54 protein-coding genes (1 of these 54 running past the window's edge) are annotated in these 57,671 nt (G+C 62.7%); 24 read left to right on the top strand and 30 right to left on the bottom strand.

What is annotated here, in order from left to right; genetic code table 11:
• Both EOB49_RS05675 and EOB49_RS05670 read left to right on the top strand, forming a co-directional pair.
• Positions 1-730, top strand: partial view of an SDR family NAD(P)-dependent oxidoreductase gene (locus EOB49_RS05675; protein WP_127380414.1) — the 3' portion only. The gene continues 98 nt to the left of window position 1, outside the view; 730 of the gene's 828 nt are visible here — the last part of the coding sequence; the start codon falls outside the window, past its left edge; it ends in the stop codon at positions 728-730.
• Between the two features lie 175 nt (positions 731-905).
• Positions 906-2,219 carry an O-antigen ligase gene (locus EOB49_RS05670; RefSeq protein ID WP_127380413.1) on the top strand — a complete coding sequence of 438 codons (1,314 nt, stop codon included), beginning with the start codon at positions 906-908 and terminating at the stop codon, positions 2,217-2,219.
• A 191-nt stretch (positions 2,220-2,410) separates the two neighbouring features.
• Here EOB49_RS05670 and EOB49_RS05665 read toward each other — a convergent pair whose 3' ends face one another.
• Together EOB49_RS05665 and EOB49_RS05660 are read right to left on the bottom strand one after the other, a co-directional pair.
• The gene (locus tag EOB49_RS05665) at positions 2,411-3,676 is read right to left on the bottom strand and encodes a polysaccharide biosynthesis/export family protein (protein ID WP_164761652.1); all 1,266 of its coding nucleotides are present in this window, start codon (positions 3,674-3,676) and stop codon (positions 2,411-2,413) included.
• Positions 3,677-3,776: 100 nt separating this feature from the next.
• On the bottom strand, positions 3,777-4,454 hold the full coding sequence (locus tag EOB49_RS05660) for a sugar transferase (RefSeq protein WP_023811581.1): 678 nt from the start codon (positions 4,452-4,454) through the stop codon (positions 3,777-3,779).
• Between the two features lie 601 nt (positions 4,455-5,055).
• On the opposite strand from EOB49_RS05660, the gene EOB49_RS05655 reads away from it, so the two are divergent.
• Complete coding sequence (locus tag EOB49_RS05655) at positions 5,056-5,331, top strand: hypothetical protein (RefSeq protein WP_023811582.1); 276 nt, start codon at positions 5,056-5,058, stop codon at positions 5,329-5,331.
• Positions 5,332-5,428: 97 nt separating this feature from the next.
• On the opposite strand, the gene EOB49_RS05650 is transcribed toward EOB49_RS05655, so the two are convergent.
• The 6 genes from EOB49_RS05650 to EOB49_RS05625 all read right to left on the bottom strand — a co-directional run bounded on the left by EOB49_RS05650 (position 5,429) and on the right by EOB49_RS05625 (position 11,335).
• Positions 5,429-7,273, bottom strand: coding sequence for an ABC transporter ATP-binding protein (locus EOB49_RS05650; protein WP_127380412.1), 1,845 nt, complete (start codon positions 7,271-7,273; stop codon positions 5,429-5,431).
• A gap of 8 nt (positions 7,274-7,281) precedes the next feature.
• Positions 7,282-8,268, bottom strand: coding sequence for a serine kinase (locus tag EOB49_RS05645; RefSeq protein WP_127321374.1), 987 nt, complete (start codon positions 8,266-8,268; stop codon positions 7,282-7,284).
• Positions 8,265-10,187, bottom strand: a complete 1,923-nt coding sequence (locus EOB49_RS05640) for a lasso peptide isopeptide bond-forming cyclase (protein WP_127380411.1) — start codon at positions 10,185-10,187, stop codon at positions 8,265-8,267. Before EOB49_RS05640 ends, EOB49_RS05645 begins: the two co-directional genes overlap by 4 nt.
• Positions 10,184-10,747 (bottom strand): lasso peptide biosynthesis B2 protein, encoded by a 564-nt coding sequence (locus tag EOB49_RS05635; RefSeq protein ID WP_127380410.1) that lies wholly within the window; start codon positions 10,745-10,747, stop codon positions 10,184-10,186. The genes EOB49_RS05640 and EOB49_RS05635 overlap by 4 nt, the downstream gene beginning before the upstream one ends.
• Positions 10,731-11,045, bottom strand: coding sequence for a PqqD family protein (locus tag EOB49_RS05630; RefSeq protein WP_127380409.1), 315 nt, complete (start codon positions 11,043-11,045; stop codon positions 10,731-10,733). The genes EOB49_RS05635 and EOB49_RS05630 overlap by 17 nt, the downstream gene beginning before the upstream one ends.
• A 137-nt stretch (positions 11,046-11,182) precedes the next feature.
• On the bottom strand, positions 11,183-11,335 hold the full coding sequence (locus tag EOB49_RS05625) for a lasso peptide (protein WP_013891488.1): 153 nt from the start codon (positions 11,333-11,335) through the stop codon (positions 11,183-11,185).
• 514 nt (positions 11,336-11,849) lie between these two features.
• Between EOB49_RS05625 and EOB49_RS05620 the strand changes: the two genes are divergently transcribed.
• From EOB49_RS05620 to EOB49_RS05585, 9 genes are all read left to right on the top strand, one after another.
• Positions 11,850-12,980 (top strand): nucleotidyltransferase family protein, encoded by a 1,131-nt coding sequence (locus EOB49_RS05620; RefSeq protein WP_127267622.1) that lies wholly within the window; start codon positions 11,850-11,852, stop codon positions 12,978-12,980.
• Between the two features lie 95 nt (positions 12,981-13,075).
• Positions 13,076-14,098: a glycosyltransferase gene (locus tag EOB49_RS05615; protein ID WP_127380408.1), complete on the top strand. Its 1,023-nt coding sequence runs from the start codon at positions 13,076-13,078 to the stop codon at positions 14,096-14,098.
• A gap of 290 nt (positions 14,099-14,388) precedes the next feature.
• Positions 14,389-14,784, top strand: a complete 396-nt coding sequence (locus tag EOB49_RS05610) for a hypothetical protein (RefSeq protein ID WP_127380407.1) — start codon at positions 14,389-14,391, stop codon at positions 14,782-14,784.
• A 149-nt stretch (positions 14,785-14,933) separates the two neighbouring features.
• The gene (locus tag EOB49_RS05605) at positions 14,934-15,791 is read left to right on the top strand and encodes a family 16 glycosylhydrolase (RefSeq protein ID WP_127380406.1); all 858 of its coding nucleotides are present in this window, start codon (positions 14,934-14,936) and stop codon (positions 15,789-15,791) included.
• Positions 15,792-15,858: 67 nt separating this feature from the next.
• On the top strand, positions 15,859-17,190 hold the full coding sequence (locus EOB49_RS05600; protein ID WP_127267657.1) for a UDP-glucose/GDP-mannose dehydrogenase family protein: 1,332 nt from the start codon (positions 15,859-15,861) through the stop codon (positions 17,188-17,190).
• Positions 17,191-17,282: 92 nt separating this feature from the next.
• Entirely contained in the window at positions 17,283-18,434 is a 1,152-nt protein-coding gene (locus tag EOB49_RS05595; protein WP_245472515.1) for a GMC family oxidoreductase, read from the top strand.
• Between the two features lie 5 nt (positions 18,435-18,439).
• Positions 18,440-18,715, top strand: coding sequence for a GMC oxidoreductase (locus tag EOB49_RS37380; protein ID WP_245472512.1), 276 nt, complete (start codon positions 18,440-18,442; stop codon positions 18,713-18,715).
• A gap of 13 nt (positions 18,716-18,728) precedes the next feature.
• Positions 18,729-19,178 carry a hypothetical protein gene (locus tag EOB49_RS05590; RefSeq protein WP_127267655.1) on the top strand — a complete coding sequence of 150 codons (450 nt, stop codon included), beginning with the start codon at positions 18,729-18,731 and terminating at the stop codon, positions 19,176-19,178.
• Between the two features lie 74 nt (positions 19,179-19,252).
• A complete protein-coding gene (locus EOB49_RS05585; RefSeq protein ID WP_127267654.1) occupies positions 19,253-20,332 on the top strand; it encodes a glycosyltransferase in 1,080 nt (359 codons plus the stop codon).
• Between the two features lie 18 nt (positions 20,333-20,350).
• Here EOB49_RS05585 and EOB49_RS05580 read toward each other — a convergent pair whose 3' ends face one another.
• Positions 20,351-21,373 carry a phosphoribosyltransferase family protein gene (locus EOB49_RS05580; protein ID WP_127267653.1) on the bottom strand — a complete coding sequence of 341 codons (1,023 nt, stop codon included), beginning with the start codon at positions 21,371-21,373 and terminating at the stop codon, positions 20,351-20,353.
• A 52-nt stretch (positions 21,374-21,425) separates the two neighbouring features.
• Entirely contained in the window at positions 21,426-22,922 is a 1,497-nt protein-coding gene (locus EOB49_RS05575) for a lipopolysaccharide biosynthesis protein (RefSeq protein WP_127380405.1), read from the bottom strand.
• Between the two features lie 185 nt (positions 22,923-23,107).
• On the opposite strand from EOB49_RS05575, the gene EOB49_RS05570 reads away from it, so the two are divergent.
• From EOB49_RS05570 to EOB49_RS05545, 6 genes are all read left to right on the top strand, one after another.
• Positions 23,108-24,280, top strand: a complete 1,173-nt coding sequence (locus EOB49_RS05570) for a glycosyltransferase (protein WP_127270877.1) — start codon at positions 23,108-23,110, stop codon at positions 24,278-24,280.
• 40 nt (positions 24,281-24,320) lie between these two features.
• A complete protein-coding gene (locus EOB49_RS05565) occupies positions 24,321-25,316 on the top strand; it encodes a glycosyltransferase family 2 protein (protein ID WP_127380404.1) in 996 nt (331 codons plus the stop codon).
• Positions 25,316-26,266, top strand: coding sequence for a glycosyltransferase family 2 protein (locus tag EOB49_RS05560; protein WP_127380403.1), 951 nt, complete (start codon positions 25,316-25,318; stop codon positions 26,264-26,266). Before EOB49_RS05565 ends, EOB49_RS05560 begins: the two co-directional genes overlap by 1 nt.
• Entirely contained in the window at positions 26,256-27,224 is a 969-nt protein-coding gene (locus EOB49_RS05555; protein WP_127380402.1) for a glycosyltransferase family 2 protein, read from the top strand. The genes EOB49_RS05560 and EOB49_RS05555 overlap by 11 nt, the downstream gene beginning before the upstream one ends.
• Before the next feature lie 74 nt (positions 27,225-27,298).
• Complete coding sequence (locus tag EOB49_RS05550; protein ID WP_127380401.1) at positions 27,299-28,195, top strand: UTP--glucose-1-phosphate uridylyltransferase; 897 nt, start codon at positions 27,299-27,301, stop codon at positions 28,193-28,195.
• 225 nt (positions 28,196-28,420) lie between these two features.
• The gene (locus EOB49_RS05545) at positions 28,421-30,808 is read left to right on the top strand and encodes a polysaccharide biosynthesis tyrosine autokinase (protein ID WP_127380400.1); all 2,388 of its coding nucleotides are present in this window, start codon (positions 28,421-28,423) and stop codon (positions 30,806-30,808) included.
• Between the two features lie 76 nt (positions 30,809-30,884).
• Here EOB49_RS05545 and EOB49_RS05540 read toward each other — a convergent pair whose 3' ends face one another.
• The 3 genes from EOB49_RS05540 to EOB49_RS05530 all read right to left on the bottom strand — a co-directional run bounded on the left by EOB49_RS05540 (position 30,885) and on the right by EOB49_RS05530 (position 34,991).
• Positions 30,885-31,643: a metallophosphoesterase family protein gene (locus EOB49_RS05540; RefSeq protein WP_127380399.1), complete on the bottom strand. Its 759-nt coding sequence runs from the start codon at positions 31,641-31,643 to the stop codon at positions 30,885-30,887.
• Between the two features lie 245 nt (positions 31,644-31,888).
• Positions 31,889-32,971, bottom strand: a complete 1,083-nt coding sequence (locus EOB49_RS05535) for an acyltransferase (RefSeq protein ID WP_127320668.1) — start codon at positions 32,969-32,971, stop codon at positions 31,889-31,891.
• Positions 32,972-33,083: 112 nt separating this feature from the next.
• Positions 33,084-34,991 carry a propionyl-CoA synthetase gene (locus EOB49_RS05530; protein ID WP_127380398.1) on the bottom strand — a complete coding sequence of 636 codons (1,908 nt, stop codon included), beginning with the start codon at positions 34,989-34,991 and terminating at the stop codon, positions 33,084-33,086.
• 143 nt (positions 34,992-35,134) lie between these two features.
• On the opposite strand from EOB49_RS05530, the gene EOB49_RS05525 reads away from it, so the two are divergent.
• From EOB49_RS05525 to EOB49_RS05510, 4 genes are all read left to right on the top strand, one after another.
• Positions 35,135-35,983 (top strand): DUF2259 domain-containing protein, encoded by an 849-nt coding sequence (locus EOB49_RS05525; protein ID WP_245472509.1) that lies wholly within the window; start codon positions 35,135-35,137, stop codon positions 35,981-35,983.
• A gap of 441 nt (positions 35,984-36,424) precedes the next feature.
• A complete protein-coding gene (locus tag EOB49_RS05520) occupies positions 36,425-36,712 on the top strand; it encodes a PqqD family protein (protein WP_164748961.1) in 288 nt (95 codons plus the stop codon).
• A complete protein-coding gene (locus EOB49_RS05515; RefSeq protein ID WP_127320670.1) occupies positions 36,712-37,146 on the top strand; it encodes a lasso peptide biosynthesis B2 protein in 435 nt (144 codons plus the stop codon). Before EOB49_RS05520 ends, EOB49_RS05515 begins: the two co-directional genes overlap by 1 nt.
• Positions 37,143-38,129 carry a serine kinase gene (locus EOB49_RS05510; RefSeq protein WP_127380397.1) on the top strand — a complete coding sequence of 329 codons (987 nt, stop codon included), beginning with the start codon at positions 37,143-37,145 and terminating at the stop codon, positions 38,127-38,129. The genes EOB49_RS05515 and EOB49_RS05510 overlap by 4 nt, the downstream gene beginning before the upstream one ends.
• A 217-nt stretch (positions 38,130-38,346) precedes the next feature.
• Here the strand turns inward: EOB49_RS05510 and EOB49_RS05505 are convergent, their stop codons facing one another.
• From EOB49_RS05505 to EOB49_RS05425, 17 genes are all read right to left on the bottom strand, one after another.
• On the bottom strand, positions 38,347-39,306 hold the full coding sequence (locus EOB49_RS05505; RefSeq protein ID WP_127380396.1) for a glycosyltransferase family 4 protein: 960 nt from the start codon (positions 39,304-39,306) through the stop codon (positions 38,347-38,349).
• Positions 39,303-40,160, bottom strand: coding sequence for a glycosyltransferase family 2 protein (locus EOB49_RS05500; protein ID WP_236383302.1), 858 nt, complete (start codon positions 40,158-40,160; stop codon positions 39,303-39,305). The genes EOB49_RS05505 and EOB49_RS05500 overlap by 4 nt, the downstream gene beginning before the upstream one ends.
• Before the next feature lie 124 nt (positions 40,161-40,284).
• A complete protein-coding gene (locus EOB49_RS05495) occupies positions 40,285-41,310 on the bottom strand; it encodes a nucleotidyltransferase family protein (RefSeq protein ID WP_127380395.1) in 1,026 nt (341 codons plus the stop codon).
• A 64-nt stretch (positions 41,311-41,374) separates the two neighbouring features.
• On the bottom strand, positions 41,375-42,361 hold the full coding sequence (gene dhaK / locus EOB49_RS05490; RefSeq protein WP_127380394.1) for a dihydroxyacetone kinase subunit DhaK: 987 nt from the start codon (positions 42,359-42,361) through the stop codon (positions 41,375-41,377).
• 93 nt (positions 42,362-42,454) lie between these two features.
• A complete protein-coding gene (locus EOB49_RS05485; protein WP_127380393.1) occupies positions 42,455-42,877 on the bottom strand; it encodes a hypothetical protein in 423 nt (140 codons plus the stop codon).
• Positions 42,878-42,886: 9 nt separating this feature from the next.
• Positions 42,887-44,473, bottom strand: a complete 1,587-nt coding sequence (ptsP, locus tag EOB49_RS05480; RefSeq protein WP_127380392.1) for a phosphoenolpyruvate--protein phosphotransferase — start codon at positions 44,471-44,473, stop codon at positions 42,887-42,889.
• Entirely contained in the window at positions 44,457-44,759 is a 303-nt protein-coding gene (locus tag EOB49_RS05475; protein ID WP_127380391.1) for an HPr family phosphocarrier protein, read from the bottom strand. The genes ptsP and EOB49_RS05475 overlap by 17 nt, the downstream gene beginning before the upstream one ends.
• Before the next feature lie 21 nt (positions 44,760-44,780).
• Positions 44,781-45,170: a dihydroxyacetone kinase phosphoryl donor subunit DhaM gene (dhaM, locus tag EOB49_RS05470; protein WP_127380390.1), complete on the bottom strand. Its 390-nt coding sequence runs from the start codon at positions 45,168-45,170 to the stop codon at positions 44,781-44,783.
• Positions 45,167-45,769 carry a dihydroxyacetone kinase subunit DhaL gene (gene dhaL / locus EOB49_RS05465; protein WP_127380443.1) on the bottom strand — a complete coding sequence of 201 codons (603 nt, stop codon included), beginning with the start codon at positions 45,767-45,769 and terminating at the stop codon, positions 45,167-45,169. The genes dhaM and dhaL overlap by 4 nt, the downstream gene beginning before the upstream one ends.
• 72 nt (positions 45,770-45,841) lie before the next feature.
• Positions 45,842-47,485, bottom strand: a complete 1,644-nt coding sequence (locus tag EOB49_RS05460) for a dihydroxyacetone kinase subunit DhaK (protein ID WP_127380389.1) — start codon at positions 47,483-47,485, stop codon at positions 45,842-45,844.
• Between the two features lie 55 nt (positions 47,486-47,540).
• Positions 47,541-48,554, bottom strand: a complete 1,014-nt coding sequence (locus EOB49_RS05455; RefSeq protein ID WP_127380388.1) for an ABC transporter ATP-binding protein — start codon at positions 48,552-48,554, stop codon at positions 47,541-47,543.
• Positions 48,547-49,659, bottom strand: coding sequence for an ABC transporter ATP-binding protein (locus EOB49_RS05450; RefSeq protein WP_127380387.1), 1,113 nt, complete (start codon positions 49,657-49,659; stop codon positions 48,547-48,549). The genes EOB49_RS05455 and EOB49_RS05450 overlap by 8 nt, the downstream gene beginning before the upstream one ends.
• A gap of 2 nt (positions 49,660-49,661) precedes the next feature.
• Positions 49,662-49,868, bottom strand: coding sequence for a hypothetical protein (locus EOB49_RS05445; protein WP_127320730.1), 207 nt, complete (start codon positions 49,866-49,868; stop codon positions 49,662-49,664).
• On the bottom strand, positions 49,865-50,815 hold the full coding sequence (locus EOB49_RS05440) for a carbohydrate ABC transporter permease (protein ID WP_013528079.1): 951 nt from the start codon (positions 50,813-50,815) through the stop codon (positions 49,865-49,867). The genes EOB49_RS05445 and EOB49_RS05440 overlap by 4 nt, the downstream gene beginning before the upstream one ends.
• Positions 50,812-51,759 carry a sugar ABC transporter permease gene (locus EOB49_RS05435; RefSeq protein WP_032901495.1) on the bottom strand — a complete coding sequence of 316 codons (948 nt, stop codon included), beginning with the start codon at positions 51,757-51,759 and terminating at the stop codon, positions 50,812-50,814. The genes EOB49_RS05440 and EOB49_RS05435 overlap by 4 nt, the downstream gene beginning before the upstream one ends.
• Before the next feature lie 221 nt (positions 51,760-51,980).
• A complete protein-coding gene (locus tag EOB49_RS05430; protein ID WP_127380386.1) occupies positions 51,981-53,312 on the bottom strand; it encodes an ABC transporter substrate-binding protein in 1,332 nt (443 codons plus the stop codon).
• A gap of 277 nt (positions 53,313-53,589) precedes the next feature.
• Positions 53,590-54,279, bottom strand: coding sequence for a PIG-L deacetylase family protein (locus tag EOB49_RS05425; RefSeq protein ID WP_127320728.1), 690 nt, complete (start codon positions 54,277-54,279; stop codon positions 53,590-53,592).
• Between the two features lie 28 nt (positions 54,280-54,307).
• Here EOB49_RS05425 and EOB49_RS05420 point away from each other — a divergent pair, with 28 nt between their 5' ends.
• Positions 54,308-55,198, top strand: a complete 891-nt coding sequence (locus EOB49_RS05420; RefSeq protein ID WP_127320727.1) for a DMT family transporter — start codon at positions 54,308-54,310, stop codon at positions 55,196-55,198.
• Between the two features lie 47 nt (positions 55,199-55,245).
• Positions 55,246-57,671 (top strand): ATP-dependent helicase HrpB (gene hrpB, locus EOB49_RS05415; RefSeq protein WP_127380385.1); only part of this gene is annotated, 2,426 nt, incomplete at its 3' end.

The following is a 57,671-nucleotide window of genomic DNA, read 5'->3' as shown; positions in this document are numbered from 1 at the left end:
CGCCGTCGGCTCCTACATCGCGCCGGCCGGCGCCGACAGGTCCGATGCCGCCTATTATCCCGGCGCGGACGAGATCGAGCGCGTGCGTGCGGCTCTTGCCGTCCACGGAACGAGGGTTCACGCCGCACACCTTGACGTTCGCGACAGCGACGTCGCCAATCGGTTCGCAACTGACGCCGAGGCGGCCATCGGCCCCGCCGATATCCTGGTCAATGCCGCTGGGACGACCGCGGAGCAGCCGGTCTGCGGCCATTCCGATGCGTTGTGGGAAAAGATTGTCGACACCAACCTGACCGGCGCCTTCCGCGTCACGCGTGCGGTACTGCCGGGCATGATCGAACGCGGCTGGGGCCGCATCGTCAACATCGGCTCAACCGCCGCCTCGGTCGGCTGGAAGGACAACCCAGCCTACTGCGCGTCCAAAGCGGGGCTTCTCGGCCTCACACGCTGCGTGGCGCTGGAGGGGGCAGCGCATGGCGTCACCTGCGTCATGATCAGCCCGACCTGGGTCGAGACCGAACTGATGCGCCGCAATGTGGCGCAGGTCGTCGAGCGCGAAGGCAAGGGGCGCACCGCTGAGGAAGCGATGGCCGAGATCGCCAGGGGCAACCCACAGCAGCGCATGCTGCAGCCGCAGGAGATTGCCGGTCTGGCGGTCTTCCTGTGCTCGGATCTTGCCAAGGGCATAACCATGGAGAACATCCAGATCACCGGCGGAGCGCTTTGGTAGCGGCTGATCTCTCCGCAGATGCCTCGCTGTAAGACAAGGTGACCGGATTTGCCATTGAGCGCCGGGCGCAATAGGTTATATTGCACTGCACAATGGAGACGCCGTTTATTGCACGCCCATATTTGCGAAGATTCCGGCCGGCTCATGGCTTGCCGGCCCTGGGCGGAACCCTGAGATGAAGATTCCAAAGTCCCTGCTTATCGATCCCGAGAAGAATTCGGTCTATGGCGCCTTTGCCGTAGCCGTTTCGATCTGGGCGTTTTCTTATTCGGTCATCTTCGGCCAAATCTTGATCCTGGCCTATTATGCGGTCTGGCTTCCGCTCATCCTGGTCGACTACCGGCGGTTTCTGCGGCATCTGTCCAGCGCCTGGCTGCCGCTGCTGTTTGCGGCCTATATCTGCTTCTCGGTTTTCTGGTCACAGGCTCCCGGCGTCACCGCAAGGACGTCGGTCCAGTATTTTTCCCATATTGCTTGCGCCTACGTAGCTGCGCGCATCGTCAGCGTGCGCACGCTGACCATAGGGGCGCTGATCGGAATATTCGTCGTCCTTCTCTATTCGCTGAAGGTCGGGAACTATTCCGAGGATGTCCTCGACGGCACCGTGAACTTCGTCGGCGCCTTCGCCTCCAAGAATCAGATCGGCTTTGTCGGCTCGCTCGGCATCTATTTCTGCGTTGTCTTCCTTGCCTTCTACAGGCGCGGCCGGCTCAGCTTCATCCTGGCGGTGCCCGTCGTGCTGCTGTCGGCCTATGTGCTGGTCGCTTCGCATTCCGCCACCTCGATGGCGTCGATACCCGCGGTGCTGGCGCTGGTGGCGCTTCTTGCGATGAGCAAACTTCTGTCACGCCGCTATCGCCGGGTCATCTTCCTGATCGGCGCCGGCCTGCTGGTCGTGACGGCCTTCGTCGCCTTGAATCTCGGGCTGATGGACTTCGTCCTCGGCCTCTTCGGCAAGGATTCGACGCTCACCGGGCGAACCTATCTGTGGGAGCAAGGCTGGAACACGGTCCAGAAATCGCCGATTCTCGGCGTCGGCTATGCCGCCTATTGGGTGCAGGGCTTCGCTGAAGCCGAGCGGCTGTGGAACGAATTCTACATCACCACCCGCACCGGCTTCCACTTCCACAACACCTATATCGAGGCCCTCGTCGAACTCGGCTTCGTCGGAGCGACGCTGGTGTCGCTGATCATGCTGCGCACGCTCTACGGCCACGTCTCGGCGGTTATCTTCAAGGCATGGCAGGCGGACTCGGTGATCCTTTTCGGCGTGATGGTGCTGCTGCTGATCCGCTCCTTCGTCGAGGTCGAGATACTCAACCCCTACATCATGGGTTCTTTCCTGATGTATTTCAGCTTCTTCAAGCTGGCGCGGCTGCCCGTTACCCGCAGGCGGCGGTCACCGGCTCTGGAGCCGGCTGACGCGGCCGGGGGCGAGACTGACTGGCCTCGGTATGCCGGCCATCCGGCGGGCGCCGGTCCCTCATAAACTATCATCTCGCGGGCTGAAGGGAGCGGCCTTCCTTTTTTGAGCAAGCATGTGCTCGGACGGGAAGCCTCGATCCCGAGACGGCTATTATGGTTTCCGCAGGGAGATGTTCAAACAACTGAGCCAGAGCCTCGTCCCGATTTGTCGGGTGAGGCTCTGGCTCGAAACACTGGATCGTGTTGGAAGTCGGTCTATTGGCTGGCCAGCGGCGCCAGCTTGATCTTGATCACATCGCCAGGCAGCACCGGGGTTTCTTCCTTGGCGGCTATTTCGGTGGTCTTGCCGTCGACATTGCGCACCAGTGAATAGAGCAGGGTCGGCTGCTGATCATTTGTCATAGCGGCCGCCATCGCGGGATCGCTGGCCTGGGCTATCAGGCCTTTCTGCATGTTCACCTTCAACGCGGCCTCGTTCAGGTCGGCCTCGGTCTGCTGCCGGTCAGTGGCGAGACTTGAACTCAAGGTGTTCTGGGCATCGATAGCATCCTGCTTCGCCTTGCTGATCGCCTGCTTGGCGGTGAGGATGGCGGTTTCGTAGTCCAGGATCTTGCCCTGCAGGTCGGCCACGGACTGGCGCGAATCCAGCAGTCGGGCATTGGCGATCAGGCCTTTTTGCGCCAGCGGACCGATGCTGGCGAGTTGCTGCTGCGCCAAGTCGACCTGCTGCTGCTGATTGACGATCTTCTTCTGCAGCGACTCGATTTCAGATTCCAAAACCCCCTTCAGGTCGTCGAGCGCCTCGAGTTTCAGCTTCAGCGCCTTTTGGTCGGCCGTCAGAATCGTCATCTCGTCCGCCACGATGGCCGGCAGTCTCGGATCGCCCTCGACCTCCTTCGGCACGTCGAAACTCGCTTTGCCGGCCATATCCGCATCGATGCGGGCGCGCCTGACGATCAGTCGAATGCGCTGGTCGTCGGAGATGTCGAACATGCCCTTGGCGGTGACCAGGTCCTTGCCGAGCTGGGGGCCGTAGTCGGCGTTGCGCCTGATGCCGCCGGCGACGCTGATTGCCTTCAACACCGTCAGGTCCGGGACATAAGGAAATTGGCCTGGGTTCTGGACTTCGCCCGAAATGTAGAATGGCCTGAACTGCGCCATTTCGACCGAGGCTTCCGGTCTGTCCGACAAAGCGAGCTTTTTCTGCAGAGCCTCGCCGATCGCTGCTGCGATTTCGGACGTGGTCTTGCCGGATGCCGGCAACTCGCCGGCGAACGGCACCGACAGCGTACCGGATGGACCGACCGTGTACTCGCCATTCACCGCCGACCAATCACGAAATGTGCCTTCGACTGTCTGCCATTCGGCGACGCGGATGGTGAGCTTGTCTTGCGAGCCGAGGCGATAGTCGCCGGCGGCGGCGATGTGCGGGACGACGAGCGCCATGGCAAGGCATGTGGCCAGCAAACGCGCCCGCCGCAGCCGGCCGGAATCCGGGCCGCTGCGAAAGGCTTCGAACAAATCTGTTTTCAACTCAACGTTCCGATCCGCTATAGCCCCATCGCCCGATGAGCTTGCGTCGAATGGCCGATGCCAATGTCTGGCATTGGCCACCGGCCGGTCAGTAAGAACCACGCGACATCCAGACGGCCGGGACGGTCTTGATGATGATGCGAACGTCCTCGAACAGCGACCAGTTCTCGACATAGTGGCGATCGAAGGCGACGCGGCTGTCATAGGACACATCGTTGCGGCCGCTGACTTGCCACAGGCCGGTCAGGCCCGGGCGGGATTTCAGGTAATAGACGGCGGACGTGCCATAGATCTCCAGCTCGTCGCGCACGACCGGACGAGGGCCGACAAGGCTCATGTCGCCCTGCAGGATGTTGATGATCTGCGGCAGCTCGTCGAGGCTGAGTTTCCTCAGCACAGCTCCGACACGGGTAACGCGCGGATCGTTCTTCAGCTTGCGGGTGGCGATCCATTCCGCGTTGGCGTCCGGGTTGGTGGCGAGATAGGTTGCCAATACCCTGTCGCCGTCCGGAACCATGGTGCGGAACTTCAGGCAAGGAAAAATCCGCCCGCCGCGTCCAATTCGCCTGTGACCGTAGAAAATCGAGCCGCCGTCGGAAAACTTGACCAGCAGCGCTATCATGACAAACAGCGGGCTGAGTGCGATCAGTCCAATCAGTGAACCGGCGATATCGAAGCTGCGTTTGAGCAAGCCGCCGATCGGTGGCGGAAAATCGATGTCAGCCTGCGAAAAGCTCGCCGTGGCCGACTTGGCAACGTCCCTCATGCCGTAAACTCCATGCGTTGAACGAATGGTTCAGCGCACGATACCAAAAAAATGTTGCAGCGCAACACACAATTTACCACCCCATTGAAATAGTCACGTCATGAATTGACTAAATAATAAGCTTGTCATGCACAAATTTCGGCGTATTTAGCACATTTGTGACAATAAATGGGCACGGCCGAAAAAATAGAGGCTTTTGTGGGGCGGTTTTTAGGCGGACCTACCTATTTGCCAAGGCAAGCTGAAAATTAGTGCTTTATCATGCCCTGATGCTTGGTGAAAACCGTATAAAATACTACTTAATATTGTCTATCTTACTGGAAAATGCCGAGGAGAGGAGATCGGCTTAGCTCCCGTTGCGTGCATTGCAGCATGGCAGAGTCGATCGCAAAAGCTCGATCAAAAATATCCGAAGTTGCCCTTGCCGCCTATTGCTCGCCTTAATAGAATTGCAAATTATACCTGTCACGGTGACGACAGGTGGAAAAGGCCGGAAGCAACCGGTCGAGAGTGGGCGACCTTAACAAGCCCACATGACAAGGGACGGCGCTCGGGTGGGGCAATCGTGATAATACCCGAGCCGGTTTATGGGCTGTTGGGTATGGCACTTCCAAAATTCATCCTCGGGATGATTTTCGCTCTGGCGATCGTCGTCGGCTGGTCCTGGCTGGGCGGAGCGTCGATAGGCACGATATTGGTGCGCGTCATCATCTGCGCCGTGATCATTCAGGCCGGCTATTTCGTGCTCATCTACACCATGATCGCCAGGAGCGCGCCGACGCCTGCCGACATAGCCCGTGACGCCGAGCGCAAACTGAACGCACCAGAGGTCGCCGAAAGCGAGAAGCTGGGCGGTGCCAGGCGCGGCCTGCATTGATGCAGATTGCTCAAACCTGCCCCCGGTTTGTAGGCATGCTTCGAAACAAGAGACTAGGCGCCGCGTGAATCCGTTTCGGCGCGACTTGGTCGCCGGCTCACGCGACATCGGCGGGTTCGCCCTCTGACTGTTCCCCCGACAGCATCCTCGACAACCGGCTGCCGGTTTTTTCCTTCAGCCGCTGATATTGGCCGACCTCGACGATATGGCCGTTTTCCATCGCCACCACCCAGTCGGCGAAGGCAATCATCGACGGCCGGTGCGCGATGGTCAGGATCGTCATCGTGCCGCGCAATCCGTCGATCGACCTGGCGATCAGCGACTGGTTCTGCCAGTCGAGCGCGCTGGTCGCCTCGTCCAGGATGAGCAGTGACGGCTTGCGCAGCAGCGCGCGCGCGAGCGCGATGCGCTGGCGTTCGCCGCCCGAGAGCCGCACGCCGCGATCGCCGACCACCGTCTCGAGCCTGAGGTCGAGCCGTTCGACAAACTCGCCGGCGTGCGCCTGATGCAGCGCGGCCCACAGGTCGCCATCGCTGGCCCGTGGCGCGGCAAGGCGCAGGTTCGCCGCGATCGTGTCGTGCAGGAGGAACACGTCCTGCGGCACATAGGCCACTTGGTCGCGCCAGCGACGGCGATTGCTGGCATCGATCTCGACGCCGTCGACAAGCATCATGCCGGTGGTGGGCTCCAGCAGGCCAAGCAGCATATCGGCGATCGTGCTCTTGCCCGATCCGGACGGGCCGATCAGGGCGGTGACCTTGCCGGCCGGCAGGCCGAAGGTGATGCCGCTCACCACCACCTTGTCGCCAGCATCTCCATAGGCGAAGGAGACACCGCGAATATTCAATCCCGTATTGAGGGAGAGTGTCCCGGCGTCGGCGAACTCGGTATGGCCTGGTTCGCGGTCGGCATCGAAACGTGCCTGCAGGCTGCGCATTGCCGTAAAGGCGGGCAGGTTGATCAGCACTTGCTGGGCTTGCGTCTGCATGTCCATGAAGCGCGGCGCGATGCGCATGAAGACCAGGAGCAGGACGACGATCTCGGCCAGCGACAGGTTGAAGCGAACCAAAGCCACATAGATGAACAGGCTCAGGCCCACCACGCTCGCCACTTGGAATACCGCGGTGCCGATGGTGCTGTTGCGCACATAGTCGATGTTGTCGGCCTTCATCTTCTCAAGCGTCGACCGCAGCTGCGCGAAATAGCTGTCCTCGACGTTCAGGCTCTTGGCCACCTTGATGCCGCCGAGAAATTCCGAGACCGTCCGGTACTGATCCTGTCGATTGGCGGTCAGCACACGGCCGAAGGCAGTGGCCCGTGTCCGGAAGGGCTGCAGCGCCACGAACATCAGCATGCCGATGACGACGGCAAACAGCGTCATGACCGGCGAGATGAACATGGAAACCAGGAGATAGCCAGCCAGAAGAACGGCGATCTGCACCAGCATCAGCAGTGAGAACGCCGCGCCCTGGACGCGGTCGATGTCGCCGGTCAGGGCATGATCGAGGTCGGAACTGCGCATGCGGGTAAAAACGCCCCAGCGCGCCTTGCCGATGCTTTCGAACAGGTTCATGCGAACGCGGTTGACGAAATCGAACAGCAATTTGGCCATGTAGACCGACTTGAAGCGATTGAACGCCGCCTGCGCTGCAACCAGCCCGACCAGCGCGCAAAGCACAGTCGTCAGCTGCAGCGTGCCGTTAGGCACCAGCCAGCGCACGAAATCATTGTTGGGCAGCCGAACAGCGAAATCCTGGTCGGCGCGTCCGACCAGATGCAGCAGCGGGATGAGCAGCAGGATGGAGATGCCCTCGGTCAGGCTGCCGAGGATGAGGAAGAAAAGCGCCGTCCATGTTCGCCGGCCGCCGATCCGGGCAATGGCCGCGCCGAATGCGGCAATTTCTCGAAACAGCGACAGGCGAAGGATTGGGGGCTTCGACATGGTTGCGCTCACGACCGCCGGTTGCCAGCCGACAGATCCTTTTCGATCAGCTCCACGGCTTCGCCGATCCTGTCCAGGCCCGTCGGGACTTCCAGCCGGTACACGCCGATATGGTTAGCAATCCATGAACATTGCTGAAGATGCGCCGCCGCGAAGTCGTCGGGGAGGGCCGCGCGGCCGAAGCGCGTCACATAGGAGAATTTGATGATGGCCGGCAGGGCGGCAATGGCGGGCAAGGGCGTGATGCCAGCCCTTTCGCCGCGCTCGAGGATATAGATCCTGGTCGCCGGCACCTTGTCGCCCGAAAAGTCACCGTTCAGGCGATGCTGCATCTTGTCGATCGCCGGATGCACTTGCGGCCGCACTTCCGCTTCCCCGAGCGAGATCGCCGCCGCGGCGTCGGCCGCCAGCTTGATCTGCGGAAAGCCCGGAACGGTCATTGGCTCACTCGGATTGGCGAGGTCCAGCGCCACCACGTCATCGGTAAGCAGTCGATGCCCGGCCCGGATCATCGCACTTGCGGTCGTCGACTTGCCGGCACCCTTGTCACCCATGAAGATGGCGCTCGTGCCGGCGGCGGCGATGGCGCTGGCATGCAGGACAAGCAGGCCGCGCCGGTGCAAGAGCAGCGCCATGACCGGGCCGAGCAGCGGAAACGCCAGCAGCGCGTCGTCGACGCCGGGCGCCGGTTCAATGTCGATACGGTTGGAATCGGTGATCAGGAACGCGCCCACGGCATGCCAGGCCAGATATTGCCGGTCCGCCTCGAAGCGAAAGTCGGTCGCGGCTTCGGGCGCCGGCTTTGGCAGGTCGATCGCGCCGACGGCGATCACGACATCCGCCGCCCCGGGCGGCGCCGGCTGCAGTTCGGGCAACATCACCTCCGACGCGATGGTCAGACCATAGGCGCGGTAGAAGCGGCGTTCTCGCATGGCCCGGCCATGCGGACGGGGATTATCACTGTATGCGGCCATCGGCTCGTTGCGCGGCATCACGTGGGGCTCCCGCCGTGCTGGAGTTGCCGCAGCCAGAGCGACAGCGAGGCCGAGCGCCAGACATACTGGACATCCAGGGGGGCTGCCTGATCGGGCTGGCGCAGCAGTCGCGCATAGGCAGCACTCACTTGCGGCAGATTGACATAAGGCGCGATGCGGCCTGCATCCGAGACCAGCAGCTGTTCCAGGAGGTCGCGATGATTGCGCAGCATGCCGTTGACGAGATTGGCGGTGAAGTCGATCTTGTCGCGTCGCCACTGCACCGCCTCCGGCAATACGCCTTGCATGGCGCGACGCAGCACATAGCGACCAAAGCCGTGGCTCAGCTTCTCCTCGCCCGGCAATGCCAGGCAGAACTCGACCAGCGGCTTGTCCCAGAATGGGTATCGCGGCTCGACGCCGAAATTGGCGGCGGCCTTGTCGAGAACCTTGAAAGCATGCGGGACATAGCCGTTCGACAGGATCCAGCGATGGCTCAAGGCGTCGCTGGCCTGAACGCCGGGCGGCATATAGCCGGCCCGGTGAAACCGGTCGACAAGCTCGGTGCGCTTGGCAAGGTCCGGATTGATCAGGTCGCGCCAGCTTCGTGCGCGCTGCACGTGCGCGGGCTTGCGGATCCTGTTCAGGGCACGGTTGGCCAGATGCCTCAGCTTGGCGATGCGCCAGGCCGGCCCGTAGAGGGTCAGGAACTGGAGATAAAGGCCAAGCGTGCTGTCGCCATAGGTATTGGAGGCGCTGCGGACCTCGCGCCACAGATCCATCCATCGGCCGCCATTCGCAAGCTCGTGCAGGTGACCATGGCCTTGGGAAACGACCTCGTCGCCGCCATGGCCGTCCAGCAGCACCTTGATGCCCTTGGCGCCGGCAGTCCGGTAGACACCGCGGGTGAGCGTCAGGCCCGGCGCCAGGAACGTTCCTTCCTGTTCCTCCAGCACGCGTTCGAATTCGGCGAATGGGGCATAGTTGCCGACCGGGATCAGTGTCGCGTCGACCCTCTGCTGGTCGAGAACGGCATCGATGAAGGGCCGCTCGTCCATCGGCGAGCCCTTCTCGAAAACCAGCGAGAAGGTCGGCAGCTTCGGCTTGCGCGCAGCGGCATTCTGCAGGCCGGCGACACAGGCGATAGATGAGGAATCGAGGCCGCCGCTCAGCATTGCGCCGACTGCCGAGGTCCCTCGCATGCGGTTGCGCACCGATTGCGAGAACAGATGGGCGAATTCCTCCGATGCATCCGACCGCAAGGGCCGCGCCGACGGCTCGATCTGCCAGTATCGACGCAACATCACCTGTTGCGCGGTGACGGTCAGGCTGTGGCGGGCCGGCAGGCTGAATATATCGCTGTAGGGGGTCGACTGCGGGTCGTCGGGAAGCCCGGCCAGGAAGCCGGAGATCTGGCGCTCGCTGACACGTGCGCGGATACCTTCGACGCCCAGGATCGGCCCGATCTCGGACGCGAAGGCAAAACGCCGGTCCGCCGCGTGGTAGTAGAACGGCTTGACGCCAAAATGATCGCGCGCGCAAAACAGCGATTGCCGCTCGTCATCCCAGATGGCGAACGCGAAATCGCCTTGGAGATGCTCCGGACAGGCTTCGCCCCAACGCAGATAGGCCCGCATCAGCACGATCGCGTCGGCCACCGACTGGTCGCGGATACCGAGCCTGGCCAGCAACTCGTCACGGTTGTCCAGCCGGCAATCGGCGGTTATGGCGAGCCGGCCGCCAGCCATCGTCAAAGGGCCTGGGCCGACCTCATCCGATGTGTTGAGCCAGGCGTGGCCAAGGGCGATGCTGGTGTCCAGCCACCAAGAACTGCCGTCAGGACCGCGATGGCGCATGCGCGCCAGCATTTGCTGAATGTCTGCCGCCGCGACCGCCGGTGCGTGTGCTCCGCGCAGCAGGATTCCGGCGACGCCGCTCATCGGCTGCCGTGGTCGACGAGATGGGCGAAGCCGTCGATCGATCCGCCAAGCACGATATGGTTGTCGCTGACCAGCCAGGCATGTGCTTTCAACTGCTCGCCCGTACCACGTTCGATGCCGATGCGTATCGTCGATTCATTGCCTTGGCGGGCGAGAATATACTGGCCGGAGAGCGCCTGGGTCAGGCACGTAGCGTAAGGGACGAAACGGGCCGCGGCGGCAACGCCCCAGGCGACACGCCGCAGTTCGCCCATTGAAGCGCACTGCCGCGCGTCTAGGCGCGTCACCAGGCTGCGTACACGATTGTAGGACAGCAGCGTCAGCCCCAGCCGAACTGTCGCCACCACCAGCAGGCAATGGCCAAGGAAGATCATTTCCGAGCCGCTCAGGGAGAAAATCCTGAACAGCCCGTGCCGGCTTCCGCCGCGCTTCGACTGCTTGAAGCCTGTTTCCCTCGCGGGTTCCTGCCGTAAGGCCGTGGCCCGCGAAACCAGGGCCCGCGGAACTATGGCCTGCGAAACCAGCGCCTTGTGCTGGGCCGGCTTAGACAAGTGCCTCATGATGCCGTCTCGCAAGCCCATTATCGGTCAGGCCCTTCAGCAATGCGTCGACATCGGCCTGGCAGCGCACCGGGTCGACATTATAGCGCGCAAGCACGGCGCTGCGGATGTCGCCGATCAACCGGGGCTCCTGGATCAAATCCCAGATGAAGGCGCCGACGCCATTCAGGCTGTAGTAGACATTGGATCTGAGATTGAGCAGCGCCAAGCCATCACCGAACTCGCAAGCCACGGCATCCTTGGTCGCACTCATGCTATCGTGGTCGGCCAGATCATGGTCGGATAGCTTCCCGTTCATCCCCGCACCTCACTGACAAAACGCTTCGACATCTCCGGTTGGCGCAGGAGAAGTCGGGAGGCTGGCCCCCCGACCCCTCTTACGTCTGCTTTTGAATCCAGAGTCCCAAAATGTCACTCTGGAAACGGCTATAAGTCTCAGGAGAACGTCAGGTCGCCGATCGGCGTGTGCGCGGGGAACGATGCGTCAATCGCCGTGTTGCCGCCGCCACCCTGGGTGATGGTCTCAATCGAACCATGAACCGTCAGGCTTGGTGTCTCGTATTCATGCTTTTCAACATTCTGTTCCATTTTACTCTCCGATTTAGGACTGGAAACGGCCTGTCGAGTGCCGTCAGCACTTTTATGCTGCAATGCAATAGCTGCACGGCAGCATTTATGAGTCAAGACTGTTTTACTTTCCGTTAATCAATTACGTTGCTGGCGTCAGGACATGAGCGGCCATGCCTAAAACTTGTCACTTTTTAGCCGATTCCTTGGGCATGATGGCGGCGCCTGTGCTGATTCTTTAAGCATATGATTTTGCTTGCATAAGTCGTTTGCTTTGTGCTTATTTTTAGGCTTCGCTAATGGAAAGAATTTTCTGTTTGGAAAATTCGGCCGGGGATCGGCTAAAAGACCTGGCAAGGATATTTCAGCCGCGGTTCTCACTTCTTTACGACGCGATCTCGATAGGCGCTTCGGTTGCAAAAATTCGCACTGCAAAAGGAAAGGCTTTACGGCATCGTGGTTTTTGGTGATGTTTGCTTCGCACATGCAGCATAAGTGTTCGCGCAAACCGCTTTCTTGGGAGATTGTGCGCTAAATGGCCTTGCCTGACGGCTCATACGAACGATTGCGCGCCGCCGGCTGTGCCGACGAGGTGGCCTACGTGCAGGCCTGCCTGCGATTGTATTTTGCCGGGCCGCACGCCGGCGCGGGCGACATTTCGATGCGTGATCTGGACGGTGCCAAAATTGCCGACATCGCCAGGCTGAACAAGGTCGCCACCTTTGTCCTCAAGGCCCTTTCGCGCGCACCCGCGCTTGAGAGGCCGCCTGAGCTTTTCCGATGGCTCGACACCTACCGCAGGAGGACGGTTTCGATGAACGCGTCCTGCATCATGGATTCCATGGCGGTCCATGATGTGCTGCGCGCCAGCGAGATCGATTTTGTTTTTCTGAAGGGTCCATTCCAGCAGCAGCTTCTCTACGACGACCACTTCATGAAGCCGTCCGGCGATGTCGACATCCTGGTTTCGCCGCTCGGATTTTTCAGGGCGCGTGATGCGCTTCGCCAGATCGGTTATGAGGTATCAGGCAAGTCGAACTCCGTCTGGTGGGTCCGCTTCCTCGGCGAACAGCACATGACCCGGGACGACGGGCCGAGGTCGTCCACGGTAGATCTCCATTACCGCCTCCAGCAGCCCGGCTCGCCAAGCCCGCGCGACGCGGACGGGTTTCTGCGGCGCAAGCGACAGGTCGAAATCGCCGGTGCGACGGTGCCGTTCACCTCGGTGGCCGATACTTTGCTTTTGTCCTGCATCAGCGTCGCCAAGGCACTTTTCAACCGGGAACCCTGCGCGGGCTACGTCTGTGATATCGGTGCCAGCGCCGCCCGCCTCGACGAGGGGGATCAGCAGCGTTTGCTCGATGCCGCAACCGTGCAAGGTTTGGACGACACGCTGCTGCTTGGCCTGCGCGCCGCCGATGTGCTACTCGGCGGCGCTGGCACGCTGCTGTCGCAGCGCGCGACCAGGATCCTGTCGCGCATCGGCAATGAGGATCTGCTCAGCATGGTCATCGCCCCATGGCTGCCGTCGCTGCGGTGGCCACAGCGGCGAACGGTGCTGTGGGAACTGTGCGGCCGCGCGCCGGTCCGCTATCTGGCCGAAGCCGGCTGGGCGGCGTCCGCCGATATCAGCCGCCGCATCTTCGAGCGGCCGGGGAGTCGCTGAATGAAGGCAAATTGGGTGCTGATGGCAATTCTGTAGGGAATCGAAGGAGTACGGGGCGAGGGCAAATCGATATTACCTGTACGAGAGGCAAATCCATGTCGATGACGAAATCCGAGGTCTGCGTGATCATCGCGGCAAAAAACGCGGCAGCGACAATCGCCGTCGCGATCGCATCCGCGTTGCGCGAACCGGAAGTGGCGGAGGTCGTCGTTGTCGATGATGCCTCTACCGACCGCACCGCCGATGTCGCACGATCCGCCGATGATGGCAGCGGGCGGCTCTCCGTGATGCGCCTCGATGTCAATCGCGGCCCTTCCTTTGCCCGCAACGCAGCGATCGCCGGCTCGAAATCGCCGTTCATCAGCATTCTTGATGCCGACGATTTCTTCCTCGAAGGCCGGTTTCGCAACCTGTTTGCCGGCGCCGATTGGGACTTCGCGGCCGACAACATCATGCTGATCAGGGATGATGCGACGGGCGACGCGACGAAAATCGTTGCGCCGCAATTTGCCGCCGATCCGGAATTCCTCGACTTCGAGCGCTTCGTCGAAGGCAACATCTCCAGGCGCCGCGTGCAGAGGGGCGAACTGGGCTTTTTGAAGCCGGTGATAAGCCGTGCCTTCCTCGACCGCCACGGGTTGAGCTACGACGAGAGCCTGCGGCTGGGCGAGGACTATGAACTCTACGCCCGCGCAGTCGCATGCGGGGCGCGGTTCAAGGTCATTCGCTCCTGCGGCTACGGCGCCGTCGTCCGTGCCGATTCTTTGAGCGGCCGCCACAAGACCCAGGACCTGAAGCGTTTGGCCGATGCGGACCTGGCGCTGCTGGCGATCGACAGTCTGCCGGAAGGCTCGAAGGCGGTGCTGCGGCGGCATGAACGGCACGTGCGCGACAAATATCGGCTGCGCAATTTCCTTGATGTCAAGGCCGAGCGGGGGCTGGCATCGGCCGCGGCTTACGCTTTCGCCAGCCTGTCCAACCTCGTCCCCATCGTCCAGGGCGTGGCTTCCGACAAGCTCGAGGCGCTGTTTCGTCGCGTCGGCCTTATGTCCAGCCAAAAGCCTGTGCCGCCGCGGCGCTTTCTGATGGCTGGAACCAGCATGGGCAAGGAACGCTGAGAGCGAGGCCCGAGGCCTGCGGTTTGTCCGCTCGCGACACGTCATCACGCAAACCATTTCGGCTGGATTTATGAGTTTACGAATTGGGTGGTTGCCTCGCGGCTCCGACGATGGCAGTCTATGTTGCGGTGCAGCATATTGGACGACCAGCCGAACTGGCCCCCGATCGGATTGGTCCGATGTCTCTCCTTCAGAGGAGCAGGACAATGCAAGGCGAGTTTTTGAGCCCCGGCTGCGGGGATCGGCCAGAAGCCCGGCCCACAAGCCGGCGATGACAGGAATCTGAGTTCATGGCCTCGATATTCGGTTTCAGATCAAGGGATCCGGCCCGCGACCGGCAGGCCGATGTTTCACGTCTTGATCGTCTGGCAAAGCTGTTCGAACAGATTGCGGCCGAGATCGAGGCCGAGAGAATCGGGCTTGAGAATCGCTACCGGACAACGTCGACCAACGCCGCCTTCCTGGTCGAAGCCATGGAAAACGGCTCAGCGTCCGACAAGCGGTCTTCGGAAGTCAGCGCACTGACACAGTCGATCCTGAATTGCGAACGCCGCATTGCAGCGCTGTCGCGCCAGGACGGCATGATGAAAGAGCTCCGTCATTCGCTGGATATGGTCTTCGACGAGGACGCCGATTCGGCCGCCTCGGCGGAATTCGCCTGGCCGGCAGGCGCCGGCAGAGGTTGAAACGTGAAGGTTCGGAACTGTTGCAACAGATTTGATGCAAGGCGGGAAGCAATCGAGAGGGTCACAGGGGAGGTCAAGGTTGGCCCGTTCAGGAGCGGTTCGAACGTCGACTTTGGGTTGGGGACACACAGCGCAAAGGTGAGTTTGATATGAATTCGAATCCGAAACCTACGACGGCAATTGACGCGCCGCCTCTCGCATATCGGACCGGACAGGCCGCCTGGCGGCGGCTGGGGTCGCTCGGTGCGTTGCTGCTGGCTGCTCTCGGCGGTTTCCTGGCAACCCCTTCCTACGCCCAGGACATTTCGACATCGCCGTCCTTCGTCGATGATTTCAAAAGCTTCGATCGTGCGCGCTGGTATGTTTCCGACGGCTGGAACAACGGCAGCCATCAGAATTGCACCTGGTCGAAAGGCATGGTCGAACTGTCGAATAATGTGCTGGCGCTCGGCTTCGAAAAGCAGACGCTGAAGGATCGCGACTACGTCTGCGGCGAGATCCAGACCAAGCAGCGATTCGGCTACGGCACCTATGAGGCACGGCTGAAGACCGATACCGGCTCCGGCCTAAACGCGGCGTTCTTCACCTATATCGGTCCCAGCGACAAGCAGCCCTGGGACGAGATCGACTTCGAGGTGCTGACCAAGGACACCTCCAAGGTGCAGGTCAATGCCTATATCGCGGGCAAGGGCAAGAACGAGAAGCTGGTCGACGTGCCTGGCGGCACGGAGAACGCCTTCAACGACTACGCCTTCGTCTGGCAGAAGGACAGCTTGCGATGGTACGTCAACGGCCAACTGGTGAACACGATTACCGACCCGGCGAAGCTGCCCAGCCATGCACAGAAGATATTCTTCAGCTTTTGGGGCAGCGATACGATGAAGGGTTGGATGGGAGCGTTCGCGGATCCGGGCCGCAAGCTTTCCCTGCAGATCGAGCGGGTTGCCTTCACGGCGCTCGGCGAACCCTGTCAATTTCCGGAATCGCTGGCATGCAGTGTAAAGTAGTTGGGAAAGTCGATTTGAACCGGCGGGACCGAAAACGGTCCGCTGCCTTGCATGGGAATAAAACCGAATGAATTTGACGGTGTTTGGAATTGGCTATGTCGGCCTCGTGCAGGCTGCGGTCCTTGCCGAAGTCGGGCACCAGGTGGTGTGCGTCGACATCGACGCCGCCAAGGTCGAGCGGCTCAACCAGGGCCTGGTTCCCATTTTCGAGCCCGGTTTGGAAAACCTCGTTAAGGAAAACCATGCTGCCGGCCGCATCAAGTTCACCACCGATGCCGCCGCCGCTGTCAGGCATGGCGAGATCCAAATGATCGCGGTCGGCACGCCGCCGGGCGAGGACGGCTCGGCCGATCTCAAATATGTGCTGGCCGTCGCAGAGACCATCGGCCGCGAAATGGACAAACCCAAGATCGTCGTCGGCAAGTCTACGGTGCCGGTCGGCACCTGCGAAAAGGTGAAGGCCAGGATTGCCGACACGTTGAAGAAAAGAGGCCGCGAGGACCTGGCTTTCGATGTCGCTTCGAATCCCGAGTTCCTCAAGGAGGGGTCCGCGGTCGCCGATTGCATGAAGCCGGACCGCATCATCGTCGGCACCGACAGCGAGGACACCGAGGCTGTGATGCGCGAACTCTACGCGCCGTTCAACCGCAACCACGAGAAGATGATCGTGATGGACGTGCGCAGCGCCGAATTCACCAAATATGCCGCCAACTGTATGCTGGCGACCAAGATCAGCTTCATGAACGAGATGGCCAATTTGGCCGAACAGCTCGGCGCCGACATCGAGGAGGTCCGCAAGGGCATCGGCAGCGATCCCCGCATCGGCTACCATTTCATCTATCCGGGTCTGGGTTATGGCGGTTCGTGCTTCCCCAAGGACGTGCGGGCGCTGATCAAGACCGCCGAAGGCGTCAAATTCGACGCCAAGCTGCTGCGCGCCGTCGAGGAGCGCAACAACGCACAGAAATCGGTTCTCTTCGACAAGGTGGACCGCTATTTCAAGGGCAACCTCAAAGGCAAGACCTTTGCGCTCTGGGGCTTGGCCTTCAAGCCCAACACCGACGACATGCGTGAGGCGCCGGCGCGCGTCCTGATGGAAGCGCTCTGGAAGGCCGGCGCCAATGTGCAGGCCTATGATCCCGAGGCGATGCAGGAATGCCAGGCCATCTACGGGCTGCGCGACGACCTGCTTCTGTGCGGCACCAAGGAGGCGGCGCTGCGCGGTGCCGATGCGCTGCTGATCGCCACGGAATGGAAGAGCTTTCGCGCGCCGTCCTTCGACGCGGTGAAGGATGCGCTGATTACGCCGGTCATCTTCGACGGCCGCAACCTCTATGACCCCAAGGTCATCGCGCGCCACGGCATCGAATATCACTCGATCGGCAGAATGGCGGCATGAGACCAGGCCCTGGCAGACGGATGCAAGACCGGTCCGCACATGGCCTGCGGGCGCTGGGACTGAGCGCGTATTTCTGTGTGGAGTTGTAGCCGATGGTGCTGGACGTAAAGCCGGAGCAAATCACCAAGGATCATTTCGATCTCGTAGCGATCGGTTCCGGCTTCGGTTCGGCCTTCTTCCTGCACGAGTTCGCCAAGCGCCGAAAGGCACGCATTCTGGTGCTGGAGTGGGGGCGCCACAACACCCATGAATGGCAGCTCGAGCAGAACGTCAACACCGACATCGAAGACGAAACGACCTATAAGACCAATTCCAACAAGCCGTGGAACTACACGATCGGACTGGGTGGCGGGACGAACTGCTGGTTCGCGCAGACGCCAAGATTTCATCCCAATGATTTCCGGCTGAAAAGCACCTACGGTATCGGCAATGACTGGCCGATCAGCTATGACGACGTCGAGCCGTTCTATTGCGACGCGGAAGACATCATGTCGATCTCCGGCGATCCCGACATGGCGGCGATGCTGCCCCGCTCGAAGCCGTTTCCGCAACCGCCGCATCGCATGTCGACACCGGACAGGATGATGAAGGCGGCGCAGCCCGGCCAGCACTTTGTCATGCCAACCGCGCGGGCGCGGCTGCCGACATCACAACGCACCTCGTGCTGTGCCAATCTGCGTTGCTGGCTGTGCCCGGTCGACGCCAAATTCACCGTCAACAACGGGTTGATGCACGTCTTCGAGCATCCCGACGTCTCGGTCTGCCTCGGTGCGGAAGTCCGCCGGCTCGATCACGTCGGCGGCGCTGTCCGTTCGGTCACGTTCCGCCATGACGGCAAGGAATACCAGGTCAGCGGCGATCTCTTCATTCTCGGCGCCAATGCCATCCAAAGCGCGGCGATCATGCTGCGATCCGGCCTGGGCGGCGAATTCGTCGGCAGCGGCCTGCATGAATCCTACGGCTGGAATTTCGAGGTCTATCTAGACGGCGTCGACAATTTCGACGGCAGCACCATCACCACCGGCCTGAATTTCGGCCTCTATGATGGTCCTCACCGATCGGAGCATGCGGCGGCACTGGTCTATTTCGAGAACCGCTGGCAGCACGGACTGCGTGCCGAAAAAGGGCGGCTACGCCAGGCGCTGCCGCTTGTCGTGGTCACCGAGGACTTGCTCGATCCCGAGAACTTGACGAGGATGAGAATGCCTTCGTCAGCTTCAAGGCGCCATCGGACTATGCGGTGAAGGGCATGGCGCGCGCTCTGGAGAAATTGCCTGGCCTTCTGGCGCCGCTGCCGATCGAAAAGCTCTTCGACCGCGGCATTCGGCCGAGCGAATCGCACGTCCAGGGCACGCTGAGGATGGGTACGGGCCCAGCCGATTCGGTCATCGACAGCGGCATGATCCACCACCAGCTCAGAAATCTGGTCGTCGTCGGCACAAGCACCTATCCGAGCTGCTCCTGCGCCAACCCGAGCCTGACCGCGGCAGCGCTGTCCTTGCGGGCGGCGAGCCGGATCGCGTGAAAGGAGGTATCGCATGATCGAGATTTCCAGACGCTCGGCCCTGGCCGTCATGGCTGGCGGAGTGGTTTCGACAGGGGTCGCCTACGCCGCCGTTTCCTCGTTCTCGGACGAGGATCTGGTGCGCGTCACGCTGGAAAAATACCTTGGCAAGTTGAACATCCGCATCGAGCATCTGCAGCAGTTCGTGCTGGCGTTCCGCAACAGGAATCCGTGGAACTTTCCAAGCGAAAAACTAAGCGACGCCGTCACGCTGGTGGAGGAACTCAAATTGGGCGCAGCACGCCGCCTGCTGCCCGAGCGAAAGCGGGAAGATCTAGTGCATTTCGACCGCTGGGTGGTCGCCGAATTCCATATGCTGACGGACTATGCCTGGCGCAGTTCGCCCAACGACCCGATCCGATTTACCGGCTGGCAATCCTGTACCAATCCCTTCGCCAATCTGGAGCCGCCGAAACTTGCCTGACGTCGAAAGCGAGGCGGCGGACTTTGCCTGTTGTCTCCGAGCAAGGAATACGAGATGCGACAAGGAGCCCGATCATGAAAGTTCTCTTTGCAGGCGGCAACGGCTACCCGCCCGAGTTCAGCGGCGGCGTTCAGTCGAGCACGCATCATCTGGCCGAACAGCTGATCGAGCACGGTCATGAAGCCGCTGTGCTCGCCGCCCTGTTCGGTGATGGTGTCTTCGGCTTCAAGGCGCGCGCCAAGATGAAGCTGCTGCGGCAGCCGGCGGTTGTCGACAGCTATCCCGGCTATCCGGTGGTGCGGGCCTGGTTTCCCTGGGAAGCAGCGGGCTATGCCGTCGACAGGCTGAAGCCCGATGTCGCCGTGGTCCAGTGTCACAAATCGGTTCCGATCGGCAAGGCGCTGCAGGCGGAGGGCGTGCCTCTGGTCGTCTATCTCCGCAATGTCGAGTTCCATGAACTGGGCGGCGATCTGCGCGAATTGCATTCCGCGCTTTACATCGCCAATTCTGACTTCACCGCACGTACTTACAGACAGGAGTTCGGCATCGAGGCGGTGGTGATCCCGCCAACCATCAACCCGGCGCACTACTCGACGCCGACGACGGGCCAGTTCGTCACGCTGATCAACCCTTATGAGGAAAAGGGGTTCGAGCTCGCGGTGCGGATTGCCGGCGCCTGCCGCGAAATTCCATTCCTGTTCGTCGAAAGCTGGAAGCTCGACGACGATCACCGGGCGCGGATCGAACAGACGATCGCTCCCTTGGGCAATGTCGTCCTGGAGAGCCGCACCAGCGACATGAAGACGGTCTACGGCCGCACGAAGATCCTGCTTGCTCCCAGCAAGTGGGAAGAGGCCTGGGGCCGCGTCGCGTCGGAGGCCCATTGCAGCGGAATCCCCGTTGTCGGCTCGCGGCGCGGCGGTCTGCCCGAAGCGATCGGCTCCGGTGGCGTGGTGCTGGATTATGATGCACCGCTGGCCGACTGGGTCGCGGCCGTCAGGCGGCTGTGGAACGACAATCAGGAATATGACCGGCTTTCCAGCCTCGCCCGCAGCTTCGCCGGGCGCCCGGAACTCGACCCCGATCGCCAGTTCATCACCTTCTTCTCGATACTGGACAGGGCCATGCAGCAGCGCGCGCGACAGGCGGCCTGACGGCGCCGCCTGAGCAGGTCAGGCCGGGCGCTTGACCCGGCTTTTCAGCGTCTCGTAGCCGCGGGCGCCAAGCAGCGCGCGGGCAATGGTCTTGGCGGCGCTTTTGCGGCCCTCTTGCGACTTGATCTGCCGCAGCCTTGCCGGCAGGTTCCTGGCCGCCTGACCAAGTGCCGGCAGCGACAGCGTGTTGGGAAAGCTGACCATATGCGTTTCGACGCACAGCACCGGCTTGCCTGACAGTTCGGTGATCCTCAGCGCCTGTTCGTGCTCGCTCTCGATGAACAGGATGGCATCGGACTTGCGGTAGAAATCGGCCTTGAAACTGCCATGCGCGCCGAGCCGTTGCCGTTCCGCCTTGCTCGGCAGGTCGAGCATGATCAACTGGTCGTATTTGATCTCATGCTTGGCGAGCCATGCCTCGGTGAGCGCGCGGTATTTCTCCAGCCGGCTCGTGACCAGCCAGCCGATCCTGTGGGTCGCGACATGGAGCGGCCGCGCTTCGCTGAGGAATTTTTCATAGGCCGGGCCGTCGTCGTTTTCCGCCTCTGTCGGATCGAGGCACAGCACGCCGTCAATGTCGACGCAGCATTGCGCCAGGAATTTGTGATGCATGAAGTTCCACTGGAACATGCGCGGATGCGGCACGACTTCGAAGACGAGGTCGGTTTCCTGGTGCTGGGGCTCAAGGCCGAACACGGCGGCAAAGGTGAACTCCGCCTTGATGCCCGCAGCCTGGATGCGGGCGCGTGCGTCACGCATGGCGTTGCCGCCGGCGACGCTGTCGTCGATCACCAGCACCTTGCGCATCTCGGAAACCTTGCGGTCGAGAGCAGCACGGCGCTTGGTGACGCCAGACGTATAGATACGCCCTTCCAGGAAGCTGTCGAGATCGGTCATCGGGATGTTCGCGGCAAGGCTGACCAGCGTCGCTGCCAAAACGCCGCTTCTCGGCACACCGACCACCAGGTCGATGTCGCGCGGCAGCCGGTGCAGGCCCCTGACAATGGCGTCGTTCATATCGGAGATCGATCGGTAGTGCATGGTTCAGACCTGGTCCTGGAGGAGATGTCCGTAGCAGTCGAAGACGCCCAAATTATTGCGCTTCACGCGCCGCCGCCGCAGGCAGCCTTGCCGGCAGCATCTTGAGGGCCTCGCGCAAGGCTTCGCGGCCGGAGGCGAATGCCAGTGCGATGACGATGGTGATGAGGTAGGCGAGCACGGCGCCGCTGGCCAGGGCGACGACATGCTGCTGCGGCAGCGCTGGCTTGATGAACCAGATGCCGGCCAGTGCCAGATGGGCGCCAAGCACGAACGGCGTTGCCGCGCGAAGTACATGGTGCGCCTGAAGCGGCCCGCTCTTGCCGACATAGAGCCACAGGAACGGCGTCCGCAGATATTCGCTGATCGCATAGGCGATCGCCACGCCCAGCGCGCCATAGGGCAGGCCGAGCATGAAGGCCAGCACCGACGTCACGGCCGTTATGACGCCCCAGCGCATGAAATCGCCGGAGCGGCCCTGGCTGACGAAAAGCCACCCCGCCGGATTGTTGAGCGGCTGCAGCAGCCCGGCAAAGCCGAGCGCCAGGAAAATCGAGGCACTTGCGCGCCATTGCTCGCCGAGCACGAAGGGGATCAGCACATCCGACATCGCGGTGGCGAAGGCGACGCCGGGAAGCGCCACCAGCAGGATCAGCGGCATGACGCGCAGGTAGGCGCTGCGGTAGCGATCCGGCTCATCCTTCAGCCTCGAAAGCGCCGGAACCATCACCTTCGACAGCGGGTTGGTGATCTGGCTCAGCGGAAACAGAAGCAGCTTGTAGGCGCGGTCATAGAGGCCGAGTTGCGCCTCGCCCCAATATTTGCCGATCAGCACATTGTCGAGGTTGCGGGCAAAGAAATTGGCGAAGTTGAAGCCGGTGATGCCGGCGCCGAAATTGATCAGCTCGCCGATGCCGGCGACCTTGCGCGGCAGGCCCGGACGCCAGCGCGAGCTCGCCCAATAGCAGAGCGTCGGCAAAACGGCACCGGTCAGCGTGCCGGCAAACAGGGCCCAATAGGAGCGATCGATAAAGGTCCAGGCGATCGACACCGCAAGCCCGGCAATGGCGCTGGCGACGTCGATGACGGCCAGCCGGCCGAACTGCATGCGGCGTGTCAAGAGCGCCAGATGCTGGGCGCCCAGCCCATAGGCCATGATCTGCAGCCCGAACGCAGCCACCAGGCCCGTCACGCGCGGCTCGCCGTAGAAGGCGGCAACCAGCGGCGCCGCACCCGCAAGCACGCAAGCCAGGATCGCGCTGACCGCGACATTGATCCAGAAGAGGTAGTTCACCTCCTCATGCCGGATGCCCGATTTCTGGATCGTCGCCTGGGTCAGGCCGAAATCCTGGAACAGGGCGATAAAGGCAAGCACCGGCGCGCACATCGCCACGACGCCGAAATCCTGTGGCGACAACAACCGCGACAAGACGATAACGGACAGGATCTGTGTCGCGACCCGCACCGACTGCGCCATGGCCGTGACAACCGCGCCGCGCCCAACCGATTTGCGCAAGGAGCCTTCTGGCGGATCGAATGCATTGGCTTCCAAATTCAGGATTCCTGATTTTTTACGTTGATTTCCGAGCCCGAAAATCCACGACCGCCGCCGACCACAAACTACGGCAATAATTTTGCAGTGCAACAGAAAACGTGGACCGCCGCACCAAAAATGTTGCGATGCAGCAAGACCTGTACTAGCATTCCCTCGGGTGGGCCAACAGCGGTCGAGTTTTTATGCTGCATGTCTTGTACCTTGTGCACGACGTTTCCGACCCGGCGGTGCGCCGGCGGATCACGATGCTCAGGGCAGGTGGGGCCCAGGTCACTTTGGCCGGCTTCCGTCGCACCGCGAATCCGATTGCGGATATCGAGGGACTGCGGCCGATCGACCTCGGCGCGACGCGTGACGGGCGATTCGGCCAACGCCTCGCGGCCGTCGCCAAAGCAGCCGTTTCGATAGGCTCGAAGCTTGGCGGTATGCCAAAACCGGATCTCATCATCGCGCGCAACCTGGAAATGCTGGCGCTTGCCCGCCGCGCCAGGTCAGCCTTCGGTGCATCGGTTCCGATCGTATACGAGTGCCTCGACATTCATCGGCTTGTGCTGCGCAACGATGTCCTGGGCAAGGCGCTGCGCGCCACCGAGCGCTTTCTGGCCAGGGATGTGAAGCTGCTGGTGACCAGTTCTCCTGCCTTTATCGCCAATTATTTCAAGCCGTTCGGCCAGGTTGCGGCACCCATCGAGCTGGTCGAAAACAAATATTTCGAGGCCGCGACGATCTTGCCCGGCGCTCCGGAGACTGAAGAGAGCCCGGTCGGTCCGCCATGGCGGATCGGCTGGTTCGGTGCGCTGCGCTGCCGACGCTCACTCGAGCTGCTGGCCGATTTCTCCCGCCGCATGGAGGGCCGCTTCGAGATCGTGCTGCGCGGACGTCCGGCTTTGTCGGAATTCCCTGACTTTCACGGCTTTGTCGAAGCCGAGCCGTGGCTGTCGTTTCTCGGGCCCTACCGCAATCCGGAAGACATGGCGGCGATCTACAACGATGTCCATTTTTCGTGGGCGATCGATTTCTTCGAGGCGGGGCAGAACTCCGAATGGCTTCTGCCCAACCGGCTCTATGAAGGCTGCCGTTTCGGAGCGGTGCCGATCTCGATGGGCAACACCGAGACCGGGCGGTTCCTCAAACAGCAGGATATCGGCGTGCTGTTGCCGCAGGCGTCGCCCGAAGCGCTCGAAGCCGTGCTCGGCAAGATGGAAGAGCATCGCTTCGCCAGGCTGAAGGAGCGCGTTCTGGCCCGCAATCCGAGGACCTGGAGCTACGATCGCAGCGATTGCCGGGCGCTTGTCGAGCGGCTGCGCAGCCTGACGGCCGTGCCCGGCTCCTTTGCCGCCGAGGCATTGGCATAGGATGGCCAAGGATGGACAGAGGCAAGATGGACAGAGGTTGATGACGCAGACGGACAAACCCTCATCCAGCCTGATCGTCATTCCGTGCCTGAATGAAGCCGCCCATATCGGTGCGCTGCTCGATCAATTGCGGCCCGCGGCCGCCCGGCTTGGCGCCCGGATCATCGTCGCCGATGGCGGCAGCACCGACGGCACGCTTTCCATCGTCGAGGATGTGATTGCCAAGGACCCGCGGGTTATCCTGCTCCACAACAAGCGGCGCATCCAGAGCGCGGCGATCAATCTCGCCGTCGGTACCTTCGGCGATGGTGCCGACTATCTCATCCGCATCGATGCGCATGGCGGTTATCCCGACGATTATTGCGACCGGCTGGTCGAGGAAGCCCTGGCTACATCAGCGGATTCGGTTGTCGTTTCGATGCTGACCAGCGGCAGCGGTGCCGTGCAGAAGGCGGCCGCCGCGGCGCAGAACTCCAAGCTCGGCACCGGCGGCTCGAAGCATCGGCATCTTTCGCAGGGACAGTGGATCGATCACGGCCATCATGCACTGATGCGGATATCGGCGTTCGGCGCCGTCGGCGGCTACGACGAAGCGTTCAGCCATAACGAGGACGCCGAGCTCGATTATCGCCTGCGCAAGGCGGGCTACAAGATCTGGATGAGTGGCAAGACGCAGATGGTCTACTATCCGCGCGCCTCGCTCTCAGGCCTGTATTTCCAGTATCTCGGCTACGGTCGCGGGCGTGCCAAGAATGTGCTGAAGCACCGCGTCATCCCAAAGATCCGGCAGATGGTGCCGCTGGCGGTCTTCCCGGTGGTTCTTCTTGCGGCCTTCTCCTTCGTGCATTGGATTGCGGCAGTGCCTTTGTCGCTGTGGGTGTCGGTGTGCCTGGGCTACGGACTGGTGACGGCTATCCGCCAGCGCAAGGCTGACGTTGCGCTGGCCGGTGTCTCGGCCATGGTCATGCATCTTGGCTGGTCGGTTGGCTTCTGGCTGCAGCTTCTCGGCCTCGGCTCGCGACGCGGAGTGGCCTGATGGCGGTGTCGGCAAAGAACCGCAGCATCGACATCGGCGTCTGCACGTTCCGCCGGCCGGAGCTGGCTGACACGCTGCGCTCGCTCGACGCCATGGAGATGCCGGCGGGATTCGATATCCGCATTATCGTCGCCGACAATGACGACACCCCGACGGCCCGTGACCTGGTGGCGGCGCTGTCGCGGGAATTGACGTTGCCGATCCACTATCGGCATGCCCCGGCGCGCAACATCTCGATCGCCCGCAATGCCTGCCTCGATGCGAGCACAGCGGATTTCGTCGCCTTCATTGATGATGACGAAACGGCCACGCCTCAATGGCTCGCCGAATTGGTCGCGATGGCGCAGCAAAGCGGTGTCGCCGTCGTGCTCGGCCCGGTCAGGGCGCGCTATCGCCCAGATGCGCCGGACTGGATGCGGCGCGGCGATTTCCATTCGACCTTGCCCGTCTGGGTGCGCGGCGAGATCCGCACCGGCTACACCTGCAATGTTCTGCTGCGGATGGGCTCGGACAGCCTGCGCGGCCGCCGCTTCAGCCTGGCGCGTGGCCAGACCGGCGGCGAGGACACCGAATTCTTCGACCAGATGCACAAGGCCGGCGGCCGCATCGCCTTCGCGCCCAAGGCGTGGGTCGACGAGGTGGTGCCGCGCTCAAGGGCGGCATTCGAATGGCTCGGCCGCCGCCGCTTTCGCGTCGGCCAGACGCATGGCCATCTCCTGGGCAGTAGCGCCAGCAGCATCGGCCTGGTCAAGCAGGTCGGCCTGGCCTCGGCAAAGGCCATCTATTGCTTCGCCTCGGCACTTCCGGTCGTCGTCAGTCCAGTCCGCAGGAACCGCAGCGTGCTGCGCGGCATTATGCATGTTGGTGTCGTCAGCGGCCTCGTCGGCATCCGCGAAATTCGCCTCTATGGCCAGCCGTCGCCACAGGAGGGAGGCAAGCGTGCAGCCTGACGTCAGCTCTGTCCCGGATGTTTCCTTCGTTATTGCCGCCTACAACGCCGAGGCGACCCTTGATCGGGCGATTGCCAGCGCCATCGCCCAGAAGGGTGTCAGCGTCGAAATCATCGTCGTCGACGACAAGTCGCACGATGCGACGCTCGACGTGGCGCGGGCCTACCCCGGGGATATCGTCCGTGTCGTCGCCCTGGCCAGCAACCGCGGCCCTGGCGGCGCCAGGAATGCCGGCCTCGACGCCGCCCGCGGCAGATGGATCGCGGTTCTCGATTCCGACGACGCGGTCTTTCCCGGCCGGCTCGCGGCCATGATCGCTCGTGCCGAAAGCGCGGATGCCCAGATCGCCGTCGACAATCTGCAGGTCGTTCGCGAGGACGGCGTCATCGAGGACGCGATGTTTCCGCGGCAATATCTGGAAGGCTTGCGCGAGATTTCGCTGGCCACCTACATCGCCGGCAACGTCGTCTTCGAATCCAAGTTCAACCTCGGCTATCTCAAGCCGATCTTCCAGCGCGAGTTCCTGAACGAACACCGGCTTCGCTATGACGAAAAGCTGAGGATCGGCGAAGACTACATCCTGTTTGCCGGCGCCCTGGCCAAGGGCGGAAAATGCGTCGTCGAGCCCGATATCGGCTATGCCTATCATATCCGCAGCGGCTCCATCTCGCGCGTGCTCGAGCTTCACCACGTCGAAGCGATGCGCAGGGCGGATGCCGTGTTCGCTCAAACCCATCGGATGGATGAGGCCGCGCAGGCCGCGTTCGCCCGGCGCGGCCGCAGCCTGCGCAAGGCGGCATCGTTTCTGTCACTGGTACAGCACATCAAGGCGCGGTCCCCGCTCAAGGCGATCCGGACGGCGCTCAGCGATCCGGCGGCGGTCAGGCATATGGGCATGCCGATCGCCGTGCGGTTGCGAAGAATGGCGGCACAATTTGCCGTTGGGGCGGGGAGGTGAAGATGCAGGCACATGGAGGGATTTTTCGTGGCTTGTGAATGGACTGAAGTCGATCTCCTCAGAAGGAATTTGCGATGAAGAAAATCAGGAAGGCCGTGATACCGGTGGCGGGGCTTGGAACACGGTTCCTGCCGGCGACCAAGTCGATGCCAAAGGAAATGCTTCCCGTGGTCGACAGGCCCGTCGTGCAATATGCGGTGGACGAGGCCTTCGAGGCGGGCATCGAGCACATCGTCTTCGTGACTGGCCGCAACAAGGCGGTGATCGAGGACTATTTCGACCTGCATCCGGAATTGATCGGCACCCTGGAGCAGACCGGCAAGAAGACCCAGTTGGAGGCGCTCGAAAGCATGCTGCCTGTGGCCGGTGCCACCAGCTTCATCCGCCAGCAATCGCCGCAAGGCCTCGGCCATGCCGTCTGGTGCGCGCGCGAGGTTATCGGCAACGAGCCCTTCGCCTTGCTGTTGCCGGACATGGTGTCCTTCGGCGGGCGCGGATGCCTCGCCGAAGCCGTCGAGCTTTATGAGCGCACGGGCGGCAACGTGATCGCCGTCGAGCGTTGCGAACCGAGCGAGACCAACAAATACGGCATCGTTGGCCGTGGCGCCGAGATCGGTGGCGGTTTCGAGGTGACGGCCATGGTCGAGAAGCCGGCGCCGGCCAATGCGCCGTCGAATTTCTACATCAATGGCCGCTACATCCTGCAGCCCGAGATTTTCGCGCTTCTGGGCAATCAGCAGCGCGGCGCCGGCAACGAGATTCAATTGACGGACGCCATGGTTCGTCTGTCGAAGGATCAGTCGTTCTTCGCCCAGCCTTTTAAGGGGCGCATGTTCGACTGCGGTTCCAAGGAAGGGTTCATCCAGGCCAACATCGCCTTCGCGCTGGCGCGCGACGACATGAAGGGTCCGGTTTTCGAGATGCTTCAGGAGTTCGTCCGGTCGCATGAACGCCAGGAAGAAGCCGCATAATGTCCATCTTTCGGGAGCATGGTCAGATGGCCGGCGAAGAGGGGCCGGCAGGTTCTCGCCGTCTGGCACGACGCTTGCTTCGCTTCTGGCGATGCTCCCGATCTTCGAGGCGCCTGCAAGCCAAGGCATGATCCCGGAAAGTGGGTCCCGGTTTCCGGAAAAGATCATGTTGAAACAGTGAGATAGAGCCCATTGCGATGGACCGGCTCTAGAATTGGACCGAAGATGAATTATGCCAACTTTCCTCTCGACAAGAGGATGCCATTGCCGAATTCGGACGCAGGAGACGGCGAAGACTTCATCGATATCGAGCGGCTGCTTGGCATGGCCGCACGGCAGGCCAAGGTGGTTGCCGTGTGTGCCGTCATCGGTCTCTTCCTGGGCTTGCTCTATTTGCAGACGACGCCGCCTAAATATCAGTCGGTCGCCAGCGTGCTGATCGATGAGGGCTTGAACAAAATCATCGACGACATTTCGGCGACGTCGACAACCATGCAGACCGATTCGGCGATCCTGAGCCAGATCGAGATCCTGACCTCGACGCGGCTTGCCGCCGTGGTCGTCGACAAGCTGAAGCTCGACCAGAACGACACATTCATGAATCCGCCCCAGTCGGCGCTTGCCCAAGGCATAGGCCTCATCCGCGGCCTGATCCAGTATGTCCGCCCCAGCTCTTCCATGCCGGGTGGCACTGACTTCAGCAAGCTCGACCCGGCCGCCCGCGATGCGCTGATCGCCACGTCGCGCCGCGACTACGCGATCCTCAAGCTGCAGAGCGAGGTGCGGGCAACGCGCATCGGGCGAAGCTACGTCATCGCGCTCGGCTATCAGGCGACGGACCCGGCCTTGGCAAACGCGATCACCAAGGCCTACGCCGATGCCTATCTCGCCGATCAGCTCGATGCCAGCTTCGATGCCACCGAGCGGGCTGCGGTCTGGCTCCAGGGCCGGTTGACGGAGCTGCGCCAGAGTTCGCAGGCAGCTTCGCTTGCCGTTGAGAAATTCAGGGCCGAACATGGGCTGGCCGCCAACAGCGACGGCCAGTTGATGAGCGACAAGCAGCTTTCCGACCTCAACGCCCAGCTTATCGTGGCGCAGGCCGACACCGCGCGCGCCAGCGCCCGCTACCAGCAGTACAAAGCCATTGTCGACAGCGGCTCCGAAAACGCCTTCAAGGATGCCGCCATATCGAGCGACCAGCCGAGCAGCTCGGTCATATCGGCGCTCAAGACCCGCTACCTCACGGTGGCCAAGCGTCTGCAGGACGTCGAGGCGAATTTCGGCCCCGAGCACCCGCAGGCGGTGGCTCTCTCCAAGGAGAAGGCCGACATATCGACGCAGATTTTCGGCGAGCTGAAGCAGCTGACCGAAAGCTATCGCAACGAATATGAGGTGGCGCAGGCACGCGAGACCGCGCTCCGGGCCAACGTCGCGGCCGCACAGGGCAAGAGTTCCGTCGACAACCAGACGCAAGTCAAGCTGCGTGAACTCGATCAGCAGGCGACGGCGCTCACCACGCTCTATCAGACATTCCTCGGCCGCTATGAGGAAGCTGCGCAACAGCAATCCTTCCCTGTCGGCAAGATCCGCATCATCTCCGACGCGTCGATGCCGATGGCGGCCTCGAGCCCGCGCACCATCGTCGTGCTCGGACTTTCGCTGGTGCTTGGCCTGCTGATGGGCGCCGGCTTTGGTGGCCTGAACGAGTTCAACGAACGCTTCTTCAGGACCGGCGAGGACGTGCGCGACCGCGTCAACCTGAAATTCCTCGGCTATCTCCCCACGATCGGCGGCAAGCTCGGCAAGGAAGAAAAGCCGGGCGAGACCCAGGTAGACGCCAAGACCACCCAATCGCTGTCGGCGGCCGAAAGGCGGGCGCGCATGCGGGTCAGCATCGATTCTCCAGCCTCGATGTTCTCCGAAACGCTGCGCAGCGCCAAGATCGCCTTCGACGTCGTGATGGAAGGGCAAGGCAGCCGCGTCATCGGCGTCATCTCGGTGCTTCCCGGCGAAGGCAAGTCGACGGTCGCGGCAAATCTCGCCGGCTTGCTCGCCGCCAATGGCTCCAAGACGCTGCTGATCGACGGCGACTTGCGCAATCCCGGCCTCAGCCGGGGCCTTGGCATGGAAACCGAGCAGGGCTTGATGGAAGCGGTGGTCAGTGGCCAGACCTGGCAGTCCGTCGGCAAGATCGACAGGCAGACGAAGCTGGCGATCATCCCGGCGGTGCTGCGCGGTCATTTCTCGCATACCAGCGAACTTCTCTCCTCGGCCGGCATGCGACGCTTCATCGAGAACGCCAAGGAGACATTCGAATACATCGTCGTCGATCTGCCGCCGCTCGGACCGGTGGTCGACGCCAAGGCCTTCGCGCCGTTGGTCGACGGTTTTGTACTGGTCACCGAGTGGGGGCGCACCCCGCGCGCGATGGTCAGGTCGATGCTGGAATCCGAACCCTATGTCGCCAACAAGATCATCGGCGCGGTGCTGAACAAGGTCGATTTGAAGAAACTGGCCAAATACGGATCGTTCGGCGGGTCGGAAAAATTCTTTGATAAATATTCGAGCTACTATCTGGAAAAGTCAGAAGTGCGCGGCAAGGCGCCGGTGTGACGTCGACCGTTGCGCGAGTGGACCCTCTCTGAGGTGTATCGATCTTCAGGTCAGCACACTTGGATATCGATGCGCGTCAGGAGAAGATCAGCCTGCCTTGCTTGTCGGCGATCCTGACGGCGGTCAGGCGTCCGCTCTGGAAGGCGGCTGTGTCGATGCCGAGCCGGCGCCCTTCGAGCTTCGGGACGTCCACCGGAGTATGCCCGTGCACCACCCAGCGGTCGAGCAGGTGCGTTGCCTCGAAGAAGTCCGAACGGATGTTGGCCAGGTCGTGGTCGGTTTGCGCCGCAAGGTCGACGCCGGGCCTGATGCCGGCGTGGACGAACACGAACTTCCGCGAACGGACCATGATCGGCAGCCCGCGCAGGAAGCTGACGTGATCGTCTGGAATGATCTCCCTTATGCGCCGGTCGATCTGCGCGCTGCTCCCGTAGAGGCTGGCGAGGCGCGCCGGATCGATGCCATAGGAAAACAGGGTTTGCAGGCCGCCCGTCGCCAGCCAGGGCTCGCGGGACAGATTTCCGTCGAGATAGTTCAGCATCGCCACTTCGTGGTTGCCGGCAAGACAAATGCGCTGAAACCCTTTCGGCGGCGGCGCCAGGAGGTGATCCAGCACCCGCGCCGACTGAAGCCCTCGGTCGATGTAGTCGCCAAGCATGACGATGATCTTGTGGCTCTGGAAGCGCAGTGAATCGAGCAGGATCTTCTGCTCCAGGGCACGGAGTTCCTTGTAGCAGCCATGCACGTCACCGATCGCATAGACGACGGCGTCCTGCATGTCGATATCGAGGCGCGCACGCGCCGCGATGCGGGGTTTTCGCTGGAACAGGTTCACGTGCGGGGCGTCTCGAGGCAAGCTCTCATACGGAAGGCATAAGTGCCTGTTATCATGCCCGAAACGGAGAATTCCGCAATCGTGGAAAATGCAGCCCCGCCGGGTCGGGACCGCAATGCATGTCGCTCAGAAATGAGCTCGGTTTTGGGAGAACGATCTGTGGAAACAAAGGCCTGAAGCGGGCCTGAAGCCGCTCAGGCGCGACATGCTTTAGGTCGGAAGCCGGCCCGGTCTGCCGGATCGCGTCAGGCTGCCTTGAGCCGATAACGGAAAACGGTGTGGTCGAGCAGCAGCCGGATGCGTGGTTCGGCCTCGATCGCCACCAGCCAGCTTGCCGCGATCATCGTCGCGCCGACGACCGCCATCGAGAACAGATGTGGCAGACCGGCGCGAACCAGGATGCCGAGCAGGGCCGCGCCGACGACATCGTGCAGCAGGTAGAGCGGGTAGGTCATCAGCCCGATCCGGCGCCAGCCGCTCCAGGTGAGGTCGAGCCGCAGCGACCATGCCATCAGCGCGATGCCGATGAGGAAGATGAGGATCGGCGGCGCGAACGGCATATCCCGCCCGACCTTCAGGATATGAACGTCGACCGAACTGGCGATCTGCAGCACACCACCGGCCAGGAACAGGGCGCAGAAGGCAAGTCGGGCGCCTGTCACCGCCTTGATGCGCATCAGCCACAGCATGACGCCGGTGGCGAAGAAAACGCCGTGATGCACCAGCAGCAGGTCGAGTGTGCGTGTTTCGGCAAGATCGGCCCAGCCGAGCGGGTAGTAGAGGCACCAGAACAGCGTGCTGACCAAGCCGATGGCGACGGCCACAATCTCCATCAGATGGAAGCGGCCAAAGCTGAGCAGGATCCAGACGATGGCATAGAAGGCGATCTCGATGCCCAGCGTCCAGTAGACGCTGTCCACCCAAGGCGCGTACGGAACGAACAGGCCGGTGCGTAGGAGCCTGATGACGGCATCGGTCGGCCAACTGAGCCCGACAAGCAGCAGCACCACCGCGGTGACCGGTGCGCAGATCCAGACCGCCGGCGCCAGCCGTTTCACCCTTGCTTCGAAAAACTGCAGGGGTGTCGACCTTTCGGCGCTGAAGGCGATGACGAAACCGCTGATGACGAAGAAGATCTGGACGCCGACCCAGCCGGATTCGACCCAGGCGCCTATTGCCGGCTGCGGGGGAACGCCGCCCGTGGCGCGCGCCGAAACACCGTCCGGATACGCCCACACCCAGAAGCCATAATGGTAGACCATGACCATGACGGCGGCGAGAAAGCGCAGGATGTCTACGCCGCCAAATGTAATCTTCTGCTGAGCCATGCGACCTTTGTCGATGTCCCCCCGCGAACGACTTTAGGGTGCATTGCTGCGTCGCACAATAAAAGTATTGCTTGCCGATCGAAAAGTCGTCCGCGGCCCACCCTTCAGTGGCTCAAAGTCCGATTCCGCGTTCCTTCAGGGCCTTGGTGATCTCGTCGAGGATGACCGGATCGTCGATCGTCGCCGGCATGGTCCATTCTTCCTTGTCGGCGATCTTCTGCATGGTGCCGCGCAGGATCTTGCCCGAACGCGTCTTGGGCAGGCGCTTGATCGTCACCACCGTCTTGAAGGCGGCGACCGGGCCGATGCGTTCGCGCACCAGACCGACCACCTCGTTCTCGATAGAGCCGATATCGCGGGTCACACCCGCATTCAACACCACGAAGCCCAACGGAACCTGGCCTTTCATGGCGTCGGCAATGCCGATCACCGCGCATTCGGCGATATCGGGATGGGCCGAAAGCACCTCTTCCATGGCGCCGGTCGACAGCCGGTGGCCGGCGACGTTGATGATGTCATCGGTGCGAGCCATGACGTAGAGATAGCCGTCCTCGTCGACCATGCCGGCATCCGCCGTCTTGTAGAAGCCGGGGAACTCGTCGAGGTAGGCTTGGCGGAACCGTTGATCGGCATTCCAAAGCGTCGGGAGGCAGCCGGCCGGCAGCGGCAGTTTGATCACCACATTGCCCAGCGTGCCCCGCTGCACCTCATGGCCACCATCGTCGAGCACGCGGATGTCGTAGCCGGGCATCGGCACGCCGGGCGAGCCGTATTTCACCGGCAGCAGGCCAAGGCCGGCGGGATTGATCGTCATCGGCGAGCCGGTCTCGGTCTGCCACCAGTGGTCGACCACAGGCACATTCAGCTTCTGCTCCGCCCATTTGATGGTTTCCGGGTCGGCGCGCTCGCCGGCAAGAAACAGCGTGCGGAACCTCGAGAGGTGGTATTTCGCAATGAACTCGCCCTTCGGGTCCTGCCCCTTGATGGCGCGGAACGCGGTCGGTGCGGTGAAAAGGGCTACGACACCATGCTCCGCTATCACCCGCCAGTAGGTGCCGGCATCGGGCGTGCCCACAGGCTTGCCTTCGAACAGGATGCTTGTGCAGCCATGCAGCAGCGGTCCGTAGACTATGTAAGAATGGCCGACCACCCAGCCGACATCGGATGCCGCCCAGAACACCTCGCCCGGCTTGACGCCGAACTCGTTTTCCATCGTCCATTTCAGCGCGACCATGTGGCCGCCATTGTCGCGCACGATGCCCTTGGGCTGGCCGGTCGTGCCCGATGTGTAGATGATGTAGAGCGGATCGGTGGCCAGCACCGGCACGCAATCGACATTGGCGCCCGCTGCCCGTTCGCGGGCGACGGCATCGGCGTAGTCGATGTCGAAATGCTCCTTCAACTCGCAGCGCAACTGGTCGCGCTGCAGGATCAGGCAGGCGTCCGGCTTGTGGCGGGAGATCTCGATCGCCTTGTCGAGCAACGGCTTGTAGGCAACGACGCGGCCCGGCTCCAGGCCGCAGGATGCCGAAATGATCAGCTTCGGCCTGGCATCGTCGATGCGGGTGGCAAGCTCATGCGAGGCAAAGCCGCCGAAGACCACCGAATGCACGGCGCCGATGCGGGCACAGGCGAGCATGGCGATGGCCGCCTCGGCCACCATGGGCATGTAGATGATGACGCGGTCACCCTTGCGAATACCACGGTTCTTCAGCACCGAGGTGAGTGCAACCACCTCGCGCTTCAACTCGGCATAGGTGAACTTCCTGATCGTTCCCGTGATCGCGCTGTCATGGATCAGTGCGATCTGGTCGGCGCGCCCGCCGGCGACATGGCGGTCGATGGCGTTGTAGCAGGTGTTGCAGGTGGCGCCGGTGAACCAGCGGCCATAGACGCCAGCCGTGGCGTCGAACACCTTGTCCCAGGGCGAATACCAGTCGATGGCGCCGGCTGCGTCCGCCCAGAAGCGTTCCGGGTCGCGTTTCCAGCCTTCATAGACCTCGTGATAGCGTGAAGCCATCCATACCTCCCCAGGAATGATTTTCTTCCCTCCAGATAGCGCGCTCTACCCTTGGCCGCAAATGCACGCCATTGTACGGCCGATATCGACCTGGCGCTTGGGGGCAAGCAGCTATGAAATTGCGATTCGAGATTGGAGTGGAGATGTTTGCTGCTGTGCGGATCATCGGGCGCCTTGCGCTCCCATTGGTCATGGGTGTCGTGCTCGCGATCTCAGCTGGAACCGCTCAGGCTGGCGATGCCGCGGCACGGCACATCATCGGCTTTTCGCCGGATGGCGCTTATTTCGCCTTCGAGCAATATGGAACGCTCGACGCCGGCGCCTCGGACTCTGGCTGGTCGCAGATAGACATCATCGATACCCGCACGAATCAGCTCGTTGGCGGTAAGCCGATCCTCGTCGTCGACGAGACGGAGGAGGCGACACTGACGCTGGAGCAGGCGAGGGCGCAGGCCGCCGCTCAGGCGGCGCCCATTCTCGCCCAATATGCCATCACATCCCCAGCCGAGCAGGCGGCTTCCGACAAGTTCACCTTTCCGGGCGAAATGGTTGCCTACAACGACATTTCTCGCCTCGAGCAGGTGTCGCAGAAATGGCTGTCGCCGCTCCATGGCGAAACAGGCATTTCGACCATCCAGCTCGACGAAATCCTGGCGGCCAGCACGAGCGATTGTTCGGCGAGTTTCGATGTGACGCGGCAAGGCGACCAGCTACTTCAAGGGGAAAAGCCACTTCAGGGTGAGAAGGCGGGCAAGGCACTCGGCTTCCGGCTGACGCTGCAAGGCCAGGATGGCAAGCCGTTCAAGATCCTGCACGAGGACAAGACCGTGCCGGGCTCAAGAAACTGCCCGACCTCCTACAGCCTGTCGGAATCCTACGAACTCACCCCGGCCGGCAAGCCGGCGGTGATCGTCGTGCTGGTGCAGCGTTTCAGCCAGGGGTTCGAGGGGCGCGATCGCCGCTTCCTCGCGGTGACCGGGCAGCCACGCTGAGAGGTCACGCCCAGGCGCCGGCAGCCGCTCTGTCTGAAAGGTTGTTCTAGATCGGCAGGGCCACAAGCATGAGGCCAATGCCGCCAGCGATCAAAATGGCTGTGGCCAGCGCTTTTCTGTGACGTTCGAAGCTCGTCGGAGCCCGCTCCCAATTGTAACGCATACGCTATCTCCCCAATACCCGGACAGGTTTTACCTTACTTAGGGGAAGAAATGCAACGTCCGCTGCCGGCAGGCCCACTGCTTGTCACATTTCATCGATGACTATTTCTGGGACGAATGCGGCCGGGAAGACGCAACCGAGCAGGTTCTAACGCGACTGGCGCGGAGAATCCGTCAGCAAAGCCGTTGGTCCCGTGCACTGGGCTCCCATGATCGGCTGATAGACAGCGCTCCACCTCCGCGCTATCTGATTCCGGGATGAGCGTGGCTTGGAGGGGCGTGGTGGAAATAGTCTCTGGAACCGTTCTGCGGCTGGCCGAGGATGCCTCGGTGCAGCATGTGGGCGATGGCGCAGTCGTGCTTTTGGCGCGCAGCGGCCAGCTTTACACATGCAACGGCACGACCGAAGCCTTTCTCGGCAAGGTGGACGGCGCGCGCAACCTCGACCAGATCGTCGACCTGCTTTGCGAGGAGTTCGAGGTCGACAAGGGGACGCTCGATCAGGACATGGCGGCACTGGCCGCGGATCTGATCTCTGAAGGTATCCTCGCCGCGCCAGGTGCTTGATGACTGACGGCCCGCTCCTGCGCGCTCTGTTTCGCTGCCATCTCTGGGCAAGCGCGCGGCTGATGCCGGTCTTGGTCATCAACCGGAGCTTCGAGGAGGTGCTCGAATGGGCGCCGCTCGCCTCGTCGACGCCCTATCGCGGTCTGCCGTCCGCCTACATAGTCGCCAGCGTCAACCGCGCCGTCCGCCGTCCCTGGCTGATGCGTGACCGCAGGTGCCTGAGGGAGGGTCTGCTGGGTCATCGTTTCCTGCGCCTGGCCGGATTCGATCCGGACCTGCGCTTCGGCATCGATCCGCAGTCGATGCAAGCGCAGCGCCTGGCAGCGCATTGCTGGGTCTGCCTCGATGGCAGGCCGGTGGTCAGCGACAAGCTTCCCGGCATGGTCGAAATCTATCGTCATCATGCCGATGCCGTAAAGGCGCGTCCCGCTTGACCAGACCTTCAGCCTGCTATGGCCTCAACGGCCTGATCCTTGGCATATCGGCCGAGCGCCCGGAGCTGTGGCAGGATTTCGACCGGATGCTGGGCAGCCTGCGTATCGCGGAACCCGTCGAGCCGGACTTTCGTCTCGAGATCGCCGAGACAGACACCCTGGACGAGGCACCCAACGGATCCCTCGTCTTCGATGGCGAGGTGCCGGAGGATGGTCCCTGCCGGATGTTCGAGGATGGTGGTATCATCCATCTGGTCTTTCCCGAGCGTCAGACCGTTGCCATCAATGGCGTGGCGGGCTGGGCCGAACTCCGGATCCACCCTGGCGCGAAAGCCGCGTGGACACCGGCAATGCTGGTGCTCGACGCCGCGCTCGACGCCGGTGGCCAGCATATGCTGCACACTGCCGGCTTGACGTTGCCGGATAGCGATGCGGTGGTGCTGATCCATGCTCCGAGCGGCACCGGCAAGACCACGACGTCACTCGCGCTGGCAATACAGGGCTTTGGCCTCTGCTCCGACGACGCCATGATCCTGAAAGCCACTTCGGGCAAGGTCGTCGCCTGGGGCTTGCCGCGCGCCGTCAAGATCCACCAGAAGACTGCGGAGATGATCCCGCAGGTGGCGCCCTGCCTTGGCCAGACATGGGATCGCAACGGCGAACAGCCGGTCTCGCTAGAACGGCTGGAGGATATCATCCGGGTGGAAAACGCGTCCGCCCGGCCGGTGGCGGCCCTTCTGCACCTGGCGCGTTCCGCCGGAAGCCAGAGCCGGCTCGTCGCCATGGCCGGGACCGACGCGATGGTTGCGCTGGCAGTAGACAATGTCCGCACCGGCATGACCGGGCTGCTGCCGATGCAGAAGCGCCGGCTGGCGACCATCGCCGGGCTGGTCAATGCGGTTCCGACCTTTCAGCTCGAAGTGGGCGCGCGCCCGGCTGACGCAGCGGCACTGATCAGCGCCGCTCTGACGACGCGGGACTGAATACCCCAGGCAACGTGGGGCCGCTATTCCTTGTTCCCAAGGGCGTGGGGATAGCGTGTTTCGGAGTGCTTCTACTTCGCAGTTTTGCGCAAAAACAACGATTTAAGCGCAGCGCCGCCTCGTTATCCTTGCTGCGCGAGGTACGGAAGAGCAAGGGTCCGGGAAAACTCGAATGGCGCTACAAAGGTCAGGTTTGGCAGGGCACACCCGAAGCCGCTCATCTCATGGGCCCGACAGCTCCGCCCGCAGTAAGCAACGAGGCAAACATGCGCGCGTAGTTCTCCGCCTGCACGCCCCAATCCCACTCTTGGATCGTCTCGATCATGCGGGCGGCCATCCTCGACCGGAGCGATGGCGTGTCCCGCAACAAGGCTAGCTTGTTCGCAAGCCCCTCCGCAGTTCCATCGAAGAACAGCCCGTTGTCGCCATCCCGAATCAGCTCGGGCATGTTTCCCACACGGGTGGTCACCAAAGGGACACCGCACGCCGCCGCCTCCAAGCAAGGATTGGGAGTGCCTTCGCTGAGGCTGGCGCAGACATAAACGTCGAGATCCCGATAGAAGCCGGGCATCTCGTCATGGCTACGCCAGCGTTGCTCGCGAATCGCCGTCAGTAGGCGCGCGCCCGGCACGGCCGCTACCGCGGGCTCGATGACGTCGTGGAAGCCGCGATGTGCTGGACCATGGTTGCCGAGACTTCCCGCCCATCCGACACGGAGCTCGCCAGAACCGGGTTGTGGCTCTTGTGCGGGACAAAAGAACGTCGTGTCGACTCCATTGGGCGTGTAGTGGACCGGAACACGCAGTAGAGGACCGTATTCGTGCTCGAGCTGCCGATTGTTGACAAAGACAGCGCGCGCCAGCCGGTGCAGGGCGGCGAGCCCGGGCTCGCGGAATTCGCCCTCCAGCTCTCTGTGGCTGCAGATCCCGATGAGCAGCCTGTCAGACCGCCTGGCGAGGGCCGATTCCGGCAGGGGCAGCTTCGAGATCTGGAGCCAATAGAAGATGAGCACGATGTCCGCCGTGTTCACGTCCGACTCAGTCACATCATGTTGAAATCGTTGGACGATATCGAACCTTCTTTCCAGCACGCGCCGGAGATTTTGGGTCTTGCGATCAATCGCCCAGCCGGGTCGATCCGCGATCGCCAGGACGCGGGGGAGGTGTACCTCATTCACGAGGCGTACCGCTCAAGCCAGTGTGCCGACCATGGATTGGCCTCGTCCAGATCGTCGTCCGTCGCGCTGGCGCGCACCTGGCTGGCGTCCGGCAGCAGAATATCCTCTGATCGCAAGCGGGGTCGCCATCCGTGCCAGCCACGACCAATGACCTCTTCGCTCAGAAACCGGCGGCCAGCATACTTGCATGCGGCGTGCTCTGCGCTAAGGAACAGATAGTGCTTCATGCGAAAACGCTCGGAGTAAAGCCTCACCGGACCCGCGAACCGTACGAGATGGCCGCCTGACCACGCAATCTCCATGGGGCCGTCCTGTTTCTTGTAGGCACGGACGCAGTGTGGGGAGGTCGGCCGGAACGGGTAGTAGGTGCGCAGCGTGTGTTGATAATCGGGATTGTCGTGATCGGGAGCTTCCCTGGTAGGAATGAACGTAAACTCGGAAGATTCGATTGCATTGAAGCCGAGTGCGTCGGCTGCCGCAATGGCGGAGACCAACGATGAGTACGAAGTCGGCGGGAGGTGGATCTCGTCAGCGTCAACATGCATGAACCAGTCTGCTTCGAGCGACTGAAACAGTTCCTCTTTGCGACGAAGAAGGTGCTCCCAGCAATACCAGCCGTTATGCGGGATGGTTTCGAATCCTATCAATCCGGCTCCGCAGTAGCGCTGGGCAATCTCAAGCGTTCGGTCCGTCGACTGATTGTCGCAGATGTAGACCTGTACGCCTTGACGAAAGAGGTTCTCGAGACATCCGGCAACGAACCGTTCTTCGTTCCGTGTTGTAAGGACCGCGACGACTCGCGGGGAACTCCGATCACGCGCAGCATTCGCAATGTGGGTATTGAGATCGGCCAAATTCCTCAATCCTTCGTCGTGTGCTTCCCGACGCAGGCTAAAGACTCAGAGCGGTCAAGCCAAGAGCGCCATCACTTTCCGACCTGAGGTGATGGCGCGCGACGCTTTTCCGGGAGAGAACGTCTCACACTTTTCCTGGAATTGCTCTGGCCCTGGCCAGCCGTTGGATCCAGCGGAAGGCGTCGCGGCGTAGGCGCGAACCAAGCTTGTCCCTGGAATTGACGCCGAGCAGTGTATCTGTGGTGATCAACCGTCTGGCCAGCCGTATCGAGAGATCTGGCTTGATGCGGCCGGCGAGTTCGAGCGCGCGGCTTTCGTCGAACAACTGGCCGGTCACATCGAGCACGATTGCCAACTCGAGCTCGATGCCGGTGGTACGGGCAGCGTCGAAGAGGCGTGCTTCCGCTTCGGGTGATTGCAGCGCCCGCACGCCTTGCAGCACGTCGACGCAAAGCTGCAGCCGGTGGAATTTGTGGCCGCCGGCGGCGTGCACGATGGCGATCGTCAAAAGGGCCGCCGGCGTGTCTGTCGCGTCGCCGTCGATGGCGCGCAATTCAGGGAAACCCAGCGACAGGCGCCGCCGCATGCCGGTGTCATGCACGAGGTCGCCATGCAGTTCGACCAGCAGGCTGGAATTCTCCTTTTCGAGCCATTTGAATTCCTGCAATTCGTAGGATTCGGCCTCGTCGCTGCCAAGCTCGAAGCCGCATGCCGCGATCACCTGGTTTGCCCTGGCCAGATTGGCGGGTTCGACCAAGATGTCGATGTCGGTGAACGGCCTGTCGGCGACGTTGCGGTAGAGCTTGCGCGCGAAGACCGGCCCCTTGACGATCCGCGCCGGAACATTGTCCGCCGCCAGTCCCTTCATGATACGGTCGCCATGATACTTCAACAGCATCGACTGGCCGGTGGCGATCGTCGCTTTCTGGCGCAGGTCCTCCAGTTTGTCTCGCAGCTCCTGATCCGATGGCAGTTGCGCGTCGCCGCTGAGCTTGCGCAGCATGATCGGCAAGACGCCATGGAATTCGGCGTTGTCGAGCAGCGACATCAGCGTCTTTGCCGACAAATTATCGACGTCGACAGTCGGCGCCTCCGGATCTGCGTAGCGCAGCAGCAGCTTTTCTTCGGCAGGGGTAAGCGGTGGCAGCATCAACCTGGACAATGTTGCGATTGAAGGGAAAGATGTTGCAGAAAAGCAGGGTGGAAGCCAGCTTTTACATGCCCCAGCGCAGCGCCGCAGTGTGTACCGGCGCGTCCCAAAATCCGGTCGTCTCGTCGTCGAGCATGGTCAGCGTGATCGAGCAGCCGGCCATGTCGAGCGAGGTGACGTAGGAGCCGACCAGCGAACGGGCCACCGTCACGCCATGCTTCTCGAAGATCAGCCGTGCGCTGTTGTACATCAGATAGAGTTCCATCAGCGGCGTGCCGCCGAAGCCGTTGACGAACAGCAGCGCCGAACCCTTCGCCCTGTCCCCGAGATCGCCCAGGATCGCGGCACAAATCTCCTGCGCGATCGCATCGGCGCTTTTCAACATGTCGCGCCGGCGTCCGGGTTCGCCATGGATGCCGACGCCAAATTCCATCTCTCCGTCGCCGATGTCGAAAGTCGGCTTGCCCGCCGCCGGCACGGTGCAACTGGTCAGCGCCACGCCCATCGAGCGGGTGGCCGTGTTGACGCGGTCGCCCAGCGCCTTCAACGGCGCCAGCGCCAGGCCATGTTCGGCCGCCGCGCCGACGATCTTTTCCACCACCAGCGTTCCGGCGACGCCACGCCGGCCCGTCGTATAGGAAGAATTCTCGACTGCGACATCGTCATTGGTCACGATCTGCTGGACGCCTTCCGACATCTCGGCCGCCATGTCGAAGTTCATCACGTCGCCTTCATAGTTCTTGACGATGAACAGGCAGCCGGCGCCGGTGTCGACGGCTTGCGCCGCCGCCAGCATCTGGTCCGGTGTCGGCGAGGTGAACACCTGGCCGGGGCAGGCGGCATCCAGCATGCCGTGTCCGACAAAGCCGCCATGCAGCGGCTCGTGGCCGGAACCGCCGCCGGAGATCAACGCCACCTTGCCCGGCCGCAAGGTCTTACGGCGGACAAATTTGTGCTCGTCGCCAAGCACGAGGATGTCGGCATGGGCGGCGACGAAGCCGTCGAGGCTTTCGGTCAGCACCGTGTCCACCGAATTGATAAACTTCTTCACGGCCGTCTCCTCCCGAAATAGGCCTTCCAAAGCAATTCCAGGGAAAGTGTGTCGCGGTTTTCCGTCTGGAATTGCGTAAAACAAAGAGTTCGATCAGCCACCCTTGCCGGTGATGCTGGTGATCTTCTGGATAAAATCGTTCACCGCCTTATCGAGCGCGGCGTTCTGCTTGTCGTCGCCGAAATCCGGCACGATCAGCGAGACATGCCGCGTCTTGCGCATGCCTGATGCGATCGACATTTTTCCCGGATGCGCCTGATGGTAGGCGGCGAGAAACTGGTCGCGCTCGGCCGGGCTGAAATGGCACACCGAAAAGATGGCCGGCAAATGTTTTGACGGAATCGGGATCGAATAGGCAGGACTGGAAATCTGCGTGACGAAGCTTCGGTGTTTGCCGAGCGCATCGGCCAGGCGCTGGCGCATGCCGGATGGGCGCTGGTCGATAACCTGCGACAGGATCGTCTTGTAGGCGCGGATCGCCTCTTCGGAACCGGGTTCAGGTGTTTTTTCGACCATGCCCGGCGCCTAGACCGAGATATCCGCGATGGCCGCCTTGGCCATGGCGAGTTGCGCCGGAGCGACGGAAAGATCGCGCAGGCCGGCCTTGAGCAGTGACGGGATCGAGGCCGGATCGCCGCCGGCATCGCCGCACAGGCTGACCGGGATTCCTTCCCGCTGGCCAAACGCGGTCACGGCAGCGATCAGCCGCAGCACGGCCGGATGACGGACCGAATTGAGATGTGCCACGGCAGCGTTATCGCGGGCAGCCGCCATGACATACTGGGTGAGGTCGTTGGAGCCGATCGAGAAGAAGGCGGCCTCGGCAAAGGCTTCCGGCAGGATCGCCACCGACGGCACCTCGACCATGATGCCGAGCGGCGGCATCTTGCTCGCGATGCCGCGCGCGGCAAGTGCGGTCTGCTCCTCGGCGAACATCGCCGCTGCCTGTCGGTATTCCTCCACAATGGCGATCATCGGAAACATCACTTTCAGATTGCCGTGCACCGCGGCGCGCAGCAGTGCCCGGATCTGTACACGAAACACCTCCGGCCTTGCCAGCGACAGCCTGATTCCGCGCAGGCCGAGGAACGGATTGCTCTCCTCGATGGTGAAGCCGGGCACCGGCTTGTCGCCGCCGGCATCGACGGTGCGGATCGTCACCGGTTTTTCACCAGCCCATTCCAGCACCTTGCGATAGGCGCGATACTGTGTCCCCTCGTCCGGCAGCGTCTTGCCGAACAGGAATTCGGTGCGCATAAGCCCGACCCCGTCGCAGGTGGCGATATCGATGCCGTCGACCTCGGACGGGTCGGCGATGTTGACCTGCATCCGCACCGCCGTGCCGGCCTTGGTCACCGCCGGTCGCGCCAGGAAGGTCCCGGCCCGATCGCAGCGCGCCCGGAATGATGAGGAGGATTGCCGAAAAGCGGCGATTTCGGTCCTGGAGGGCGACACCACGATGCCGCCATGTTCGGCGTCGAGCAGGGCGATGCCGGCGAGATGAGCCGGCGAAGCACCGAGACCGACGATCATGGGTACGCCGCGCGAGCGCGCCAGCATGGCGACATGGCTGGCCGTGCTGCCCGCCCTCAGCGCGATGCCGCCGCCGCTGCTCCAGTCGGTTTCGAGAAAACGCGTCGGCGCGATATCCTCGCCATAGAGGATGGCGCCGGCGGGCGGCTCGACGTTGCCAACCTCCGACAGAGCCCGCAGCACCTGGTCCCTGATATCGCGGATGTCGGCGGCGCGCGCGCGGAAATAATCCTGGTCCGAAGCATCGTAGCCGGCGATTTCAGCGTTAAGCGCCTGCCGCCACGCCGTGTCGGCCGGCAGGCCGGTGCGGATCGCGGCATAGGCCGGGCTGCTCAGCGCATCGTCTTGCAGCATGGCGATCTGAAACTCGAGAATGTCGGCGGCATCGCCCTCGGCCATCCCGATCATTGCAGTGAGACGGCCCGTGGCGATGCCGATTGCGGCGTCGAGCGCGGCCTTCTCATCGTCGGCTGTTTCTTTGCCGACATAGGAGCCGACAGTCTGGTCGAGGTCGAACAGCGGCCCTTCGGCATAACCGGCCGAGGCCGAAATGCCTTTAATCCTAAGCGGTTCGGGCATGGTCCGCGCCTTCGTCGAAATCGCGCCGCACCAGTTCGACCAGCGCGACGACGGCATCATTGGCGCCGTCTCCGCTGGCCCTGATGTGCAACAGCGTACCCTTCGGCGCCTTGGTCGCCATCACCTTGACGATGCTCTTGGCGTCGAACCAGGGGCCGTTGGCGGCAAGCGCGATTTCCACCCCGGCGGCAAAGCTCTTGGCCAGCTTGGTGAACTTCACCGAAGGACGCGCGTGCAGGCCCACCTCGTGGGTGATCACAACGGTCGCTTCGGCGGATGCGGACATGTCTTCAAAGTTCCCGTTCACTCACGACGGCGACAATTCATGCGCCGTCGCCACCACTTCCCGCAGCGAGGCGCCGCCGGAGGCCTCGGTCGCCGCCATAACCGCGCCTTCGACGATCGGCGCGTTGCAGACGATGATCTTTTGCGACCGTGGCTCGCCGATCATCTCCACCGCCATTTCCGAATTGGTCTCGGCACCGCCGAGATCGACCAGAATGGCGACGCCGGCCTCCGACCAGGCCTTGTCGATGGCGCCCATGATCGCCTCGACATTGGTGCCGAGCCCGCCATGGCCGTTTCCGCCGCACCATGCAAGCGGCACTTCGTCGCCCACCATCTGCCGCACCATGTCGGCCGTGCCCTCGGCAACCAGCGGCGAATGCGAAACGATGACGATGCCGACATTGCTCATGGCTGACCTTCCAGCGTTTCGACGATCGTGCGCACCAGAAGCGCGGTCGAACGTGCACCGGCATCCATATGACCGATCGATCGGTCGCCAAGGAACGAGGCGCGGCCACGCAAGGCTTTCATAGGCACGGTCGCCTCGGCCGCGGCGTCGGCGATATCGGCGATTTCAAGAGCTGTCTTTCCCTGCAGCAGCGCGTCATGCACCGGCTGCAGCACGTCGAGCATGGTTTTTTGTCCAATCTGCGATTTGCCCCGCGCGGTCACCGCTTCGATCGCCTTGCCGAAGGCCGCCGTCAGATTGGCGCGATCGGGCGCAGCTGAAATCTCCTTGCCGAGCGCCAGGAACAGGGTGCCGAACAGCGGGCCGGAGGCGCCGCCGACCGTCATCACCAGCTTGGTGCCGATCGCCTTCAGGGCATCGGGCAGCGGTTTGGCCGAAAATGCTTCGGCTTCGGCGCGCACGGCCTCGAAGCCGCGTTTCATGTTCAGCCCGTGGTCGCCGTCCCCGATCGCCTGGTCGAGCGCCGTCAACTCTTCAGCGTGAGCGGCGATCGCACCCGAGGCGGCCGCGATCAGCCGGGCAAGGTTCAACGCCGCCATGTCACCCGCATTTCCGGTTTCTATCTTGCCGGCAGTATCGAAATAACGATCATTCGACAACTGGAGCATGAATCAGGCCGCTTCATGCAGCGCGGCCGCCGCCGCGAAAACCTCGGCCACTGCATAGGCGCCGGGGTCGGCCACGCCTTGCAGCTTGCTGCCGACATAGGCGGACCGCCCGGATTTTGCCCTGTCCATGGCGGCGGTGGCCTCGGCGCCACGTCGAGCCGCGATAGCCGCTTCGTCCACGCTCTTGGCATCGAGCGCTCTGAGGGCTGGCTCGAGGGCATCGACCATGGTGCGATCCCCTATCCTTGCGCCGCCATAGAAAGTCATTCGCTCGAGGCCGGCAAGCAGCGCCTTGGCCAGGTTCGCGCCGCTGTCCAGAGCTTGCGCCGCGGCGGTGAAGAAGATCGACAGCAGCACGCCGCTGGAGCCGCCCATCGACGCGCTCAGTATGTCACCTATCGCGCCAAGGGTGGCTGCAGGCTCGGCAAGCGGTAGTGTATCAAGCCGCTCGAGAACACTGCGCGCGCCGGTCGCCACCGTCGAACCGGTGTCGCCGTCGCCTGTTTTGGCGTCCAGTCCGTTCAAAGTCGCTTCGAGCGCGATCAGCCGTTCGCAGATGGTGACGAGAAGAGAGCGGGTCCGCGCATCCTGGCTGGGCTTGCGTGCCGCGCTCTGTCCGGCCGCTTTCGCCATCGGCACGACGGCAGGTGAAACAACCGGCTTTGCCGGCATCCAGGCGTGCGGACCGACCGGCGCCTGCAAGGCGGTTTCGCGCGCCGCATCCAGCCGGATCAGCGACAGCGAGAAGCCGTTCATGTTGAGCGCCGTCATCAGCGGGCCCGGGCCGATCGTCAGCTTGATGGTTTTGGCCAGCGGCGATGCAAGCACCGCATTGGCGACGACAGACATTTCGAGCGGCGGCACGGAGCCGAGATTGTTGATCAGCAAGGCGTAGGTGGCCTCGGGATCAAGCCGTGCCGCGAGGCGCTCCACCATGATCGCCACCAGTCTGTCGGCACTCTGCACCGCAATCCTTTCGACGCCCGGCTCGCCATGAATGCCGAGGCCGAGTTCACCGTCATTCTCGCCAAACCTGTCTTCGTGCGGCTGGCCGGGGATCGAGCAGGACGACAGCGACATGCCGAGCGAAACGATATCCTTCGCCGCCGCGCGAGCGGCCGTTGCAACGAATGCCAGATCATGGCCGGCCTCCGACAGATGGCCTGCGATCTTGTGCACGAACAAGGTGCCGGCAACTCCGCGCGGCTGGTTGATGTCCGGCAGCGCGATGTCGTCGGCGACGATCACCATCTCTACATGAAATCCTTCGGCGCGCGCCTTCTCGGCGGCCAGGCCGAAATTGAGGCGGTCGCCGGTGTAGTTCTTGACGATCAGCAGGCAGCCGGCCGGACCGCTGACCGCCCGGATGGCCGCCAGCACGGCTTCGACGCTTGGCGAGGCAAAGATCTCGCCTGAGACCGCCGCCGTCAGCATGCCCTTGCCGACGAAGCCGGCATGTGACGGTTCGTGCCCGGCCCCGCCGCCCGAGACGACGCTGACTTTCGTCTTGTCCCAGTCGGCGCGCAGGATGACCTTGATCTCGGGATAGCCGTCGAGGCGCGCGAGATCGCCTGATCCGATGGTCCGCAACAGGCCGTCCAGCGCCTCGGTGACGATCGTTTCCCTGCGATTGAAAAAGTGCTTCATCGAATTCGTCCCGTACTGGCAAAGTCAAAACCGGTGCTGAATCACCGAAAACCGCTCACATCAATCGCTGTCCATCGGCGCCGAAATACAGCGGCGCCCGGTAGCGGATCACCACTTTGTCGCCCTGCGCCAGATCCGTGTCGGGATCGGTCAGCGTCACCAGTTTCTTGGTCCCCACCGTCACATGCAAATGGTTCTGATCACCGAGATGCTCGACCCAGTCGACGATGCCGTCGGCATGACCATTCGCGGCCTTCGCGATCGTCAGATGTTCGGTGCGCGCGCCGATCGTCTTGGTCCCGGCCGGTGCGCCGCCGTCAGGCAGCAGTCCGGTTGGCAGAAGATTGATCGCCGGCTGGCCGAGCCTCGCCGCGACATGCAGGTTTGCCGGCTCTGAATAGATGGTGCGCGGCGAGCCGATCTGCACCAGCACGCCCTCAGTGAGGATGCCGATGCGGTCTGCCATCGTCATCGCCTCGATCTGATCATGCGTGACATAAAGCATGGTGGCGCCGAGTTCGGTCTGGATGCGCTTCAGCTCGAGCCTGAGATCGCCGCGTAGCTTGGCATCGAGCGACGACAGCGGCTCGTCCATCAGATAGATCGAAGGCTTGCGCACCAGCGCGCGACCGATGGCAACGCGCTGCATTTCGCCGCCCGAAAGCTTGGTCGAGCGATTGGCGAGCTTGTGATGGATGCGCACCATCCTGGCCACCTCCTCGACCCGGCGGCGGATCTGGTCTTCCGGCATTTTCCGCGCCGGCGAGCGCAGCGGGAAGGCGAGATTGTCGAACACCGAGAGGTGGGGATAGAGCGAATATTGCTGGAAAACGAAGGCCGTGTCGCGCTCGGCCGGCGACAGCGTCGTGGCATTGTGTCCACCGATCTCGATCGTGCCGGTATCCGGCCGTTCCAACCCGGCGATGAGCCGCAGCGTCGTCGTCTTGCCGGCCCCGGTCGGCCCGAGCAGCACGACGAACTCGCCATCTGCTATGTGCAGGTTGAGGCCGTCGACGGCGACATGGTCGCCGAAACTCTTGGTCACGTTCTTGATGTGCACCTCAGCCATGCTGGGCCCTCCGCTCCGAGGCGACATCGTGGATCGCGGTTCTCACCGCGCGGCCCGATCCCTTCTCGAACAGCGACAGCCGCGCGCTGCTCAGCGTCAGGCCGACATGGCCGCCGGTGGAGAGCCGGATTTCGGCCGGGACCCGTGCCTTGATGATACCGTCCGCCGTCTCCACCGCGACGATCTGCGTGGTGCCGAGATATTCGGTGCCGTAGATGGCACCGCGCAGCTTGGAAGCATCGTCGAAGCGTATGTGCTCCGGGCGGATGCCGAGGGCCATGTCGCTGGGTGCGATATCCTCGCGCACCTCCGGCACCGCGACCTTCGCGCCTTGCACGATGATCTCCCTGGCGCCCTTGGCCAGCCCGCCGCCAAATCCCAAAAAGTTCATCGGCGGCGAGCCGATGAAGTCGGCGACGAACATGGTCGCTGGGCGGTCGTAGATTTCGCGTGGACTTCCGAACTGTTCGATGACGCCATGGTTCATCACCGCGATCTTGTCGGCCATCGACATCGCTTCCATCTGGTCGTGCGTGACATAGACCGTCGTGGCACGGATGCGGTTGTGCAGTTCGCGCAGTTCATGGACCATCAAATCGCGGAATTCGGTGTCGAGCGTGCCGAGCGGCTCATCCATCAGGAAGCATTTTGGCCGCCGCACGATGGCGCGGCCGAGCGCGACCCGCTGGCGGTCACCACCGGCAAGTCCGGAGACGGATTTGTTGAGCAGATGATCGATGCGCAGCAGTTTTGCTGTTTCCTCGACACGGGTGCGGATCTCGGCCGAAGGCATGCCTTGCGCCAACAGCGGGAAGCCGATGTTCTTGCGCACGTTCATGTGCGGATAGAGCGCGAACAGCTGGAAGACGAAGGCGATGTCGCGCTCGCGTGCCCGCAGCATGGTGACGTCGTCGCCGCCGAGCAGGATTTGGCCGCCGGTCGGCAGTTCGAGCCCGGCTATCATGCGCAAGGTCGTCGTCTTGCCGCAGCCCGACGGCCCGAGCATGACGAAGAACTCGCCATCCTCGACGACGAAGTTGGAATCCTGCACGGCGACAAAATCGCCGAAGGCCTTTCTCAGGTGCTGGACGCGGATTTCGGCCATGATTATTCCGGGAACTTGGAGACGATGATGAACATCACGGTGCCGGCGAGCATGGTGATGAAGGAGTAGGTGTAGAGCGACAGCGCGAAGGGCTGGAACAGCATCAGGAAGCCGATGGCGATCAGCGCCGTGGCGATGTTTTCCATCAGCCCGCGCCTGGCCCAGACCGGCCAGCGCGACTTGCGTTTCTGAGGCTTGGTCATGCTCATTTGCGCACCGCGCCGAAGGTGATGCCGCGCAGCAATTGCTTGCGGAGCAGAATGGTGAAGACCAGGATCGGCACCAGGAAGATCGTCGTGCCGGCCGCCACCGCCGGCCAGTCCTGGCCGCCTTCGCCGATGATGGTCGGGATGAAGGGCGGCGCGGTCTGCGCCGTGCCGGAGGTCAGGAGTGCCGCGAAGGCATACTCGTTCCAGGCGAAGATCAGGCAGAAGATCGCGGTCGCTGCAATGCCGGTCGTCGCTTGCGGCAGCACGGTGCGCCAGAAGGCCTGCAGCCGCGTATAGCCGTCGATCATCGCCGCCTCTTCGTACTCGCGCGGGATTTCGTCGATGAAGCCTTTCAGCAGCCACACCGCCAGCGAAACATTGACCGCCGTGTAGAGCAGGATCATGCCGAGCGCGGTGTCCGACAGGCCAAGCTCGCGGTACATCAGATAGATCGGAATGGCGACGGCGATCGGCGGCATGAAGCGCGTCGACAGGATGAAGAACAAAAGGTCGTCGGCGAGCGGCACCTTGAAGCGTGAGAAGCCGTAGGCCGACAGCGTGCCGAGGAAGACGGCGCAGAAAGTCGAACCGAAGGCGATGATCAGCGAATTGACGAAGCGCGGCAGGAAGTTGGACGGACCGGCGATCACCATGTTGCGCTTGCGCGTGGTCTCGTCGCAGAAGCCCGTCGCCGGGCCCAGCGAGTTGATGTATTCCGGCGTCTGCCGGGTCCGCGTCGTGAACAGATTGCAGTAGCCCTCAAGGCTGGGCTGGAACAGGATCTTGGGCGGATAGGCGATCGAATCCGGTGGCGTCTTGAAGCTGGTGGCGAAGATCCACAGCAGCGGCACGATCGAGATCAGTGCGTAAAGCACGATGATCGTGCCGGCGATCCGTTTCGAGTTGCTGCTCGGTGCGACGACCGAATGGGCTGTGGTCAGGCTCATCTCTGCTTCACCTTGTTGAGCGCCTTGACGTAGATGTTGGCGAGGCCGAACACCGCCACGAAAAGAATGATTGCGAAGGCCGAGGAATAGCCGGTGCGCCAGCTTTCGAAAGCCTGCCGCTTCAGCGTTATCGAGGCGACCTCGGTGGTCGAGCCCGGCCCGCCGCCGGTCAACAGATTGACCATGTCGAACATCTTGAAGTTCTCGATGCCGCGAAACAGCACAGCCAGCATGATGAAGGGCAGCGCCATCGGCAGCGTGATCGACCAGAATTGCCGCCAGTTGGAGGCGCGGTCGACCTCGGCCGCCTCGTAGATGTATTCGGGGATGGAGCGTAGGCCCGCGAGGCAGATCAGCATCACGTAGGGTGTCCACATCCAGGTGTCGACGATGATGATCGACCAGGGCGCCAGCGACACGTTGGAGAGCATCTGGATATCGGTCGGCGGGATCCTCGTGACGAAGGATATGGCGTAGGCGAACAGGCCGATCTGCGGCTCGTAGAGGAAGCGCCAGAAATTACCGACCACCGCCGGCGACAGCATCATGGGCACCAGGATCAGCGTCGTCCAGAAGGCGTGGCCGCGGAACTTCCTGTCGATCAGCCAGGCCAGGGTGAAGCCGATCAGCGTCTGCAACAGGATGGTCCAGAACACGAAATGCGCCGTCGTCTGCATGGCGATCCAGATATCCTTGTCGCCGAGGATGCGCTGGTAGTTGGCAAAGCCGAGGTTCTTCACCACCTCGTTCGGGCGGTTGGCGCGGTAGTTGGTGAACGACAGATAGATCGCCCAGAACAGCGGAAAGATGTTGATGGCCAGCAGCAACAGGATCGTCGGCGAGATGAACAGCCAGGCGAGGCCCTTGTCGCTGATGCCCCGGACCTTGCGGGCCAACGGCTCCGGAGTCGCCCGGGCAACGTTCTCCGCGGTCCGATTGAGCATGGTGAGTCCTGCTTCGGTCACTTGGTCGTCTCTGTCATGGAATTTATCTGAACTGCGTCCCGTGCCAAGGGCGGCACGGGACCTAGAGCATGATGCCGAAAAGTGTGAAGCGGTTTTCGGACCACATCATGCTCTCTCTCTTCATTCCTGGAGCTGGATGGTTTCTGGTCGATTCGACCTGAAATCATCCAGCTCAGGGGTCGGGCTCGGGAGGAGCCGGGTTACATCTTGCCGTCGTCCTGGAAGACCTGCGTCCAGTCCTTGACCAGGCCGTCGAGCGCATCCTTGGCCGAACCCTGGCCGGCGACGACATAGTCGTGGAAGCGCTTCTGCGAAGCCTGCAGCAGCGGTGCGTAGCTCGGCTCGGCCCAGAAGTCCTTCACGATGGCCATCGAGTCGAGGAAGGTCTGCGCGTAGGGCTGGCTGGCCGGGAACTTCGGATCCTTGACCACCGCGTTGAGGCAGGAATAGCCGCCGAGCGACCACCATTTGGCCTGCACGTCCTTGTTGGCGAACCATTTGATGTATTTCAGCGCCGCCTCCTGCTTGTCGGAATAGGACACCACCGAGATGCCCTGGCCGCCGAGCTGGGCGAACTGCTCGCCGTCCGGACCCTTCGGGTTGACGAAGTAGCCGATCTTGTCGCCGCCGACATTCTCGTCCTTCTGCAGGCCGGGCCATGTGAAGGCGAAGTTCATGTGCATCGCCACCTGGCCGGATTTGAAGGCGTCGACGCCTTCGCCCATGTAGCTGTTCGACGCGCCGGGCGGCGTGCAGCAATCATAGAGCGCCTTGTAGAACTCCAAGCCCTTCACCGACTTGTCGGAGTTGACGAAGCCTTCCATTTCGTAGGGCTTCTTGGGGTTTTCGTACTGGAAGCCATAGCTGTAGAGCACGTCCATGGCGCCCATGGTGATGCCTTCCGAGCCGCGCTCGGTGTAGATTGAGGCGCCGTAGACGGTCTTGCCGTCGATCTCACGCTTCTGGAAGAACTCGGCGACCTGTTTCAACTGGTCGAAAGTGGTCGGCGGGCCGAGACCCCAACCGTACTTCTCCTTGAATTCCTTCTGCAGTTCCGGCTTGGAGAACCAGTCCTTGCGATAGGTCCAGCCGACAACGTCGCCCATGGCCGGCAGCGCCCAGTAGTTCGGCGTGTTCTTCGGCCATTCCGAATAGCCGACTACGGTTGCCGGCACGAAATCGTCCATGCTGATCTTCTCCTTGTCGAAGAAGTCGTTCAGCTTGACGTAGTGGCCGTTCTCGGCAGCGCCGCCGATCCACTGGCTGTCGCCGATGATCAGGTCGCACAATTTGCCGTGCGAATTCAGCTCGTTGAGGAAACGGTCGGCATAGTTGGTCCATGGCACGAACTCGAATTTCATGCCGATGCCGGTTTCCTTGGTAAAATCCTTGGACAGTTCGACAAGCGCGTTGGCCGGGTCCCAGGCGGCCCAGCACAGCGTCAGGTCTTCAGCGTGCGCGACGTTCGAGACGGCTGTCGACGCTGTGATCGCCGAGGTCAGTCCCAACGCCAGTTTCAAGCTCGATTTCATGACTTCCTCCCATTTGCGAAACGCGCCCGGATGGCGGTTTCAAAAAGCCCTCAACCCCTCTCCTCAGGGGCCCAAACATGGCTGCGCGGTTACGCTGCGGATGTTTAGTAATTTGTTTAGTGATGCAATTTTTACTAAACAAAGCAAGCGAATTCGTTGCTGCGCCGCAGCATGCTTATCGCGATGTCTGAAAACGTTGGAGAAGCGCGGCTCGCTGGTCGGCTTACCGAAGCTGTTCAGGCCGATTGTGACCAGGACGTGGGGTCGCCTCGGCTTCTCAACCGACCCTTCTGGTGCTCACCATCACCTTCCGGATCGGCGGTGCCGGCGGCAGCAGCATACGGATATCGGCGAACGGGAACGACGGTACGAAGAGGAAGGCTTCGGCCGAGGAGCCTTGCGCGCCGTTGCACTGGCCGGCGCGAAAGGCGTTCTGTGTCCGCGCGATGTCTACGAAGCGGTCGGGATCCTGCGACTGATGCATTCGGATCGCCTCGGCCTTGACGTCGGCATGGGCGGAAATGTCGACATAGTGCGTCGGCGAAAAACCGGTGCCGCCCATCGTGTCGGCATGCAGCACCGGGACGGCGAAAGACGCCGCGATGCGCACGCCGTCCGACAGCGCGCGATGGTCGGCATGATAGTCGTTGGGCGCATGCGTGATCACCAGATCCGGCCCGGTTTGACCAATCAGTGCTTTCAGAGCTCCGATCAGCGCTGCATCGGCCACCAACTCGCCGTCCGGGAAGTCAAGGAAGCGTGGCATTGCGCCTACCAGCGCAGCCGCGGCCGTTGCTTCATCGCGACGGACACGAGCGAGAACAGCGGGATCACTCGTGCCGCCCCTGGCACCATCCGTGGCCATGGCAAAAGTGAGCTCTGCGCCTTGCGCGGCATAGGCGGCCATCGTACCGAACATGAAGATCTCGATGTCGTCCGGATGGGCACCGAGCGCCAGGATTTTCAAATCACTCTCTCCCCGGAACTGGAACAACGTGACGAACGGAATCCTGCTCGCCCTGATCGCCTACGCAAGCTATTCGGGCAGCGATGCCGTTGTCAAAAGCCTGGGCGGTCAGCTCACGATCTTCGAGATCGGCTTTTTCATAACCTTGTTCGCGGGCTTCTTCCTGTTCTTCACGCGACCTGCGGGCGAACGCTGGCGCGATTTCTGGCGCACCAAAAGGCCATGGGCGGTGCAGGCGCGTGCCTGGGCGGGTATCGCTTCCGGCGTGCTCAGCGTCTACGCCTTCACCACCATTCCTCTGGCCGAGTCCTATGCGCTGATCTTCCTGGCGCCGCTCTGCGTCACCATTCTCTCCACGGTGATCCTCAAGGAGAAGGTCGGCCCCTGGCGCTGGCTGGCGGTGGTCGCCGGTTTCGCCGGCGTCATGCTGGTGGTGCGGCCTGGCTTTCGCGAACTCAATCTCGGCCATTTTGCCGCCTTCGGCGTTGCCTTCCTCGCGGCCACCAGCGTCATCCTGATGCGCTCGCTGGCGCAGCAGGAAAAGCGCACCACCATGCTCGGCGTGCTGGTCGGTTGCGGCCTGCTGTTCAACGGCATCGGTGCCGCCGCCACCGCCTTTACTGTTCCCAGCGGGAAGCAGTTGCTGTGGCTGGCAATGGCCGGTGCCTTCACCGCGGGTGGACAATTCCTGCAGCTGCTGGCCATGAAATACGCGCCCGCCAACCGCGTCGCGCCGACGCATTATTCGCAGATCGCCTGGGCGGTGATCCTCGGCGCGTTGTTCTTCCAGGAATATCCGGACGGGCTGTCGCTGGTTGGCCTAGCGGTCGTTGGCGGCGCCGGCCTTTTGACCATGGTTCGGGAGGAAGCGCGGCTGGGCACCGTGCGCTGGAACCCGTTTTCGCGCACCCGGCTTTGAACCGACTCTGGTTGCGCCGTGGCCGTAACCGCTGATATGCGGGCGCCATGACCACAAAACCCCTGCCGGAGCTTCCTGTATCCGCCGTGCTGCCGGCGCTGAGGGAAGCGCTCGGCCATGGCAACAGCGCCGTGCTGGTTGCGCCGCCGGGCGCCGGCAAGACGACGCTGGTGCCGCTGGCGCTGCTTGACACGCCTTGGCTCGGCACCGGCAAGATCATCCTGCTTGAACCGCGCCGGCTCGCCGCCCGCGCCGCCGCCCGCCGGATGGCTGAATTGCTTGGTGAGGAACCTGGCGCCACCGTCGGCTATGCCATGCGCATGGAAAACCGCATTTCGGCAAAGACCAGGATCGTGGTCGTCACCGAAGGCGTGCTGGCGCGCATGATCCTCGACGATCCCGAACTGCCCGGTGTTTCGGCTGTCATTTTCGACGAATTCCACGAGCGCTCGCTCGACGGCGATTTTGGTCTCGCTCTGGCGCTCGACGTCCAAGGGGCGCTCAGGCCGGACCTGCGCTTGGCAGTGATGTCGGCGACGCTCGACGGCGCGCGTGTCGCCAAACTCATGTCGGGCGCGCCGGTGATCGAGAGCGAGGGCCGCGCCTTCCCTGTCGATATCCGTTATGACGAACGCCCCGCCGGCATCGCCATCGAGGACGCCATGGCCAAGGCGATCCGCGCCGCTCTTGCTGACGAAAGCGGCAGCGTGCTTGCCTTCCTGCCCGGCCAACGCGAGATCGAGCGAACCGCCGAGCGGCTGGCCGGCAAGGTCGGCACCGATACCGACATCGTCCCGCTCTACGGCATGCTCGACGGCAAGGCGCAGGACGCGGCGATCAAGCCGCAGCCGGCCGGCCGCCGCAAGGTGGTGTTGGCCACCTCGATCGCCGAGACCTCCATCACCATCGACGGCGTGCGCGTCGTCATCGATTCGGGCCTGTCGCGGCTCCCGCGCTACGAACCGGCCAGCGGCCTCACCCGGCTCGAAACGGTCCGCGTCAGCAAGGCTTCCGCCCACCAGCGCGCTGGCCGTGCCGGACGCACGCAGCCAGGCGTCGCCATCCGGCTGTGGCGGGCGGAGCAGACGGCTGCGCTCCCCGCTTTCACGCCGCCGGAAATCCTCGAGGCCGATCTGTCCGGACTGCTGCTCGATTGCGCTGCCTTTGGCGTTGCCGATCCGGCAGGGCTCGCTTTTCTCGATCCGCCGCCTGTTCCGGCCCTTAATGAGGCAAGGGGGCTACTACGCGCGCTGGATGCCATCGACGACATGGGGCGCCTGACGGACGCGGGTGCAGCGATGCGCAAGCTCGCCCTGCCGGTGCGGTTGGCGCACATGGTTGCCGAGGCAGCCGGCAGCGGCCATGCCTTCGAGGCGGCGATGCTTGCCGTGCTGCTCACCGAACGCGGCCTTGGTGGCGACGGCGCCGATCTGGAGCGGCGGCTGATGCGTTTTCGCGGGGAAAAATCGCCACGTGCTACAGCCGCCAAGCAGCTCGCCGAACGGCTGGCGAGGCAGGCTGGCGAGGCGAAGGGCAGCGAAGCTGCGGCAGCCGGTCCCCTGCTCGTCCACGCCTGGCCGGATCGGGTGGCGAAGGCGCGCGGCGAGCGTGGCCGTTTCGTGCTGGCCAACGGCTCCGGCGCCATGCTCGACGCCGCCGATCCGCTGGCGGGCGAGCCGTTTCTGGTCGTCGCCGACCTGCAGGGCAAGGCACAGAATGCGCGCATCACGGCGGCGGCAGCGATCGGCGAGGACGATGTCCGCGCCGCGCTGCCGGACAGGATCGAGGTCCGCCGTGAAACGAGCTTCGACCGCGACAAGCGCGCCGTGCGCGTCCGCGAAACCGTGCGCCTTGGCGCCATCACGCTTGCCGAACGCATGCTGCCGCCGCCAACGGGGCCCGACGCCGACCGTGCCGTCCTCGATGCGGTGCGCCAGCACGGGCTGTCGCTGCTGAATTGGAGCAAGGAGGCGCAAACGCTGCGCCAGCGGCTTGGCTGGCTGCACCGCGGCCTTGGCGCGCCCTGGCCAGATATGGCGGACGACGCCCTCATTGAGCGCCTGGACGACTGGCTGCTGCCTTACCTCGCCAGCGCGGCGTCCTTTGCCGCCATCGATGCGGGCGTTGTCTCGGCCGGACTGGCCAGCCTCGTGCCACACGATCTGCAGCGCAGGATCGATACGCTGGCGCCGACCCATTTCGATGCCCCGTCGGGCAGCCATGTGCCGATCCGCTATGACGGCGAATGGCCGGTGCTGGCGATTCGCGTGCAGGAACTGTTCGGCCTCGACCGCCATCCTTCGATCGCCAATGGCGCCGTGCCGCTGACGCTCGAACTCCTTTCGCCGGCGCACCGGCCGATCCAGACGACGCGCGACCTGCCCGGCTTCTGGCGCGGCTCCTGGGCCGATGTGCGCGCCGACATGCGCGGCCGCTATCCCAAGCATGTCTGGCCGGAAACCCCGCTGCTCGC

Source organism: Mesorhizobium sp. M7A.F.Ca.MR.148.00.0.0, from assembly GCF_003997735.1.
GTDB lineage: Bacteria > Pseudomonadota > Alphaproteobacteria > Rhizobiales > Rhizobiaceae > Mesorhizobium.
The sequence above is the reverse complement of the archived record's forward strand: the minus strand, read 5'-3'. Positions and strand labels throughout refer to the sequence as shown.

Coding starts and splice junctions, on each gene's coding strand:
- EOB49_RS05670 (WP_127380413.1), top strand. CDS start 906: ATGAAGATTCCAAAGTCCCTGCTTATCGATCCCGAGAAGAATTCGGTC.
- EOB49_RS05660 (WP_023811581.1), bottom strand. CDS start 4,454: ATGAGGGACGTTGCCAAGTCGGCCACGGCGAGCTTTTCGCAGGCTGAC.
- EOB49_RS05655 (WP_023811582.1), top strand. CDS start 5,056: ATGGCACTTCCAAAATTCATCCTCGGGATGATTTTCGCTCTGGCGATC.
- EOB49_RS05650 (WP_127380412.1), bottom strand. CDS start 7,273: ATGTCGAAGCCCCCAATCCTTCGCCTGTCGCTGTTTCGAGAAATTGCC.
- EOB49_RS05640 (WP_127380411.1), bottom strand. CDS start 10,187: ATGAGCGGCGTCGCCGGAATCCTGCTGCGCGGAGCACACGCACCGGCG.
- EOB49_RS05635 (WP_127380410.1), bottom strand. CDS start 10,747: ATGAGGCACTTGTCTAAGCCGGCCCAGCACAAGGCGCTGGTTTCGCAG.
- EOB49_RS05630 (WP_127380409.1), bottom strand. CDS start 11,045: ATGAACGGGAAGCTATCCGACCATGATCTGGCCGACCACGATAGCATG.
- EOB49_RS05625 (WP_013891488.1), bottom strand. CDS start 11,335: ATGGAACAGAATGTTGAAAAGCATGAATACGAGACACCAAGCCTGACG.
- EOB49_RS05620 (WP_127267622.1), top strand. CDS start 11,850: ATGGCCTTGCCTGACGGCTCATACGAACGATTGCGCGCCGCCGGCTGT.
- EOB49_RS05615 (WP_127380408.1), top strand. CDS start 13,076: ATGTCGATGACGAAATCCGAGGTCTGCGTGATCATCGCGGCAAAAAAC.
- EOB49_RS05610 (WP_127380407.1), top strand. CDS start 14,389: ATGGCCTCGATATTCGGTTTCAGATCAAGGGATCCGGCCCGCGACCGG.
- EOB49_RS05605 (WP_127380406.1), top strand. CDS start 14,934: ATGAATTCGAATCCGAAACCTACGACGGCAATTGACGCGCCGCCTCTC.
- EOB49_RS05600 (WP_127267657.1), top strand. CDS start 15,859: ATGAATTTGACGGTGTTTGGAATTGGCTATGTCGGCCTCGTGCAGGCT.
- EOB49_RS05595 (WP_245472515.1), top strand. CDS start 17,283: ATGGTGCTGGACGTAAAGCCGGAGCAAATCACCAAGGATCATTTCGAT.
- EOB49_RS37380 (WP_245472512.1), top strand. CDS start 18,440: ATGGCGCGCGCTCTGGAGAAATTGCCTGGCCTTCTGGCGCCGCTGCCG.
- EOB49_RS05590 (WP_127267655.1), top strand. CDS start 18,729: ATGATCGAGATTTCCAGACGCTCGGCCCTGGCCGTCATGGCTGGCGGA.
- EOB49_RS05585 (WP_127267654.1), top strand. CDS start 19,253: ATGAAAGTTCTCTTTGCAGGCGGCAACGGCTACCCGCCCGAGTTCAGC.
- EOB49_RS05580 (WP_127267653.1), bottom strand. CDS start 21,373: ATGCACTACCGATCGATCTCCGATATGAACGACGCCATTGTCAGGGGC.
- EOB49_RS05570 (WP_127270877.1), top strand. CDS start 23,108: ATGCTGCATGTCTTGTACCTTGTGCACGACGTTTCCGACCCGGCGGTG.
- EOB49_RS05565 (WP_127380404.1), top strand. CDS start 24,321: ATGACGCAGACGGACAAACCCTCATCCAGCCTGATCGTCATTCCGTGC.
- EOB49_RS05560 (WP_127380403.1), top strand. CDS start 25,316: ATGGCGGTGTCGGCAAAGAACCGCAGCATCGACATCGGCGTCTGCACG.
- EOB49_RS05550 (WP_127380401.1), top strand. CDS start 27,299: ATGAAGAAAATCAGGAAGGCCGTGATACCGGTGGCGGGGCTTGGAACA.
- EOB49_RS05545 (WP_127380400.1), top strand. CDS start 28,421: ATGAATTATGCCAACTTTCCTCTCGACAAGAGGATGCCATTGCCGAAT.
- EOB49_RS05535 (WP_127320668.1), bottom strand. CDS start 32,971: ATGGCTCAGCAGAAGATTACATTTGGCGGCGTAGACATCCTGCGCTTT.
- EOB49_RS05530 (WP_127380398.1), bottom strand. CDS start 34,991: ATGGCTTCACGCTATCACGAGGTCTATGAAGGCTGGAAACGCGACCCG.
- EOB49_RS05525 (WP_245472509.1), top strand. CDS start 35,135: ATGTTTGCTGCTGTGCGGATCATCGGGCGCCTTGCGCTCCCATTGGTC.
- EOB49_RS05515 (WP_127320670.1), top strand. CDS start 36,712: ATGACTGACGGCCCGCTCCTGCGCGCTCTGTTTCGCTGCCATCTCTGG.
- EOB49_RS05495 (WP_127380395.1), bottom strand. CDS start 41,310: ATGCTGCCACCGCTTACCCCTGCCGAAGAAAAGCTGCTGCTGCGCTAC.
- EOB49_RS05485 (WP_127380393.1), bottom strand. CDS start 42,877: ATGGTCGAAAAAACACCTGAACCCGGTTCCGAAGAGGCGATCCGCGCC.
- ptsP (WP_127380392.1), bottom strand. CDS start 44,473: ATGCCCGAACCGCTTAGGATTAAAGGCATTTCGGCCTCGGCCGGTTAT.
- EOB49_RS05475 (WP_127380391.1), bottom strand. CDS start 44,759: ATGTCCGCATCCGCCGAAGCGACCGTTGTGATCACCCACGAGGTGGGC.
- dhaM (WP_127380390.1), bottom strand. CDS start 45,170: ATGAGCAATGTCGGCATCGTCATCGTTTCGCATTCGCCGCTGGTTGCC.
- dhaL (WP_127380443.1), bottom strand. CDS start 45,769: ATGGCGGCGTTGAACCTTGCCCGGCTGATCGCGGCCGCCTCGGGTGCG.
- EOB49_RS05460 (WP_127380389.1), bottom strand. CDS start 47,485: ATGAAGCACTTTTTCAATCGCAGGGAAACGATCGTCACCGAGGCGCTG.
- EOB49_RS05455 (WP_127380388.1), bottom strand. CDS start 48,554: ATGGCTGAGGTGCACATCAAGAACGTGACCAAGAGTTTCGGCGACCAT.
- EOB49_RS05450 (WP_127380387.1), bottom strand. CDS start 49,659: ATGGCCGAAATCCGCGTCCAGCACCTGAGAAAGGCCTTCGGCGATTTT.
- EOB49_RS05445 (WP_127320730.1), bottom strand. CDS start 49,868: ATGAGCATGACCAAGCCTCAGAAACGCAAGTCGCGCTGGCCGGTCTGG.
- EOB49_RS05440 (WP_013528079.1), bottom strand. CDS start 50,815: ATGAGCCTGACCACAGCCCATTCGGTCGTCGCACCGAGCAGCAACTCG.
- EOB49_RS05435 (WP_032901495.1), bottom strand. CDS start 51,759: ATGCTCAATCGGACCGCGGAGAACGTTGCCCGGGCGACTCCGGAGCCG.
- EOB49_RS05430 (WP_127380386.1), bottom strand. CDS start 53,312: ATGAAATCGAGCTTGAAACTGGCGTTGGGACTGACCTCGGCGATCACA.